The following is a 56,066-nucleotide window of genomic DNA, read 5'->3' as shown; positions in this document are numbered from 1 at the left end:
CGTATTCCGACACCAATCAGACAGGGCCGGCTTACAACGCTTTAGCCAAAAGTACCCTGTCTTCTCCCTTCCCATCGTAACCTTCAATGACCGGAACGCCGTCAATTTCCAGTACGCTGGGATGGATATGGAAGCCCATGCGTAGATGGAATGCAATAGATCCCTTGTTGATGGGTGATGTAACACATCGCACCGTGTGGACGCCAAATTCCCTCACCGAATCAAAGAACTGTTCATATAAGGCGCGTCCGAGTTCTCGCCCCCGGAACTCCGGACTAATTCCAATGAAATGAATGTAGGCTTCTTCTGGAATGGCTTGGGACACAAAACCCACTAAAAAACCCAGTAAATGACCAGACCGTTCCGCTATGAAACACGTAGTCTGAAAATGAACAAAAAAGAGCTTGGGAAGCATGTCAGCCATGCGACGCCCACCCCACCATGCATCCACGACGCTGATCACCTGCTGGTAGTCATCGGGGATGGCCTGGCGAATAGTGATATCTCTGGTCATGGATTTCCTGCGAGATTGAATTAAATCAGTGCGCATCCAGTTCAATCTTGAGTTTCCGACCACCACTAACCGCAAAGCCCTCTCGTTCATAGAACGCAAGCGTTTTGTCAAATTCCGGCAATGGTGGCGTGGTCACCTCAAGGCGTTTCCAGTTGCGTGAAAAACCGAAGGACTTGGCTGAAGAAACTAATTTCAAACCAATATTTCTATTTCTGAAATCTGGGCGAACATAAAGCTCTGCAATTGTTCCGAATGATCCACCTGCGTAAAGTGCATGGCTTTCATAGAGAGAAATGAAGCCAAGATAGTTCCCATCGCAAGCTGTAGCAACAAATACGAAATACTTGTCTTGGCAGAGAAAATCAATCAGCAGATTATTCGTTTCAGAATAGTTGTGATCAAACGCCTTGATGTTAATGGCATTCATGATTTCCTCCAATAACTCGCCAACCATCACGGCAATCTCGGGAACCTCTTCAATTCCTGCTCGTGAAATCAATATGCTATATGTTTCTTCAGATGTGGGCACTGGAGCTATATCCTTGGTGGCACTCAATCTGCCCAGTGCTGAACGTATTCCGGGGCTGCAATAGCATTGTTATCAGCAGAAATTGGTGATTTTCTTACTACAGCCAGTGGGAGTACGCCAGTCCAAACCTGGCGATCAATATCCTTCTCGCTGTCGCTAGGTACGGCATTACTTACCTTCACTGCAGCCTCTTCCAAAGAGAGCTTCAACAGTGATGTTGCACCAAGCTCTTTGGAATTGCCACGACGCACTTCATCCTTGCGGCCTTTTGATATTTTTTCCATGAAATAATCAAATGCAGCAAGTTTATCATCATCATTTTCAATGAGATCAAAGCATCCGTAGATGACTGCTGATCGATAATTCATGCCATGGTTGAATGCTGTCTTTGCCAGCACCAAACCATCCAGATGTGTGATGGCCACCGAGGCACTTGCACCGCTTAAAAGAGCCTTAACCATACGGCTGCCATTGGCACCATGAATATAAATACTGTCACCGACCCGCCAATGGGCCGTTGGAATGCAATGTACATCATCCCCAGCTCTGAATGCGACATGGCAGACGTATGCTTCATCAATGATCGTATGGAGCATCTCTTGATCATGGTTTGCGAGTTCAGGAAGGCGGCGAATTTTGGTGCGATCAGTAGGCGATTTATGGGTGGGATCGGTCATTTATTAGCAGTATTAATAAGTTAACAATTTACTGACGGCATAGCATCAATGTTGTATATATGAAATGCAGCCTTCCGAGCTGCTAGAAAAATCACGGCTAGGATAGGCAAAAAACCCTGAGGCGATGACCATCCGGGTCACGGGCCAAGAAGGTATAGCCGAAATCGAGATGGGCTGGAGTCTGTAACATTTCCACCTGCCACTGGATCCATTGCGCATAATGCTCGTCCACAAGCGCTTCGCTTTCCACAGAAATTGCCAATTCACATCCGCCGCCAGCCGCTGTCGGTAGCGGTTCCGCAGTGTGCTTTGACCACAAGCCCAACATCAATCCGGAATCAAGTGCGAACATGGCAAAAGTGGAAGAGGCTTCGACAGCTTCCTTCCCCAGCAGTGTTGAATAAAACGAAGCGCTATTTTGCGGGTTGTCGACAAATAGAATAATAAAGTTTGGTTGTGCCACTTTGGTTTTCCTTTATTTAAAATTGAAGATAGATTTACCGATATTGCGTCATGTATTCAAAATCATAACCTTAGGTGTGCCAGTCGGATGGATAAGGCCGACTTCAGCAATGAGCAATACCGGCCAATCGACGCCGCGAATAAAACGACACTCCACTGACAATTCCATCGCTTCTGGAATCCAGCCTTGTGGTCGGAAAGGGATAGCCCAGCGGCCCCGCCGGTAGACTGTAACGTCGGCGGTGTAATAGATATTTTCCGAGGTCTCTTCGATCGTAATATTTGCAATTCCACGGCATCGATCATTGCTGTCAATTCCTCGAACCGCCCGCCTGACATGAGGCATTCCCTGGTGAATAATCAGTGCAAAGAAAAGTAACCCAATTCCAATCGGAATTAGCCCGTATTCACGCAGTGTCAATGCCTTGTAAAAGACGATCAGGGCCGGTATTACAAAAACACCTTGAGCTGCCAGCCCCACCCAGGACTTACCCATGTTCCGCAGATTTTCCAGCTGCTCGTCCAGCGTTGCAGTTTTCATCGCTTATTCAATCAAACAGTCAATTTCAGTTTGTGGGAGATGTGGGAGATTGATTTTGGATTTTGAGGAGGTCGCCTGGTGGATAGCCTGCTTGACGAGATTCAGGGCTTGCCGGCTTTCCGGTATCAAATTGCCATAGGCGTGAAACTCATGGGTCATGTGCTCCCACACGTCCAAGCGTACGGCACCGCCCTGCCCTTTCACTTCCCGCGCGAAGTCACGAATCATGTCGACCAGAATTTCCTTTCCGCCTGCTTGCAGATAGATGGGAGGCAAGCCCTGCAATGCGTGATAGATCGGAGAAGTTTCCCGATCGCTCAAGGGATGTTGTCCCTTGAGCCATTTGGAAAACTGAAGGGTCATGTACCCCTGAACCATGTCATAGATGTCATTGCCGAATTGACTGGCGCCACGCATTCCGGTGTCCGTCCAGGGACTCAGTGCCACCACCAGTGCAGGGAGTGGCAACGCGGCATTCAGCGCATGAAGGGCTGTCATCAGTGCCAAATGCCCCCCAGCGGAATCACCGCAGACCACCAGCTGTTCCGGCTGTACGCCCTCTTCTAGGAGAAAGCGATATGCCGCCATGCCGTCGTCGAGTTGTGCCGGGTGGGGATGTTCAGGGCTGAGGCGATAGTTGGGCGCAAATATTCGAGTGCCCATCCACTCAGCCAGCAAGGCAATAAACAGTCGAGACACCTCGGCATAGAAACTGTAGCCGCCGCCATGGAAATACAGCAGGGTGACGTCGCTGGTGCAGTGTCGGGGGACATACCAGTCGCCGGCGGGTTCATGGGGTGAAGACGGCACCACGTCAACCGCTGGGATGTCATCCGGTTGCTGATAAACACTGTCGAAGTAGAGGCGCCCTTCGGCGATGCTCTTCAGCGAAAAGGCATGGTTGAACTGTTTGCGCCAGAACAGGGTGGCTATTTCGACAATGACGGGCCATTCCTTGACCAAGGGCCTACCGACGGCGCGCCGGCCCAAGACCTGGAATGTGGTCCCCAGCAAATTCGTCAGGCCACGTACGCGATAGGAAAAAGGGCCTTGGGTTACTGTGGTTGGCATGTTTCAACGCCTCTTACTGGCAGGTGAACAAAAAAATGGCAGCAGCCCGTGCTGTGGCGCCATGACGTATCCAAGGAAAAAGCCTGAATGAGTAGAATTGTGCCGATAACCTTGAAGCCGTATCTAGAACGGAAACGACATGACCGCACCACGATCCCACTTGCGACTCCCCTGCCCTGATCTGGGCGCCTGCATTTTTGTGGGAATAGAGCGCGATACCCGGGGAACGCTACTGTCGGAGAATGATCGCTTCAACTATTACCCCGCCACCCCAATGGCTTCCATTTCCTGGGTTTTTGAGGGGGCGCTGCATATGGTGAAAGCTTATGACAGGGGCTCTCCCCCTGTTTTGGGTCCGATACTGCCATCGCTGGTGTTTTCCGGCCCCCAAAGTCGCCCGTTTGCGAGCTGGTCCCCCGGTACGGTCCATGCCATGTCCGTCGCCTTCTTCCCGGAAGCTATCGGCGGGCTGTTGGGGAGCTCCGTCGAAGCGTACATCGACCGAACGCTCCCTCTGGAAGAAGTCGCCCCGGCGTCTTTATTGAACTGCTGTACATCGTTGTTCGACGATCGTGAAGTCGAGCCATTCCTCAAGCTACAAACGCTTTTGCAGCCGCTCTGGCAATGTTCTCAAGAAAACTATGGCGGCCCCCTGATGACAGGCTGGATTCGATCTCTGCTGGGTCGAGCCGCCTTTTCCCAAGCGGGAAGCAGCCTGCGGCAACTGCAACGCCGGGTGAAAAGCTGGACCGGCCAAAATCATCGGCAGCTACAACGCTATTCGCGTGTGGAGGAGGCCTTTGCACTCTCCGGAAAACACAGGAAGGACGGTGCTATCGACCTGTCGGGATTAGCGGTCGATGCCGGGTTTGCTGATCAGTCCCACATGGGGCGGGAGGTGCGACGAGTAACGGGGCTTTCGCCTGCGCACTTTGATAATCAGATCGCCTCCAGCGAGGCTTTCTGGTTCTACCGGCTCATCGAGGGATATGTCCGGGAGGGCCAATGAACGCCCAAACCCCCTTTTCCTTCAGGAGTGCGTGGGATGATGCACCAGGTCCGTTTCAAGGGGGAGAAATGGACTTTAAGAAGCGATAGGGTTGGGTTCCCGAAGCAGGTGAAAGGTGTTTCTGTACTGCGGGAGTTGCCCCCTCCCCGCCTGCCAGGCAGAAAAAAGGCCCTTGGGGGTTCCCAAGGGCCTTTTGGGCATTGAGTAATGCGGGATCAGCCAACCTGGGAGCTGAGGTTGCTCACCGTGATGCGGGGCTGGACGTTGCCGATGACCTTTTGCAGGCCCAGGCGGGTCTTGACGTTGATCAGCAGCGGGGCGCGGACATTGGCACCGATCTGGCGGCTGTTGGATTCCTGCTTGAACAGCAGCAGCATGACGGCTACGTCTTCGGACTTTTCCACCTTGAGGGTGGCCAGTTCGCTCTCGGAGAGTTCGAGTTCGTACTGGAAGCCGATGGCGGTGGGGTCGACAATCTGGAAGGCCACGGCGGGATCGTCGATGGACTGCAGGGTGAAACTCACCGGCTCACCCTCACCCGCTTCATGGACCAGCTTGTAGCGGAGGCTCTTTTCAAAGCCGGTCAGACCAGCGGGAAAGGTGATGACGGTATCGGGATCGATTTCGATGGTGCCGAACAGATGGGTCTGAACTTGCATGGGTTGCCTCCTGTTGGGGTGTTCTGGACGGATTGGGTTCTGGATATAGCGTTGGATTATGCCATTGACGCCGGCATTTGAGTGGCGGATTTAAGCAGGGCCGGGACTTCTGCGGCGGGGACCGGCGGGCTGAAGAGATAGCCCTGGAATTCGCTGCATTGGTGGAAAGCCAGGTAATCGAGCTGGGCTTTACTCTCCACCCCTTCCGCGATGACACCCATGCCGAGCTTGCCAGCAATGGCGATGATGGCCTGAATGATGGCGGCATCGCCAGAATCACGGATCATGTCGCGCACGAAGGACTGGTCGATCTTGATCTTGTCCAGGGGGAAACGCTTGAGATAGCTGAGGCTGGAATAGCCGGTACCGAAATCGTCCAGGGCCAGGCGTACGCCCAGGTCCTTCAGATCGTTGAGGATCTGCACCGCCCTTTCCGTATCCTCCATGAGCAGGCTTTCGGTAATTTCCAGTTCCAGCTGGTGGGCCGGCAGGCCGGTTTCCTTAAGGATGTTCTGGACCAGGGCAACGAAATTGGATTGCCGGAACTGCACGGCAGAAAGGTTCACCGCCACTGTCGTGGCCGGCAGGCCGGCTTTCTGCCAGGCCACCTGCTGGCGACAGGCCTCCCGCATCACCCATTCGCCGATGGGCAGGATCAGGCTGGTTTCCTCCGCAATGGGGATGAAGCGCACCGGAGGCACCAAACCCAGTTCAGGATGGCGCCAGCGCAGCAGCGCCTCAAAACCGAACAGTCGATGATCCTCCACCCGATACTGGGGCTGGTAATAGAGCAGCAGCTCCTGCCTTGCCAGGGCCTTGCGCAGGCTGTTTTCCAGGGAAAGGCGCTCGAAGACCCGGGCATTCATTTCCGGCGTGAAGAACTGGTAGGCGTTGCGGCCGGCGGCCTTGGCGGAGAACATGGCGGCATCGGCATTCTTCAGCAGGGTCCCCAGGTCATGCCCGTCGTGGGGATACATGCTGATGCCAATGGAGGCCGACAGTACCAGCTCATGCCCATCGACACTGAAAGGCTGGGCCATGGCTTCCAGCAGTCGCTCGGCAATGCGCCCCACCATGGGAGCACCGCTGCAATCGGCAAGGAGAATGGCGAATTCGTCCCCGCCGGAGCGGCTCAGGGTATCGGCTTCGTGCAGGAACTGGAGCAGGCGGCCGGATACCTGCTGCAACAGCAGGTCGCCAATTTCATGGCCCAGGGAATCATTGATGTTCTTGAAATGGTCGAGATCCAGGAACAGCAAGGCCAGCTGCATTTCGCTGTCTGCCGCCCTGGCGATCAATTCGGCCATGCGCACACTGAGCAGGCTGCGATTGGGCAGCCCGGTCAGTGCATCGTGCTCGGCCATGCGGCGGATTTTCTCCTCCACCTCCTTGCGTTCCGTGATGTCCCGGGCAATGCCGGCCATGCCCACCACACTCCCCTCCTCGTCCCGCACCGGTACGCGGATGTAATCCAGGGTGCGCAGGCTACCTTCGATATTGGGCACCTGGACTTCAAAGTGGTTGGCCTCGCCGCTTGCCAGCACCGATTCGTCGTGATTGTGGAAAGCCCGGGCCAGTTGTTCCGGCCAGATCTGGAAGACCGTTTTGCCGAGGATATCTTGCACCGGGCGTCCGCACATTCTGGCGTAGGCCTCATTCACGGCATGGAAGCGGAAGTCCCGGTCCTTGATCCAAGCTAGGTCGGGAATGCTGTCGAGCAGCGCCCGCATGCGCGAAGCGGATTCCCCATAGGCATTGCTCATGCTGTTGGCCATGGCGATGGCGCGGACGTAGCTGCGCTGCCAGACCAGTATCAGGCCCAGCAGGGCCAGGGCCAGCACCAGGGCCGTCAGGCCATAATAGGTGAGCTTGCGGTACCACTCCGCCAGTACTTCATCCCGCGAGAGGCCGACGAAGACGACAAAGGGCAGATTTTCCAGGCGACGAAAACCGAATATGCGGCGGATGCCATCCTGGTGGGAAAGTGCCTCGAAGGAGCCTTGGTCCCGGTCGTGGATGTTGTCACTGATAGCCTGGTTGAGAATGCTCTTGCCCTGGCGGTTGGGCAATGCCGGGCTTCTGGCAATGAGGCGCAGATTCTCGTCATAGATGGCGACGACCCCGCCCGGGCCGATATTCAGGGTGGCAAAGTTCTGCTGCAGGCTATCCGCATTGACCGCCGCCTGGACCAGGCCGGCAAAATTACCCTGACGGTCCACCAGGCGCCGGCTTAAGGTAATGACCCAGTTCTGGGTGATGCGGGCAAAGATCGGCTCGGAAATGACCAGCGCACCGTCCTTGGATTGCTTGTTGCGCTGAAAGTAGCTGCGGTCACCAATGGTCTGGCCGGAGGGCTTGCCGGTGGCATCGAAGCGGAACACCCCCTGGGCATCGGCCACGCGCAGGCTCTGGGATTCAGGGATACGGCCCAGCAGGCGCTTCAGTTCCTGGTTGATGGCCGCCGTATCGGCATTGCTGAGGCTACCGCCCAGGCGGGTTGCCAACAGGTGCTGGGCCTCCTGCAGCACGATATCGATTTTATCGACGCTGCCCCTGGCCTGCCCTTCCAGGGTCACGGCCAGATTTTCCACATTACGGCGGGCAAAGCTGATTTCGGTATCGTAGGAGTGCTTCAGCTCCAGGCCCAGCAAGGCGCAAAAGCCTGCCAACGCCAACAGGGCGATAACGACATAGACGAACTGTCGCGAGGAAATACCGTTTTGCTTGGTCAAGAAATCGATCTCAGCGGATTATTCTTGTAGCACGCAGGCCGGCAGGGGCCGCCAATACCCGGCCGGCGCGGGAAACTTCCCCTTCTTCCGGAGGGGGCTGACCCGGAAGTCTCGTGGAATCCCATATAAGATGGATGCCGCATATTACCTTAGTTTGAACAGGGCCATCCATGGCCTACCCCCTACGGTGGGGAACCTTGTCTTCAGCCGGGCCTTTGGTGCATAGTTCGCCCTCTTTTTTCCTTTGCCCCGAGTCCCATGCTGCCTTCCATCGAAAACCGCATTGCCGAGGAACTGGGCGCCCGCCCCCAACAGGTCATGGCTGCCGTGGCCCTGCTGGACGAAGGTGCCACCGTGCCCTTCATCGCCCGTTACCGCAAGGAAGTGACCGGCGGTCTGGACGATACCCAGCTGCGGACCCTGGAAGAACGCCTGACCTACCTGCGGGAGCTGGAAGACCGCCGGGTTGCCATCCTCGCCAGCATCGAGGAACAGGGCAAGCTGACGCCCGAACTGAAGGCCGCCGTGGACATGGCGGACACCAAGCAGCGCCTGGAAGACCTCTACCTGCCTTATAAGCAGAAGCGCCGCACCAAGGCCCAGATTGCCCGGGAAGCCGGCCTGCAGCCCCTGGCCGACGCCCTGCTGGGTGATGCCACCCTGGTGCCTGAAGCCGAGGCAGAAAAGTACTTCAACGCCGAAGCCGGCTTTGCCGACACCAAGGCCGTGCTGGACGGCGCCCGCCAGATCCTCATGGAGCAGTTCGCCGAAGACGCCGAGCTGCTGGGCAGCCTGCGTTCCTATCTGGAAGAGCACGGGGTGGTCAAAGCCACCCTGGTGGCCGGCCAGGAAGAAGCCGGGGCCAAGTTCCGCGACTATTTCGATTACTCCGAAGCCATCAGCGACATCCCCTCCCACCGGGCCCTGGCCCTCTTCCGCGGCCGTAACGAGGGCGCCATCTCCCTCGCTTTGGTGCTGGATTCGGAACTGGATGAAGAGAACAAGCCCCTGGGCCCCAACCCCTGCGAACTGCGCATCGCCAAGCGCTTCGGCATCAAGGACCAGGGCCGTCCTGCCGACAAGTGGCTGGGCGACACGGTGCGCTGGGCCTGGCGTATCAAGATGGCCCTGCACCTGGAAACCGAGCTGATGACCGTGCTGCGGGAAAAGGCCGAGGAAGAAGCCATCCGCGTCTTTGGCCGCAACCTGAAGGACCTGCTGCTGGCCGCCCCCGCCGGCCCCCGGGCCACCATGGGCCTGGATCCTGGCCTGCGCACCGGGGTCAAGGTGGCGGTGGTAGACAAAACCGGCAAGCTGCTGGATACCGCCACCATCTACCCCCACGAGCCGCGCCGGGACTGGGACGGCTCCTTGCACACCCTGGCGGTACTGGCCCAGAAACACAACGTAGACCTCATCGCCATCGGCAACGGCACCGCTTCCCGGGAGACCGACAAGCTGGCCGGCGACCTGATCCGCATCGCTTCGGCCCACCTCACCTTGTCCAAGGTGGTGGTCTCCGAAGCCGGCGCCTCGGTCTATTCCGCTTCCGAATTTGCTGCCCGGGAATTCCCCGAGTTGGACGTTTCCCTGCGCGGTGCTGTCTCCATCGCCCGCCGCCTGCAAGACCCCCTGGCCGAGCTGGTGAAGATCGAGCCCAAGTCCATCGGTGTCGGCCAGTACCAGCACGACGTCTCCCAGACCAAGCTGGCCCGGGCCCTGGATGGCGTAGTGGAAGACTGCGTGAACGCCGTGGGCGTGGATGTGAACACCGCCTCCATTCCCCTCCTCGCCCGCATTTCCGGCCTTAACCAGACCCTGGCCGCCAATATCGTGGCCTACCGGGATCAACACGGTGCCTTCCCCAACCGCCTGGCTCTGAAGAACGTGCCCCGCCTGGGCGACAAGACCTTCGAGCAAGCCGCCGGCTTCCTGCGGGTGCCCAATAGCGACAATCCCCTGGATGCGTCCGCGGTGCACCCGGAAGCCTATCCCCTGGTGGAGCGCATCCTCGCCGACATCAAGAAGGGCATCAAGGAAGTGATCGGCGATGCCCGCCTGGTAAAGAGCCTGCAGCCCGTCAAATACACCGACGAAAAATTCGGTCTGCCCACGGTCCAGGACATCCTCAAGGAACTGGAAAAGCCTGGCCGGGACCCCCGCCCCGAGTTCAAGACCGCCGTCTTCAAGGACGGTGTCGAGGAAATGCGCGACCTGCAGCCCGGCATGATCCTGGAAGGCGTGGTCACCAACGTGGCCGCCTTCGGTGCCTTCGTGGACATCGGCGTGCACCAGGACGGCCTGGTGCACGTTTCCGCCCTGTCCACCAAGTTCGTCAAGGACCCCCACGAGGTAGTCAAGGCCGGCGATATCGTCAAGGTCAAGGTGCTGGAAGTGGACATGGCGCGCAAGCGCATCGCCCTCACCATGCGTCTGGACGACGCCTTCGGCAAGGGCACCGGCGGTGGCAAGCCGGCGGGAACGCCGATGACTGCCAAGGCTAAACAGCGGGAGCAGGCCCAGCCGACCGGTCAGGGGGCCATGGCGGCCGCTTTCGCCAAGCTGCGGAACTGATCGGCCTGTGTCTGGCGCCGGCCGGGTAGCCTGGCCGGCGCTATGACGAAGTTGTTAATACCTAGGTGATAAAACTATAAAATCAACTAGTTGAAACATGAAGGACACCTTTCCTTCATATTTTCAAGCCACCATAATGGGGACTCCAACCCGAGGGAGAGTGCCCATGAGCCGCCACCCCAATACGCGCCACGTTGCCCGGGATATCGACCAGCAGTATCTGGAAAATATCCGCCATCTGCGCAACAAGATTGTCGAAGTGCAGGCCAATCAGCGGGAGATCAGCCATTCCCTGGAGCGTATCCGTGACCGGATTCGCATCGTGGTCAGCGAAATGCAGCGCATCAAGCTGCGTTCCGGGCTCCGCTCCGCTTCCTGCCGGGTCTGAGCCCGTTTTTCGTTCTCCTGCTATTCCCTACCCTACAGCACCTTGCCCGGGTTCATTAGGCCCCGGGGGTCCAGGGTCGCCTTGATGCTGGCCATCAGGGCCAGGGCCACCGGGTCCTTGTAGCGCCGTAACTCCGCCCGCTTCAACTGGCCGATACCGTGTTCCGCCGAAATGGAACCGCCCAGCTCCGCCACCAGGTCATGCACCAGGCGATTGACCTCCGGAGTGGCGGCAATGAATGCCGCGTTGTCCTGGGCATCGGATTTGGACAGGTTGTAATGCAGATTGCCATCCCCCATGTGACCAAAGGCAACGATACGAATGCCGGGGAAGGCCCGGGCCAGGGCCTGTTCCGCTTGGGCGAGAAACCGGGGCAGCGCGGAAACCGGCACCGCCACATCGTGCTTGATACTGATGCCTTCCCGCTTCTGGGCTTCCGAGATGTTCTCCCGCAGGGCCCAGAGTTGGCTGGCCTGGGTGTCGCTACGGGCGACCACGCCATCCCCTACCCGACCGTCGCCGATTTCACTGGCAAGAAAGGTTTCCAGGGCTTCCTGGAGTTCCTCGGAGCGAGTGCCATCGCTCAACTCCAGCAGGACCTGCCAGGGGGCGGTTGCGGCCAGGGGGGGCCGGGCTCCCGGGATATGCTGCAGCACCAGGCCCAGGGCTTGAGCCGACACCAGCTCGAAGGCCGTCAGGCGAGCATCGAAGCGTTCCTGGGTGTGGGCCAGCAGTGCCAGGGCTGCTTCCGGAGAGTGCAGGCTGACCCAGGCGGTGCTGCGGGCCGTCGGCAGGGGAAAAAGCTTGAGGACGGCAGCGGTGATGATGCCCAGGGTGCCTTCGGCTCCGATGAAGAGATTCTTCAGATCGTAGCCCGTGTTGTCCTTGCGCAGGCTGCTCAGGCCATGCCAGACCTGGCCGTCCGGCAGCACCACTTCCAGGCCCAGGGTCAGCTCCCGGGTATTGCCATAGCGCAGTACCTGGACACCGCCGGCATTGGTGGAAAGATTGCCGCCGATCTGGCAACTGCCCTGGGATGCCAGGGCCAGGGGAAAGAGGCGGTTGGCGGTTGCGGCGGCTTCCTGGACCTGGGCCAGCAGGCAACCGGCTTCCACGGTGACAGTGTTGTTGGCCGAATCCAGCTGACGCACCCGGTTGAGCCGCGACAGGCTGATGATGACGGCCTCGCCGCTGCCATCCGGTGTTGCACCGCCGCATAGGCCAGTGTTACCGCCCTGGGGCACCATGGGCACGCCGGCCTCACCACAGGCCTTTACCACCGCGGCCACTTCCTGGGTATCGGCCGGCCGCACCAGCGCCTGGGCCTGGCCAGTGTAGCGGCCCCGCCAGTCGGTGAGGGCCGGTGCCAGGTCGGCGCCGGTCAGGACGTGGGTTGGGCCGACGATGCTGGCCAGGCCTTGCAGGAAGGGACTCACGGCGCACTCTCCAGGACATTCTGCAACATGGGGAGCATCAGCTCGGTGGCTGCCCGCCCTTCGGCAATGGCTTCTTCCGCCCGGTGAAAATCCAGCAGGCCCAGGTGGGCGACCCGGGGCGCCACCACGGCGTCAGCGGGTTCGCCAGCCAGGCGGCTGCGAGCAATGCGCACCTGCATAATGTTGATGCTGCTGGCCATCACATCGAGCATGGAGGGCAATCCGCGGGCCGGTCCGCTTTCCTCGCCCACCTCTTGCCCCAGCCAGCGCCTGATCTTGCCGCGCCAGCCATTTTCCGGTGGGGCGCCATCAGCCCCACCCTGGTTGCGCAGGCGCCGGCCCAGCATGTCGGAGCCCAGGTCCACGGCAATGACGATATCGGCCCCCAGGGCTCGGCAGAGGGACACCGGCACCGGATTGACCAGGCCGCCATCAACGAGGAATCCGCCATCCCTGGGGAGGGGGGCAAAGAGGCCCGGCAAGGCAATGGAGGCGCGTACGGCGTGGGCCACGCTGCCTTCCTTCAGCCAGATTTCCCGGCCGGAGGCCAGGTCGGTGGCGACGCACGCAAAAGGCAGGGACAGATCGTGAAAATCCCGGTCGGTGAAGTGCCGGGTGAAGAAATCAAGGAGCTTCTCGCCTTTGATCAGACCACCATTGAGGCCCACATCGAAGAAGCCCAGCACTTCCTTCCAGGAGAGGCTGCGGACCCAGTGCTCCAGCTTGTCCAGGTCGCCGCAGGCGGTGGCGGCACCGACAAAGGCGCCGATGGAGGAACCGCAGATGATGTCGGGCTCGATGCCGGCGTCCCGCAGGGCGCGGATAACGCCGATGTGGGCCCAGCCCCGGGCGGAGCCGCTGCCAAGCGCGAGCCCGATCCGGGTTTTCACATCCGCACGGCGTAAAGGTCGTGGGCGTCGCTATCGACCACGCGGACCTGCACGAAGTCGCCGGGGGCCACGTCAAAGACGCCATCCAGATAGACCACCCCGTCGATTTCCGGCGCATCGGCGCTGGAACGGGCAATGGCGCCCTCCTCGTCCACCGCGTCCACCAGGACCGTGATTTCCTTGTCGATCTTGGCGGCCAGGAGGTCGGCGGAGATGTCTTCCTGCAGCTCCATGACGTAGCGGCGGCGCTCCTCCCGTACCTCGTCCGGCAGGGCACCGGGCAGGTCGTTGGCCGTGGCGCCCTCCACGGGGGAATAGGCGAAGCAGCCGACCCGGTCCAGGCGGGCTTCTTCGAGGAATTGCAGCAGTTCCTCGAATTCAGCCTCGGTTTCACCGGGGAAGCCGGCGATGAAGGTGGAGCGGATGGTGATGTCCGGGCAGATGGCGCGCCAAGCCTTGATGCGCTCCAGGTTGTTCTCGGCGCTGGCTGGCCGCTTCATGGCTTTGAGTACCCGCGGGCTGGCGTGCTGGAAGGGCACATCCAGGTAAGGCAGGATCTTGCCTTCGGCCATCAGGGGAATCAGGTCATCGACGCTGGGATAGGGGTAAACGTAATGCAGGCGCACCCAGATGCCGAACTCGGCCAGGGCCTCACAGAGTTCCTTGAGGCGGGTCTTCACCGGGCGGCCACCGACGAAGCCGGTGCGGTACTTCACATCAACGCCGTAGGCGCTGGTGTCCTGGGAAATGACCAGCAGTTCCTTCACCCCGGCTTCGGCCAGGGCCTTGGCTTCCTGCAGCACATCGCCGATGGGCCGGGAGACCAGGTCGCCCCGCAGGCTGGGAATGATGCAGAAGGTGCAGCTATGGTTGCAGCCTTCGGAAATCTTCAGGTAGGCGAAATGGGGCGGCGTCAGGCGGATGCCGGCCTCCGGTACCAGGTCCTTGAAAGGGTCGTGGGGCTTGGGCAGGTGCGCATGGACATGGCCCATGACCTCGGCCGCGGAATGGGGCCCGGTGACGGCCAGTACGGAAGGATGGGTGGTCTGGACAATGTCCCCCTTGGCGCCGAGGCAGCCGGTGACGATGACCTTGCCGTTTTCGCTGAGAGCCTCGCCGATGGCATCCAGGGATTCTTCCACGGCGGCATCGATGAAGCCGCAGGTGTTCACGATCACCAGATCGGAGCCTTCGTAGGAGGCGGAAATTTCATAGCCTTCGGCCCGCAGTTGGGTCAGGATGCGCTCGGCGTCGGAAGACGCCTTCGGGCAACCCAGGCTAACAAAACCAACGTTGGGGGCTTTCAAGGTGGTGTTCATGTGATTCAGTAACTCTTTGATCGGCTGCCGGGCAGCCTGGGGCACGGAATGGACAGGGCAGGATTGGCGCTGTCCCGGGGCAGAAAGCGGTATCCCGGAGTGGGGCCGCCAAAGGCGGAATTATCCGGGTCGGGGCCGGCCCTGTCCATGAAAATGCTGGATTCCTGGCCCCGGCCCCTTCCCGTTTCGCCCTAGCTGCCCTACCCTCTCGTTTTTTTTGGAAATTGCCCATGTCCGCGCCTGCCTCCGACACCACTCCTGAAGCCCGTGCTACAGCCCGCCTGGCCCGGAAAAAGGCCGTGGTGGACGGAAAAATTGCCGCCGCCAGTATCGAACGCGGTGTGCTGCTGGTGAATACCGGTACTGGCAAGGGCAAGTCCTCCGCGGCCTTCGGCGTCTTGGCCCGGGCCTTGGGCCATGGCCAGCACTGCGCTGTGGTGCAGTTCGTCAAGGCCCGCAGCGATACCGGGGAATCCGCCTTCTTCCAGCGCCAGCCGGAAATGGCCGGGCACTGGCACGTCATGGGGGAAGGCTTTACCTGGGAAACCCAGGACCCGGCCCGGGATGCCGCCGCCGCCCGTGCCGCCTGGCAACAGGCTTGCACCTACCTGACCGATGGCGGCACCGACCTGCTCATCCTCGATGAATTCACCTACGCCCTGAAGTACGGCTGGCTGACCCTCGACGAGGTGCTGCCGGCACTCCAGGCCCGCCCCGCAACCCAGCACGTCATCATCACCGGCCGTGCGGCCCCCGAGGCCCTGCTGGCCGTTGCGGATACGGCTACCGACATGCACCTGCTCAAACACGCCTTCCAGGCCGGCATCAAGGCCATGCCGGGCCTCGAGTACTGACCCATGACTGCCCTGCCCCGCCATACCTGCCCCGCCCTCTTCGTTGCCGCCCCCGCCTCCGGCCAGGGCAAGACCACGGTCACGGCGGCCCTGGCCAGGCTCCATGCCCGCCAGGGCCGCCGGGTCCGGGTGTTTAAATGTGGCCCAGACTTTCTCGACCCCCAGATCCATGCCTTCGCCAGCGGCCAGCCCTGCTACAACCTGGATCTGGGCATGTGCGGCGAGGCAGATGGTGCCCGGCGGCTCTGGCAGGCGGCCGGCGAGGCGGATCTGATCCTGGTCGAAGGGGTCATGGGGCTCTACGACGGGCAGCCGTCGGGGGCAGACATCGCCTGCCGTTTCGGCTTGCCGGTGCTGGCGGTCATCAACGCCAAGGCCATGGCCCAGACTTTCGGCGCCGTCGCCCATGGCCTGGCCACCTTCCGACCGGGGCTGCCCTTCTCCGGGGTGCTGGCCAACCATGTGGGCAGCCCGCGCCATGCCCAATTGCTACAGGAAAGCCTGCCTCCCGGCATGGTGTTCTACGGTGCCCTGGCCAAGGATGCCGATGGGGCCATGCCGGAACGGCATCTGGGCCTGCTGCAGGCGGATGAAATCACTGATCTGGGCCAGCGCCTGGATCGCCTGGCGGATCATCTCCAGGCCACCGGCGCTGCGGAACTGCCGCCAGCCGTCGCATTCGAGGCCCCGGCCCCGGCCGCCATTACTCCCCTGCTGGCGGGCAAGCGTATCGCCATTGCCCGGGATGCGGCCTACGGTTTCATCTACCCTGCCAATCTAGACACCTTGCGGGCCCTGGGCGCCAGCTTGCAGTTCTTCTCGCCCCTGGCGGGTGAAACCCTGCCGGATTGCGATGGAGCCTGGCTGCCGGGGGGCTATCCAGAGTTGCATGGGCCGCTCTTGTCCCGGGCGGCGCCCCTCTGGGATTCATTGAAGCGGCATGTGGCCCAGGGCAAGCCCCTGGTGGCCGAATGCGGTGGCATGATGAGCCTGTTCGAGACGCTGGTGGATAAGGCGGGGACCAGCCACACCATGGGCGGCTTGCTGGAGGGGAAAACGGTGATGCAGGGCCGCTTGTCGGCCCTCGGGACCCAAGGCGTGACGCTGCCGGAGGGGGCCATTCAAGGCCATACCTTCCACTACTCGAAAGCGGAAACGGGGCTGCAACCCCTGTGTCGGGCGAAAAAGCTGGATGGCAGCAGCGGCGAGGCCATCTATCGCCTGGGGCGACTGACGGCCTCCTACGTGCACTTCTACTTTCCGTCGAATCCGGAAGCCAGCGCCCGGCTCTTCCTGCCTTAGGCGGCAGGTACCGGGGCTAGTGCTGGGCCAAACCGGCGGGGTTAGCCGGTCTTTTCGGTGTTCTTGTCTTCCGGCTGGGCGCCGGGAAACTGGAAGCCGGTGAACATGTTGCGGGTCTGGTTCTGCAGCTGGTCCTGCATCTGCTGGAACATCTTTTTGCTCTGGTCCACATAGGCAGACATCATGCTCTGCATGGCCGGCCCCTGGAAGTTGAGGAACTGAGCCCACAGGTCGGCCTGGGCCTGGACCTGATTGGCTTCACCGTAGATGGAACGGGATTGCTCCTGCAGCTTCTGCTGCACGTCGGCAAAGGCCTTGATGTTGTTTTCCAGGTACTTGCCCAACATGGCCTGCATGGCGTTGCCGTAGTAGCGGATGATCTGGGACAGCAGTTCGGAAGAGAACAGAGGGACGCCGCCGGACTCCTCTTCCAGGATGATTTGCAACAGGATGCTGCGGGTGAGGTCCTCGCCGCTCTTGGCATCCACCACCTTGAAGTCCTCGAACCGCAGTACCAGTTCCTTGATGTCAGCCAGGGTGATGTAGGCGCTGGTCTTGGTGTCGTACAGCCGGCGGTTGGGGTACTTCTTTACGAGGCGGGATTGTTCCGTCATGGAGGAAGCTCCGGTGCGTTGAGGGCCAGAAGACAGCCGGGAAGTGGCCGAAAAACAGCCTGAAGCAAACCGATCTTGTTGATTTTATTGGTCCGGCAGTGCCGGATGGGCTGCGCGGGATTATACAGAAAAAATCAGGCCCCGCCGGGGCGGGGCCTGGGGTGCGGCAGTAGACCGCAGCTTACTGGTAGTACAGGCCGCCGTTGATGTTCAGGGTGGCGCCGGTGACGAAACCAGCCAGTTCGGAGGACAGATACACCACGGCGGCACCGATTTCTTCGGGCTTGGCCAGGCGCTTCATGGGCACGGAATCAATGATGCCCTTGAGGATGTCTTCACGGATGGCGGTAACCATCTTGGTGGCCACATAGCCGGGGGCGATGGCATTGACGGTCACGCCCTTGGCGGCGAATTCCTGGGCCAGGGCCTTGGTGAAGCCGATCACGCCAGCCTTGGCGGCGGAGTAGTTGGTCTGGCCAGCCTGACCCTTGACGCCGTTCACCGAGGAAATGTTCACGATACGGCCCCAGCCGCGCTCGCCCATCTTGGCGGCGACGTGGTGGGTAACGTTGAACAGGCTGTTCAGGTTGGTGTTGATGACGGCATCCCACTGGCCCTTGTCCATCTTGACGAAGAACTTGTCGCGGGTGATGCCAGCGTTGTTCACCAGCACGTCGATGGGGCCGGCCTTGGCTTCGGCTTCGGCGATCATGGCCTTGGCGGATTCGTAGTCGGAAACGTCACCGGGAACCAGGACGAAATCCTTGAAGCCGGCGGCTTCCTGCTCGGCCAGCCAGGCATCCTTGTTGTCGAACTCGGGGTGATAGGCGGCCACCACCTTGTAGCCTTCCTTGGCCAGGGCCTGGCTGATGGCGGTACCCAGGCCGCCCAGGGCGCCGGTGACGAGTGCAACTTTGCTCATAGCTCATCCTTCCTTATGTCGTGGGGCAAAAAGTTATCGACACGGGAGCCCCTTCCCCCGTCCCGCAAGTATTTCAGAAGCCTTAAACGGCCTTTTCCTTGACGTAGCGGCCGGGAGCCGGCTCGATGGCCTTGTAGCGGGTGTTGCCCAGCTTGCTGCGGGCCGCCACTTCGCCGCCGGCGTATTGCTTCAGCCAGGCGCTCCAGTCGGACCACCAGCTGCCCTTGACCTCGTCGGCGCCGGCCAGCCAGGCATCGGCATCCAGCTTCTGGTCACCACCGGTCCAGAAATTGCGCTTGTTCTTGGCGGCCGGATTGACCACCCCGGCAATGTGGCCGGAGGCACCCAGCACGAAGCGGGACTGGCCGCCCAGCAGGCGGGTGGATTGGTAGGCGGTCTGCCAGGGGACGATGTGATCTTCCCGGGTAGCCAGGATGTAGCTGGGCATGGCGACACGCCCCAGATCGACGCGGACGCCGCACATTTCCAGCTTGCCCGGGATGCGCAGGCTGTTGTTCTGGTACAGGTTGCGCATGTACCAGCAGGCGAAGGGGCCGGGCAGATTGGTGCTGTCGCAGTTCCAGTACAGCAGGTCGAAGGCTTCCGGCTTTTTGCCTTTCAGGTAGTTGTTGGCGACGTAGTTCCACACCAGGTCATTGGCGCGCAGGGCCGAGAAGGTCGAAGACAGCTCCTTGGCCGTAAGCAGGCCGCCCTGGCCGATCTGGCTTTCCTTGAGGGCGAGGAAGTGGTCGTCAATAAGCAGGCCGATTTCACCGGTGTCGGAGAAATCCAGCAGGGTGGTCAGCAGGGTCAGGCTGGCCACCGGGTCTTCACCGCGTCCGGCCAGCACCGCCAGGGCGCTGGAAAGAATAGTACCGCCGACGCAGAAGCCCAGGGCGTTGATCTGGTCCACCTTGCAGATGGCCCGCACCGCCTCGATAGCAGTGACGGCGGCCTTCTCCAGATAGTCTTCCCAGGTGTATTTGGCCAGGTCGGCCTTGGGATTGCGCCAGGAGACCAGGAACACGGTATTGCCCTGCTCCACCGCATAGCGCACCAGGGAGTTCTCCGGCTGCAGATCGAGGATGTAGAACTTGTTGATGCAGGGCGGAACGATCAGCAAGGGCCGCTTGGCCACCTTGGGCGTCAGGGGATCGTACTGGATCAGCTGGATCAGTTCATTTTCAAAGACCACCTGACCAGCGGTGGTGGCGATGTTTTGGCCGACTTCGAAGACGCTCTCGTCGGTCATGGAGATACGGCCCTTCTCCATGTCGGCGATCAGGTTCTGGATACCGGTGGTGATGCTCTGGCCCTTGCTTTCCACCGCCAGCTTGATGAATTCCGGGTTGGTGGCGGCAAAGTTGGCGGGAGACAGGGCATCGATGTACTGCCGGGCCAGGAAACGCAAGCGGTTCTTGGCTTTTTCGTCATCCGCCGGGACGCTTTCCACCAATTGGTTAAGGAAGCGGGAATTGAGCAGGTAGGCCTGCCGAACGTAATCGAAAAACGGGCTTTCGGACCACTCGGGTGCATTGAAGCGGCGGTCACCCGGTTCCGGCGCCACACTGAAGGCCCCTTCCAGGGGCTTGCCCTGTTGCTTGCCGAGCATGGAAGTCCATAGCTCGGTTTGCTGCTGCAGATAGCTCTGCTGCAGGGATTGCAGCGTTTCCGGGCTGGGTAGCTTGAAGGGCGGAATGGCGCCGGGAGTGCCACTAGGGGGCGTCATGCCGGGCTGGGAAGACAGGAATGCAAAAAAGTTCTGGGCCAGAGCCTGCCCGGCCGAAACGAAATTCTGCATGGCGGGGAGGAGGTTTTCCTGCGGACTTACCATTCTTGTTGAAACTCCAGAGGGCGCACAAAACGGCTTCGGGCGCGGGATATGTGCGGGATGCGCGCAGACAACACGCGGGAACTGACGTAGGAACCGATAGGGCTTTCGATTCTGCATTGGCCCCTTCAACCCTGTCAATGACCGGGGGATACGGGATGTTCCAGGCGCCGCACCAGTAGTGAGGAAAGTAGCCTATTGTCCTGACAGGCTACTTACGCCCAGATGACGGAATGATTGCAGGGAAAGGTGGGACGGCGGCAAGGCTAACGGGATGGGCCGCAGGCGGGCGATATAATCGGGAGCATGTCTATCCTCCTGATCATCATCATCGGCTGGCTCTATGTGACCGTCCTCATGGCCGTCAACGAGCCGACCGTCGTGGCCGGCATCATGACCTTCCTCTTCAACGGTCTGATGCCCTGCATATTTCCCGCCTGGCTGATCGTCCGCAAGATTCGCCGCCAGCGAGCCCGCTATCTCGCCGGGCGAAGCGCCTCCCAGGAGGAGTGAGCCATCCGGCGGCCAGGAGCCGCCGGCAGGTTGGGGTGCCTGGGTTCAGCCGTGGCCGGCGATCATTTCCCTGGCTAGCCAGATGGAGAAAATACCCAGCCCGATGAGGGTGACCTGCTGCAAGGTAGCCTTGAGTTCCGGCCGCTTGTGCAGGCCGGGAATCAGGTCCGCCACCGCCACGTAGAGCATGCTGGCCGCTGCCAGGCCCAGCAGGGAAGGCACCCACTCCTGCAGGGAAGAGAGGGCAAAATAGGCCAGCAGCGCCCCCACCAGGGTGGCCAGGCTGGAGAGCAGGTTGAAAGCCAGAGCCTTGGCGCGGGAATAGCCGGAATGGAGCAGCACCAGGAAATCGCCCAGCTCCTGGGGAATTTCGTGGGCAATGATGGCCAGGGCAGTGACGATGCCCAGCTGGGTGTCTTCCATGAAGGCGGCGGCGATGAGGATGCCGTCCACAAAATTGTGGAAGGTGTCGCCGATCAGGATCAGCAGGCCGGAACGGCCATGGTCGTGGGCCGGCGGATGGGCATCGTGGGCTTCGCAGTGGTGGTCATGGCAGTGGCGCCACAACACCAGCTTCTCCAGTACGAAAAAGACCAGAATGCCTCCGAGGATGGTGGCGGCCATGGTGTGGGGATCGCCATGCTCCAGGGCGTGGGGCAGGATCTCCAGGAAGACGGCCCCGAGCAGTGCGCCGATGGCGTAGGAAATCAGATGGGAAACACTGCCCGCCCCCAAGGTAAAGGTCACCAGGCCGGCGGCGACGACGCTGAGGGCGCCGCCCAGGGCGCTGGCGGTAATGATCCAGCCGAGGGTAGTCATGGTCTTCCGGGGGAAAAGAATGGAGAGGAGGGAAAAGGCAGGGAGGGCGGGATTATACGCCCCTCCGCCGCCTCATGTTTTAAGGGCATGTCCCAGACAGTGCCGGGCAAGCGTCGGTTCCCTGAGCATTTTCCATGTTGGTTGATGTTCCCTGCTCTCTCACCCGGCATTTCCACCCGAGCATACCTGCCGTTCCCGGCCCATGCTGCAACCGGCTTCACTTGGCAGCCGCAATGGCGGCTTCGGCCCGCTTCACCAGATCCCGGCCCACGGTATCCGCCCACTTTTCAAAGACCGGCCGGGTCAGTTCCTTGAAAACCCTACGCTGCCCGGGGTCCAGGCGGGTAATGGTGACGCCCTGCCGTTCCAGTTCCTTGAGCAGGCCCTCATCTCCGGGGCCGGTTCCCTTGCGGGAGGCGATGATGTTCTCAGCCGCCGTCTGTTCCGCCGCTTCCCGCACGGCCCGCCGGTCAGCCTCGCTCCAGCTTTCCCATACCTGGCGATTGACGGCGAAGATCAGGGGATCAGCCATGTAACCCCACAACGTCAGGTGGCGCTGGCCCAGGCCGCCCAGCTTGGCCGCGTTGAACACCGCCAGGGGATTTTCCTGGCCATCCACCACACCGTTGACCAGGGCAGCCTGCAAGTCGGCCCAACTCATGTGCACCGGCTGAGCCCCCAGAGCGGTGAAGGCATCAGAAAAAATGGGGGAACCCACCACCCGTATCTTCAGCCCCTTGAGGTCGGCAGGCGTGCGGACTGCACGCTGGGCGTTGGAAAGTTCGCGAAAGCCGTTTTCACCATAGGCCAGGGGCACTACCCCCTGCTGCTCGACCTGCGCCAGCAATTCCTTGCCCACCGGGCCCTTGATCAGGGCATCCAACGCCTTGGTATCCGGGGTGAGGAATGGCAGGGAAAACAGGTTGAGTTGCCGGACCTGAGGCGACCAGTTGATGGAGGAGCCGATGGCCAGGTCGATCACGCCCTGGCGGATGGCCGAAAACTCCCGGGTCTGGTCGCCGCCCACCAGTCGGGCGCCAGGATAGAGGCGGATGTTGATGCGCCCTTCCGTCTTCTGCCGGCTCAGCTCGGCCCAGCGCTCCCCCGCCTTGCCCCAGGGAAATGCCGGCCCGAGGACGGTGGATAGCCGGTATTCCGGCTTGTAGTCCGCCGCCTGCAAGCCAGGGGCGACGCTCCCCAGCGCTAGGGCCAGGATGGCAGCGGTGAAAACAGGTGACATGCCCCCTCCGAATATTGTTTTCTCAGCCTGGCCGCCAGGGAGCGGTGGGGCTAGTCTTGTGCCAGCCAGATGAGGGTAGCCATGCGGCCGCAGACCCGATCTCGCCGATAGGAAAAATAACGGGCCTCATCCCTCACCGTGCACTCCCCTCCCCCGTGGATATCCGTAATACCCAAGGCTTGCAGGCGCCGCCGGGCCAGGAGGTAGATATCGGCCAGATACTTGCCGGGTGCCCTGGGCACGAAGGCAGCGGCCGCCCCCGCGTCTTCTGCGACGAAAGTTTCACGGACTTCGGGGCCGACCTCGAAGGCCGCCGGGCCAATGGCCGGGCCCAGCCAGGCCATCAGGTCGCCGGGCGCCTTCCCCATGGTCGCCACCGTTTGCTCGAGCACCCCGGCGGCCAGTCCCCGCCAGCCTGCATGGGCAGCGCCCACCACCGTGCCGGGCCGGTCACAGAGCAGCACGGGCAGGCAGTCTGCTGTCATGATGGCGCACACCCGACCAGGCCGGTGCGCGACCGCCGCATCGGCTTCGCGCAGGTAGTCGTCGCCGTCGATGGTGGCGACCTGGGTACCGTGAACCTGTTGTAGCCAGCAGGGCGCCTGGGGTAGCTGGGCAGCCAGCAAGGCTCGGTTGCCCGCCACCAGGACGGGATCATCCCCCACGTGGTCCCCCAGGTTGAGGGCGGCATAGGCGCCCTGGCTCAGCCCTCCCGGGCGGGTCGTCTGCCAGGCACGGACCGTGGGGGGCGCCGGCCAGTCTGGCAGGTAGCCGCCGGGTGGGGTGTCAGGCATCTTCGCTATCGTCGGGTACGTCAGATTCGTCGTCAAAATCTGGGTCCATCTCGGCATCGTCGTAGGCTTCGTCTTCGGCGCCTTCCACTTCCTCCGCCTCGTCTTCATCCCACTCGTCATCGCCCCACTCGGCCGCCCATGCCTCTTCCTGACGCTGGCGGCGCAGGGCCTTGCGCTCTTCCCATTCGCTGCGCAGCTGGCGAAGCAGCACGGCCATGTCCTCCGGCAGGGGCGCGTCCCATTGCATGGGTTCCCGGCTGATCGGGTGAATCAGGCCCAGGCGATAGGCGTGGAGCGCCTGGCGGTGGAACTTCACGCCGCCAGTCTTGCCTCGGTTGTAGACCCCGTCACCCACCAGGGGAAAGCCCAGGGCCGCCATGTGTACGCGAATCTGGTGGGTGCGCCCGGTTTCCAGGCGGCATTGCACCAGGGTACTGCGTTCAAAGTGCTCCAGCACGGTGTAGTGGGTGCGTGCCTCCCGGCCGTTATGCTGCAGTACCGCCATTTTGGTGCGCTGGGTCGGATGGCGGCCGATGGGCGCATCCACGGTCCCGTTGCGATTCAGGTAACCCACCAGCAAGGCCCGGTATTCCCGCTTTACGGTGCGGGCCTGCAACTGGCGGATGAGATCGGTCTGGGCTTCCAGGGTCTTGGCCACCACCATGAGGCCGGAGGTGTCCTTGTCCAGCCGGTGCACGATGCCAGCCCGGGGTACCTGGGCCAGTTGGGGGGCATGGTGCAACAGGGCATTGAGCAGGGTGCCGCTCCAGTTGCCGCTACCGGGATGGACGACGAGGCCGGCCGGCTTGTCGATGACGATGATGGCCTCGTCCTCGTAGATCACGGGGAACGGGATGTCTTCCGGCGTTTCCGCTGCCAGCTTCTCGTCATGCACTACCTGGACGGCGAGGAATTCGCCGCCGAGCAGCTTGCGCTTGGGTTCGGTGACCTCTTTGCCGTCCAGTTGTACCCGACCTTCCCTGATCCAGGTCTGCAGGCGGTTGCGGGAATGCTGGGGCAGCAGCTCGGCCAGCACCTGATCCAGGCGGCGCCCGCCCGCATCGAGGGGCACGCGCAGGGGCGCCTCGGCATGGGATGAAGGCGAAGATGACAGGGGCTTTGCGCTATAATCGGCCCCATTCATTTCGGCGGGTGCGCCCGGTTGGTGCGCCTTGGCTTTCGTTTTTGGACTGTTCATCATGCGTAGTTTACCGGCTTTGGCCCTGATTTTCGCTGCTCTGCTCTCCCTTTCCGGTTGCGGCCTGTTGCCGGAGGTGAAGGACGAGACCGCCGGCTGGTCTGCCAACAAGCTCTACACCGAGGCCAAGGAGGCCGCTTCCGAGGGCTCCTGGGAAAAGGCCATCAAGTATTTCGAAAAGCTGGAATCCCGTTACCCCTACGGCCGCTACGCCCAGCAGGCCCAGATCGAAGTGGCTTACGCCTACTTCAAGGCCGGTGAACAGGCTTCCGCCATCGCCGCCTGCGAGCGCTTCGTCAAGCTGCACCCGGATCACCCCAATGTGGACTACGTCTACTACCTGAAGGGCCTGGTCACCTTCAACGAAGACCAGGGCATGATGGGCCACCTGAGCATGCAGGATCAGACCGAGCGCGATCCCAAGGGTATGCGGGAATCCTTCGAGGCCTTCAAGACCCTCTCCGCCCGCTTTCCTGACAGCAAATACACGCCCGATGCCATCCAGCGCATGAAGTATCTGGTCAATGCCATGGCCTCCAATGAAGTCCATGTGGCCCGCTATTACATGAAACGCGGCGCCTACGTGGCAGCCGCCAACCGCTCCCAGACCGCCATCAAGAACTATCCCGATGCCCCGGCCGTGGAAGAAGCGCTCTTCATCATGGTCAAGGCCTACGACAACCTGGGCATGGCCGACCTGCGGGACGATGCGGAGCGCGTCATGCGCAAGAACTTCCCCAACAGCGCCTACTATGCCCGGGGCCTGGATCGTCCCGAACCCTGGTGGAAGCTTTGGTAAGCAAAAACACTGCTGCCCCCATGTAAAAAAGGCCGGGAAATCCCGGCCTTTTGCTTTTCCATTCCGGCACAGCGCCAGAGGCTTCAGATCGATTGCTTGATGGCCAGGAGTGCCTGGTTGCGCAGGGTTCGCAGCAGGGACAACTCCTTTTCCGGAATGACGATCTCCCCCGCCCGGTCCTTGTCCGCATAAATCAGGGCGACCGGGTTATTTTTGATGGTCAGGGGGAAAAGAACGAAGGTTTCCGAGGCCAGGGCCTTGCGGAACCAGTCGGGAATCCGTGGCTTGATCTTCGGCTCGTTGGTGTCGCTGATGAGGATGTCCACGCCCTTGGAAATGGCCGCGTGAAAAATATCCGGCGAGAAATTCAGGGAGAAGCGGAACTGCTTGGAGATTTCCGCTGTCTCCGGGCCGAAGCCGAAGCGGCCCTGCATGGTGTTGTTGCGGGTGTCCTTGATACACAGGATAACCCGCTTGAAACCCATGGCCCGGTACATGGTTTCCAGGATGATGCGCAGGATGTCGTTGAGCTTGTAGTCTTCCACCAGGGTGTTGGAAATATCCTGGATGCCGGCGGTGAGAATGGCCTGGGCCGCGGCGGAATCCGGCGCTTCCCCTTCCTGTACGGCGGATGCCGGCGGCAGCTCGCCTCCCGGATGCTCGCTCAGCACGGTACCGGGAATGCTGGATTCGGTGGTAGCGGTAGCATCCGCTGGCGAAAACTTGTCGCCGGACCAGACCCGCAACTGGCGGCCGAAATTGGTCTGCTGCAGGTTGAGCCGGATGATGCTGGCGAATTCCTTCACCTGGGTGATGGAGCGCTCGATGGTGCTGCGGATTTCCCGCTCGTCCAGTTTGACGCTGTCGCCAAAGCGGGCCGTCAGCTTCTTCAGTTCCCGGGCCCGATCTTCCGGCGTGGCCTGGGCAATCACCAGGCACAGCTCGTTGGAGAAGGCCGAGAGCACCCGCAGTTTGTCTTCCGGCGTATTGGGGGCGCGCACGTTACCGGCCGGCAGCTTGCGCATGCTGTTGACGATGAGGGGCGGGAAACCCCAGGTGCGGGCGACACCGATGCCCAATTCCTCATAGGACATACCCAGGACCTGCAGGGAGGCAGATTCCTCCCCGACGCTCTTCTGGGCCATGATCTTCTTCACTTCCTCACTCTCTTCGGGGAAGTAGTACTGGCACAGCAGGCGGCCCAGATTGTGGAACATGGAACAGATGAAGGCCTGCTCCACATCCCGGGTATTGGTCTTGGCGCCCACGTCCTTGGCCAGGATGCCGGCCAGGTTGGCCTGCAGGAACTCATCCTTGAGCTGGGCCGCATTGGCCTTGTTCTGCAGATGCTCAAAGAGCAGCACGGTGATGGCGATGTTGCGTACCGCGTCAAAGCCGAGCACGATCACCGCCCGGGAAACGGTGCTGATATTGCCGCCACCGGCCTGGCGGTAATAGGCCGAATTGACCAGGCGCAGGATCTTGTTGGTGAGGGCGAAGTCCTTGAGGATGGTGGAGGACAGCCGGGCGATGCTTTCCGTCTCGGAGGTGGCAATCTTGTTGATGGCACTGACGGATTCGGAAAGGGCCGGGAAATCGCTCTTGTGGCGCATGCGCCGCAGCAGGAATTCCAGGGTGCTCTGCTTGCCGCCGGATTCGCTGCTCTCCTCTTCCGGGTCCAGGTAATGCTCCAGGGCCTGGCGGAATTGGGAAATAGATTCGTAGCGCTGCTGCGGATTGCGGGCCGTGGCCTTATAAAGGATGTCCACAATGCGCTCGTCCAGGGTGATTTCCGCTGGCAGGCGAACATCCACATTGGCGATGTGATGCATCACCTGGAAGGGATCATTGCCCTGGATGGCACGATGGCCGGTGAGCAGTTCATAGAGGATGAGGCCGGCGGCGAAGACGTCGCCCCGCACGCTGACGGTGCGATCGTGGATGTATTCCGGCGCCATGTAGGCCGGGGTACCGGTGAAATCGCCCTGATCCCGGTCCGTGGATTCCACCCGGGCCGCGATGCCGAAGTCCATCACCTGGGGAATGCCCTCCTCGTCCAGCAGGATGTTGGAAGGCTTCAGGTCCCGGTGGATGATGCCATGCTCGTGGGCGCTGGCCACTGCGTCCAGGACCGAACGCATGAGGGTGATGGCCTTGACGGGGGAGAGGGGCCCCGCTTCCTTCAAATGTTGGGCCAGATTCCGGCCCGGGATGTACTGGAAAACCAGGTAAATATCCCCGGCTTCTTCACCAGCTTCGAAAATCGGTACTACATTGGCATGTCGCAGCTGACTGACCGTCCGGGCCTCCGCCAATAGCGAGGCATTCTGGGAAGGATCCGGTTGGGAAAAGTGCAGGGTTTTGATGGCAATTTCCCGCTCCAGCTGCGGGTCATACGCCAGGTAAACCACACTTTGCGCCCCTCGCCCCAATTCATGCCGGATCTCGAAGCGTCCGATCTTTTGCTGCGTCATGTCTGCCCCTCGGGTATAGGCTTTCATTCTAGCCTGTCAGTGGGGCCACGGACGCGTATAAAGTCACAGCCCGGCAGTTGGCCCCAAGGCAGTCAGTTTTGAGTTTCTGTCGATTTTCCCTTAGAAGGCCAAAAAGCAGAAGTAATTCCCTCAATTTCGCCCCTTTTACCGGCAATGTCGGCCATGTCCGACCCTGCCAGTCATCATGTGGCGGGACGTTCCGGGGAATGTCCAAGCCCCGCTTAGCTCGCCTCCAGGCACCACAGCAGTTCGACAAGACTTCCCGCCTCCCCGAAGAGCACGGCGTTCTGGCCCATCTGGCGCCCCAGGGCGAGGGCCAGGGACCTGTCGAGGGGGCGGCCGGTAACGAAGAAGCCCCTTTCCGTCGGCCAGTCTCCGGCCGGGGCTAGGTTTTCTGCCGCCAGGCAATGCAGGTCCAGTGCGGCCAGGTGCTGGCCAAGATACTCCCGGCGCGCTTCGTTCTCTGTCGGGCTCAAGAGTCGTGAGCCTGGATTGTCAGCCGTGATGACCATCCAGCACGCCCTTTCAGCCTCCTCAACCGTTTCCTCCCCATGCTTTCCCGCTCCCCCAAGCCAGGCCGCCAGGCCGGCATGGCGGGCGCCAACCCGCAAATCCAGAGCCTCCCCAGGGATATGGACCCGGTACACGGTGGCCTCATAGGCCTGGAGCAGCGCCGGGGGCGGCACAAAGGGCGTCATGGAGCAGGCCTTTTGCAACTCAACACCTAGGCGGAACTGTCGTCCGCCACTTCCAGGTTTTCCAGGCCGGCCAGTACGCCGGAGGCTTCACCCGCGGGCAGGGCTTCGACGCTCTTCAGCTTGCGCTCGATCTGCCGGGTGCGCACTTCCGCTGCGCCGATACTGCTGGTGGCCTGTTCCAGTTTCTTCTTGGTGGCCGCCAGGGCTTCGCCGAACTTGCCGAATTCCGTTTTGACCGCCCCCAGCACGGCCCACACCTCGGAGGAACGTTTTTCAATGGCCAGGGTGCGGAAGCCCATCTGCAGGCTGTTGAGCATGGCCGTCAAGGTGGTGGGACCGGAGAGGGACACCCGATATTCCCGCTGCAGCAGCTCGGCCAGGCCAGGCCGGCGCAGGGCCTCGGCGTAGAGGCCCTCGATGGGCAGGTAGAGGAGCGCGAAATCCGTGGTATGGGGCGGTTCCACGTACTTTTCCCGAATGCTCTTGGCTTCCAGCTTGAGCCGGTTTTCCAGGGCCTTGCCAGCCTCCTCCACGCCGGCGACATCAGCCCGCTCCTGGGCATCCTGCAGCTTCTGGTAATCCTCGATGGGAAACTTGGCGTCGATAGGCAGCCAGACCGGCGTATCGGCCAGTCCGTCGCCCTTGCCGGGCAGGCGGATGGCAAATTCGACCCGGTCGTTGCTGCGGGGGCGAGTCACCACATTGGTGGCGTATTGGTCTGGCGTGAGGATTTGTTCCAGCAGGTTGGAAAGCTGTACTTCGCCCCAGGAGCCCCGGGTCTTGACGTTGGTGAGCACCTTCTTCAGGTCGCCGACACCGGCCGCCAGGGTCTGCATTTCCCCCAGGCCCCGGTGCACCTGCTCCAGCCGGTCGGAAACCAGCTTGAAGGATTCTCCCAGGCGCTGTTCCAGGGTGGCATGGAGTTTTTCGTCCACCGTCTTGCGCATTTCCTCCAGCTTGCCGCTGTTGTCGGCCTGGAGCGCCAATAGTCGGGCTTCAACGCCCTGGCGCAATTGCTCGAAACGCTGCTCCAGGGCCTGGGAAACCTGGGCCAGTTGCTGGGCGAAGGCTTCCAGATGCTGTCCTTGGGTCTGGCCGAACTGGCCCACTTGGGTGTTCAGGGCTTCAGCCAGGCGGGCCAGGCCGGCGGCCTGGGCCTCCCGGGCTTGGTGGGCCTCGGCGGCCGCTTCCTGGCGGCTGCGGGCCAGCTGTTGAGCGAAACCTTCCAGCTGCTGGGCCTGCAACTGCCCCAACTGGGCGACCTGCTCCCGCAGGGCCTGGGTCAGGCGGGCGAGGGCCTCGCCCTGCTCTTCCCGGTCCCGCCGGGCTTCATGGGCCGCTTCCTGGCGGATGGCCGCCAGCTCTTCCCGCAGGGTCCGCTCCTGGCGGGTCAGGGCGGCATCCAGGGCAGAGAGTTGGGGCTGCAACTGGGCCGCCACCTGGGCGGAAACATCGTCGCCGGCCCGGTTGCGACGCAGGGCGAGCAGCTGGAAACCCAGCGAGAGCAAGGCCAGAACGGCCAGAATTGGCAACAGGATATCGGTCATGGAGGCAGGTTCGGTACAGGCAAAAGCGGCATTCTACCCGCCGGCAGAAAATGGCCGATGGAACGTGACGGATTGCTGCCCCCGATTCAGCCCAAACGGATAAAATGCCGAGAGCCAAACAATCCTTTACGGGACGCGACAACAACAATGAAAACCCTGGTCGTTGAGGACGCCAAAACCTCCCTCGCCGTGGTCTGCCACCATCTGGAGCGCCTCGGCAACATTCCTGTTCCCGCCACCTGCGGTGCTCAGGCCATCGAACTGTTCCAGTCGGAGCGCCCCGACCTGATCCTGCTCGACGTGGTGTTGCCGGATATGGACGGCTACACCGTGGCCCGCCGCATCCGGGAACTGGAAAAGTCCGGTGAATGGACGCCCATCATCTTCCTCACTGCCATGAGCGGCGATGCGGATCTGGAGAAAGGTATCGCCGCCGGCGGCGACGACTACCTGCAGAAGCCTGTCAGCGACGTGGTGCTGCGGGCCAAGATCCGCGCCATGCAGCGCATCGTGCAGATGCGCCATTCCCTGCTGGTGTTGACCCGCAAGCTGGATGTGGCCAACCAGGAATTGAAGCGTCTGTCGGCGGTGGATGGCCTGACCGGCGTGGCCAACCGTCGCATGTTCGACGAGGCCCTGGACCGGGAATGGCGCCGTTCCATGCGTCAGGGCAGCGAGTTGGCCATCGTCATGTGCGACGTGGACTTCTTCAAGAAATTCAACGACACCTACGGCCACCAGGCCGGCGACGAGTGCCTCAAGCGGGTGGCCTCTTCCATGGCCAAGGCCATGGAGCGGGGCGGCGACCTCCTGGCCCGCTACGGTGGCGAGGAATTCTCCATCATCCTGCCGGATACCAAGCTCGGCGGTGCCGCCTTCGTGGCCGAACGCATGCGCCATAGCGTGGCCCAGCTGAAAATGCCCCACGCCGGCTCCCACCATGGCCAGGTCACCATCAGCTGCGGCGTTTCCGCCATCATCGCCACGCCGGAAAGCAAGCCGGAAGAACTGCTGCTGGCTGCCGACCAGGCCCTTTACCAGGCCAAGCAGGCCGGCCGCAACCAGGTCTGTCGCATGGCCCAGGCCCTGACGCCCACGACCTGAACTCCAGAACTGAATTTGCATCATGGCCTACCACCCGAAAATCCTCATCGTGGACGACAACGACGTCATGCGCGCCCTGCTGCGAGGCATCCTGCGCAACGAGGACTATCAGGTCGTCGGCGAGGCCCGCAACGGTATGCAGGCCCTGGAAATGGCCGAGCGCTTGACGCCGGACGTGGTGTGCCTGGATGTCATCATGCCGGAGCTGGACGGTCTGGAAGCTCTGAAGACCCTGAAGCGGGACTATCCCGCCATGGGCGTGGTGATGATCACCGGCAATGCCAGCATGGAGAACGTCCAGGAAGCCCTGGAACTGGGCGCCGATGGTTTCGTGGTCAAGCCCTTCAATGCCGCCCGGGTGCTCGAAGCCCTGGCCCGGGTCAGCAGTAGCAAGCGGGGGACTTCCCCCGCAGCCCCTTCTGCCGCTGAGCCGGCCGCCACCTCCCCTTCCCCGTCGGTTCAATAACCGTTCCGCCACTCCCGTAGCGCTGCAAACACCGCCACCTCATCGGCCAGGGCATGGCCTGCCTGGGCCTCGGCCCGGGCGCGCACCGCCGGTACGCCACAGCGCAGGAAGGGATTGCTGCGCAATTCTTCCGCCAGGGTACTGGGCAAGGTCGGCAATCCCTGGGTCCGCAGGCTGTCGACCTGCCGGATGCGGCGGGCAATGTCCGGGTTATCCGGTTCCACCGCCGCGGCAAACCCCAGGTTGGTCGCGGTGTATTCGTGGGCACAAAAGACGGCGGTTTCTGCCGGCAGTGCCGCCAGGCGCCCCAGGGAGGCTGCCATCTGGGCCGGCGTGCCTTCGAACAGCCGGCCACAGCCGGCACCGAACAGGGTATCGCCGCAGAACAGCACCGGCTGGTCTTCCCAGTTGCCCTGATAGGCCAGGTGGCCCCGGGTGTGGCCAGGCACCGGCAGCACCTGAAGCGCCAGGCCAATGCCGGGGAACTGCAGGTTTTCTCCCCCCGACAGCGGTACGCTGATGCCTGTGATAGACTCCGCCGCCGGCCCGAAGACCGGCACCTGGCCGGCCTCCGCCAGCAATTCCGGGATGCCGCCGCAGTGGTCCGCGTGGTGGTGGGTGATGAGGATGGCCTCGAGGCGCAGCCCCATCGTCGCCAGGGCGTTTTTCACCGGCCCGGCCTCGCCCGGGTCCACCACCACGGCCTGGCCTTGGCGGTGCAGCAGCCAGATGTAGTTGTCCTTGAAGGCCAGAATGGCCGCGATGCCCCGCACGGGGCTGCAAGCAGGTACACTTGTTTCCATGTCAGCACTATTGGCAGATCCCGCCCCCATGTCAATTCCCGGACTCGACGACTGGCTGGACTCCCCCCAGGGGCGTTATGTCCTCGCCTGGGAGCAAAAGCGGGTGGATGCCCTGGTGGCCGACATCTTCGGTTTCCACGCCATCCAGCTTGGCCTGCCCCAGGTGGACTACCTGCGGGAAAACCGCATTCCCCTGCGCCAGAAGGCCGGCAACATCGGCATCGTCGATGTGCGCTGCGATCTCCGCCAACTGCCCTTTGCCAGCGATTCCCTGGACCTGGTGGTCCTGCCGCACATCCTGGAATTCCTCGACGATCCCCACCAGATCCTGCGGGAGGTGGAGCGGGTGCTCATTCCCGAAGGCCAGGTGGTCATCGTCGGCTTCAACCCCCTCTCCCTGTGGGGTCTGCGGCGTTACTTCCCCGGCCCGCGGGAAGGCCTGTTCCCCTGGAACGGCGCCTATCTCTCGGTACTGCGCCTTAAGGACTGGCTGGCCCTGCTCGGTTTCGAGGTGGATCGGGGCAATTTCGGCTGTTATGCCCCGCCCTTCGAGCAGGAAAAGTGGCTGCAGCGGGCCCATTTCATGGAGCCGGCCGGCGACCGCTGGTGGGGCTTCGCCGGCGGCACCTACGTGCTTCGCGGTATCAAGCGGGTCGCCGGCATGCGCCTGGTGCTGCCCGCCTGGAAAGAACGTCGGGCCCGGGCCAAGGCCCTGGCTCCTGTCACACAAAAGGAAATGAATCCCCATGGCCAATGAGCCTGCGAAGACGCCGGGCGCCGCCCCGGAGAATACCGTTGAAATTTATGCCGATGGCGCCTGCAAGGGCAACCCGGGTCCCGGCGGCTGGGGCGCCCTGCTGCGCTCGGGCGCCCATGTCAAGGAAATGTGGGGCGGTGAGCGGGATACCACCAACAACCGCATGGAACTGATGGCCGTCATCAGTGCCCTGGCCGCCCTCAAGCGGCCGGTGCCGATCAAGCTCTACACCGATTCCAAGTACGTGCAGCAGGGCATCAGCACCTGGATTCATAACTGGAAGCGCAACGGCTGGAAAACCTCCGACAAGAAGCCGGTGAAGAATGCCGACCTCTGGCAGCAGCTCGACACCCTGGCCCGGCAACACCAGGTGGAGTGGATCTGGGTCAAGGGCCATGCCGGTAACCCGGGCAACGAGAAGGCTGACGAGCTGGCCAACCGGGGCATCGAGGATTTGCGCCGGAGCGCCTGAGATGCTGGAGGCCGCCGGATCCTGATCCGTCCGCCTCACCCAACCAGCCCGGTCGTGCCCGATTTTCACCGGATTTGATATAGGCGGGGGATCAACCGCCCGTCATTGCTTACCATCGGAACCGTTATGCGCCAGATCTTTCTCGATACTGAAACCACCGGCCTGGAACACAAGCAGGGGCACCGCATCATCGAAGTGGCCGGGGTGGAAATGGTCAATCGGCGGCTCACCAACCGCCACTTCCACAAATACGTCAATCCCGAACGGGCCATCGATGAAGGCGCCCAGGCGGTGCACGGCATTAGCCTGGAATTCCTGGCAGACAAGCCGAAATTCGCGGCCATCGCTGCCGAATTCCTCGATTTCATCCGGGGTGCCGAGCTGGTCATCCACAACGCCCCCTTTGACGTAGGCTTCCTCAACGCCGAGCTGGCGCGCCTCAAGCTGCCACCCATTGGTGAAGTCTGTTCCGGGGTGGTGGATACCCTGAAAATGGCGAAGGACCTGCATCCGGGCAAGAAAAACAACCTGGATGCCCTGTGCGACCGCTACGAGGTGGACAACTCCCACCGTACCCTGCACGGCGCCTTGCTGGATGCGGAGATTCTTGGCGAAGTCTATGTCGCCATGACCCGGGGCCAGGAAAGCCTGATGATCGACCTGGGCCAATCCCCCAGCCACTCCGCCGATCTGGCGGTGGCCAACCGGGAGCGCCGGCCCACCCGGGTGCTGCGGGCCAGCGACGAAGAACTGGCGGCCCACCAGCAGGTGCTGGCCGGCATCAACAAGGAAAGCAAGGGCAAATGCCTGTGGCTGCCGCCGGAACCGCTCCCCGCCGCACCGTGACCCGGAGCCGCCCGCACACCTTCCTGGGCCGTTGCCTGCGCCTGTCGGCCGTGTTTGGCAGCGCCGTGCTGGCGCTTCTGTGCTCCGCCCTGTTTTCAGTCCTCTTCCCGGCCATCGGCCTGGCCACATCGGCGACCACCCCACCTCCCCCGCCGCCGCTGCAACCCTGGATCGACGCCACGCCGGCGGGCGGCACCCTGGTGCCCCCACCCGGCACCTACCGGGGGCCAGTGCGCATCGACAAGGCCATGACCCTGGATGGCCAGGGCCAGGTCACCGTCGATAACGGCGGCCACGGCACCATCCTCGTACTCGAAGCCAGCGGCGCCCAGATCCGCGGCCTGCGCCTGACCGGCAGTGGCGATTCCCACGACCAGCTGGATTCGGCCATGGCCGTGGTGGGAAACGACAACATCATCGAAGGCAACAGCATCGACGACAGCCTCTTCGGCATTTCCCTCAAGCAATCGAACCACAACATCCTGCGCCGCAACCGCATCCGCTCCCGCCCGGTGGATTCGGCGGACCGGGGCGATGCCCTGCGCCTGTGGTACAGCAGCGGCAACCTGATCGAAGACAACGACATCGCCCAGACCCGGGACCTGACCATCAGCAACGCCCCGCGCAACGTCTTCCGCCGCAACACCATCCGCGATAGCCGTCGCGGCATGAACTTCCTCTTTTCCAACCGCAGCCTGATCGAAGACAACGTGCTGGAGCGCAACTCCACCGGCATCATCATCATGAATTCCGAAGGCGCCATCGTGCGGCGTAACCGGGTGCTGCACGCCATGGATGCCTCCGGCGCCGGCATTGCCCTGAAGGAAACGGCGGCCATCCTCATCGAGGATAACGACATCATCCACTGCGCCGTCGGCATCATGGCCGACTCCCCATCCCACCCCCTCAACCGCATCGTGCTGCACCGCAACCGCCTGGCCCACAACGTCACCGGCATCAATTTTTATGGCGAACGGGGCGGCCATATCAGCCTGGCCAACCGCTTCGAGAACAATCTCTGGCAGGTCAGCGCCAGCGACTCGGGCAACCCGGAAAACGACTACTGGATTGGCAATTCCTGGGACGACTACCAAGGCTTTGACCGCAACCACGACGGTCAGGGGGATACCCCCCACGAAATCTACGCCTACGCCGACCGTATCTGGATGGATACCCCGGCGGCCCGCTTCTTCCGCAACTCACCGGTGCTGGAGCTGCTGGATTTCCTCGAACGGCTGGCGCCGTTCTCCCACCCGACCCTGATCCTGCGGGACCCTTCGCCCCGCATGTTCCGCTAGCCCCGGCAGTGGCCGCCAGGCTGGCGGCCCCAGTGCGACGGTTCGATGGGGGGCAGCCTGCTTGCCTCGGGCATTTCTCTCGCTTCCCACGCGGCCGGTCTACGTACCGGCTCAGGCTACCTGCCTAAAATCCATGAAAACTACCTGAAAACCTAATAGGGGCGCGGACATGCCTGAAACGCCGCGCCCTGCTTGCCTCTCCGGGGTAACAAGGGGAAGCATGGCGTCCCTATTGCCTTGTGGAGGCACCTTGAGGGGGAAGAGGAAATTTCAGCGGATTGAAGCCATGGCCGGACGGCCATGGCGGATGCAACTCCGAGACACAAACCCCCGGGGCCTGGCTTAGAACAGCGAAGCTACCACGTCCCGATCGCGCACCGCCAGGCGTTCCAGGCCGGCCAGGGCCTCCTTGGAGGCGCCGTGGTCCCGGGCGTGGCGCAAAAAGCTCTCCACCGTCGCCGCCAGGGCGCAATCGCAGGGCTGCCATTCCTGGCTGAATTGGGCCGCCAGCAGGCGCAGCACGGCCAGCTTGCCCGTCTTCATGGGCACCAGACTGACCTGACGGCCGTCATGGCGGATCACCACGGCCAGAACGCGGTCTTGGTTATGGACGATCAATTGAGGTTCCCCTTCTTCGGCACCGGCAGGCGGAAGACGCCGATGCCCTCCTCTTCCAGCTCGGCGAACTCGTCGTCCGTCGCCTGGCCGCGGATGGAGCGCTGGGGCGCTTCCTCGTAGTGCATCTTGCGGGCTTCCTCGGCGAAGGCGTTACCCACGTCGTCGCTGATGTTCATGAGGAAATCCACTACCTGGCGGTAAGCGGCCATGGGGTTGGCAGCAGGATCGGCCATCGCCCCGGTGCCCTGACCTTCCGCTGCTCCGGCAGGCGCGGCGGGTTCTGTGGCCCGCTGGCCGATGTGCAGGCCCGAGGGCAGCTTGCGCACCTGGGGCGAATTACAGTGGGGGCAGCTCACCAGGCCCTGTTCCTGCTGGCGGGAAAAGTCCTCGGCGGAGCGGAACCAGCCCTCGAAACGGTGTTCCTGGTCGCAGGAAAGTTCAAAGACGATCACTTGGCGTGTCTGGCGTGTGGCGGAACAAAGCAGTGGTGCCCGGGACGGGACTTGAACCCGTAAGCCTTGCGGCGGCGGATTTTAAGTCCGCTGTGTATACCAATTTCACCACCCGGGCGGACGGAAAGGCCGGATTATAGCGGCTTCCGGCCGGTCCGCGGGACTCTTGGCTGCGGCTTGCCGCCTCAGTTCAGGTCTTCGGGGAACAACTCGTCGGTAAAGCCGAAACGGCTGAAATCCCGGATGCGGGCCGGGTAAAGCAGCCCGTCCAGATGGTCGCACTCGTGCTGCACCACCCGGGCGTGAAAACCTTCCACCTCCCGCAGCAGGGGCTGGCCGTCAGGGGTGAAGCCCCGGTAGCGCAGGCGTTGCCAGCGGGGCACCCAGCCACGCATGCCGGGCAGGGAAAGGCAGCCTTCCCAGCCCTCCTCCATCTCCGGCCCCAGGGGTTCCAGCACCGGGTTGAGGAGAATGGTGAAGGGCACTGCCGGCGCCTCGGGGTAACGCTCGCTATGCTCGAAGCCGAAAATCACCAGGCGCAGGTCCACGCCGATCTGGGGGGCCGCCAGGCCGACGCCACCGGCGGCTTCCATGGTGGCCTGCATGTCGGCAATCAGGGCGGCCAGCTCCGGCGTGCCGAAGCGGGTGATTTCCCGGGCCGGCCGGGTCAGCACCGGATGGCCCATGCGCAGGATGGGGCGGGCGGTACCGGCCATGGCGGTCAGTCCCGGGCCCCGTGGTTGGCCACCAGTTGCTCGATGATGCCGCGCACTCGGCCCATGGCGTTCTGCAGCACATCCTCGATGGATTCGAAGTGGATGCCGTCGGCGCTCTCGCCGCGGCCAGCGGCGAAATTGGCCACCACATTGATGGCGGCATAGGGCAGATCCAGCTCCCGGGCCAGCACGGCTTCCGGCATGCCGGTCATGCCCACCAGATCGGCACCGTCCCGCTCCATGCGGTTGATCTCGGCGGCGGTTTCCAGGCGCGGGCCCTGGGTGGCGGCATAGACGCCGCCCATGCGCACCTCCTCACCGATCATGGAGGCGGCGGTGAGAATGTGGCAGCGCAGGACTTCGTCGTAGGGATGGGTGAAATCCACATGGGTGACGGTACAGCCATCGCCTTCGTGGAAAGTGGATTTGCGGCCCCAGGTGTAGTCGATGATCTGGTGGGGGATGACGATGTCGCCGGGGGCCAGGTCGGCCCGGATGCCGCCGACGGAAGCCACGGAGACCACGGCGGTGGCCTTCTTGGACCACAGGGCCCAGAGGTTGGCGCGGTAGTTCACCTCATGGGGCGGGATGGTGTGGCCATAGCCGTGACGGGCCAGGAACATGGCGGGCTCGCCGCAGATGTTGCCGAAAGTGACGGGGCCGGAGGGTTCGCCGTAGGGGGTGCGGATGATTTCCCGGTGGGAAATGTCCAGGTTGGCCAGTTGGGTCAGGCCGCTTCCGCCAATGATTGCGAGCATTGCAGGATTACTCCGAGGTGGGTTCTGCGGCGCTTTTCAACGCCGGGTGCCGTGGTGGCTGATTATTTGCCGGGTCGGCCAGGTTGGCCTTGCCGGGAGTGCCGGGCTTATTGCCCTTTGAGGGCGTAAATGGCCGGAAGGTTGCGCCAGGCACCGTAGGCATCCATGCCGTAGCCGAAAACGAAGCGGTCCGGCACCGTCAGGGCGGTGAAGTCGGCCGCTACCGGCTTGTCCTTGCCGTTTTCCTTGTCCGCCACCACCGCCAGGTAGACAGCCTTGGCGCCCTGGTGCAGCAGGCGATCCTTTACCGCGGCCAGGGTGACGCCTTCGTCCAGAATGTCGTCCACCACCAGCACGGTGCGGTCCTTCACGCTGGTCCACGGCGCAGCGCGCCAGGACAGGGCGCCACCGGCCGTATCCTGGCCGTAGCGGGTGGCGTGCAGGTAATCGAAATCCGCCGGGAAAGGCAGACGGGCCATGAGCTGGCCGGCAAACATGATGCCGCCGGTCATCACACACAGCACCAGGGGATTACTCTCCCCCAGGCGTGCAGTGATTTCTCCGGCCACCCGGTCCACCGCGGCGGCGAGGGTTTCGGCGGAATGGATCAGCTCCGCCTGGGCCAGCATGTCGAGGGCTTCTTCGCGGCTTGCCATGGCGGGTTCCTTACTTGAGGGATTGCAGATAGGCGGCAAAAGCCGGCCCGACTTCGGGGTGGCGGCAGCCCAGGTCCACCGTCGCCTGCAGGTAGCCGAGCTTGGAGCCGCAATCGTAGCGGGTGCCGGCGTAACGGTAGGCCAGCACCTGCTCTTCCGCCAGCAGCGCGGCAATGCCGTCGGTGAGCTGAATCTCGCCGCCGGAGCCTTTGCCGATGCGTTCCAGGTGATGGAAGATGCGCGGCGTCAGGATATAGCGCCCGACCACCGCCAGGGTGGAAGGTGCCTCTTCGGGCTTGGGCTTTTCGACGATGGCGGCGATCTTCTCCAGGCGATCGGTGACCGGGCTGGCATCGACGATGCCGTAGCTCTTGGTGTCGGCCCGGGGCACGTTCTGCACCCCGAGGACGGAACAGTGGTGGTCGTCGAAGGTATCCACCATCTGCTTCATCACCGGCACGTCGCCGTCCAGCAGGTCATCGGCCAGGATCACGGCAAAGGGCTCGTCCTGCACCACCGGCTTGGCGCACAGCACGGCATGGCCCAGGCCCAGGGCCTCGGGCTGGCGGATGTAGATGCAGTTCATGGACTTGGGCAGCATGTCCTGCACGAACTTGAGCATTTCCGTCTTGCCCCGCTCCGCCAGTTCCTTCTCCAGCTCGTAGGCCTTGTCGAAGTGGTCTTCGATGGCCCGCTTGCTGCGGCCGGTGACGAAAATCATGTCAGTGATACCGGCGGCGCAGGCCTCTTCCACAGCGTACTGGATGAGGGGCTTGTCCACGATCGGCAGCATTTCCTTGGGGCTGGCCTTGGTGGCCGGCAGGAAGCGGGTTCCCAGGCCGGCCACGGGGAAGACGGCCTTACGCACTTTTTTCATCGGATCCTTCCTCATTCAGCAGATTCAGGAGGGCCGTCTCGTCGAGGACAGGCACCCCCAGCTTCAGGGCATTTTCCAGCTTGGAGCCGGCTTCCTCGCCGGCCACCACATAATCGGTCTTCTTCGACACCGAACCGCTGACCTTGCCGCCCTGGGCCTCGATGCGGGCCTTGGCCTCATCCCGCTTGAGGGTCGGCAGGGTGCCGGTGAGCACAAAAGTCATGCCGGCCAGGGGGCGAGGCCGGGCGGCTTCGGCTGGCAGGGCCGCCAGCAGTTCGCGGCGCAGGCTGGCCAGGGCGGTGAGCAGGGCCCGGTTGCCCTCCTCCGCCAGCCATTCGAGCACGGCGGCGGCCACTTCTGCCGGCAGGGCCGAAAGCTCCAGGCCGCCGGGGGCCAGGGCAGCCAGGCCTTCGCCTTCCGGTACCAGATCGGCCAGCTGGCGGGCCCGTACCGGCGTCAGGCGGGGAATGCCCAGGGCGCCGTAGAGTTCGGCCCAGCCGAGGCGGCCAGCCAGCTCGGGACTGGGTGCGTGCTCGTCGGCCGGGGCCACGCCGGCGGCCAGCAGCGCATCCACTGCGGCGCCGTTATGGGGCTCGGCGAAGAAATCGGCAATGGCAGTGGCGACGGTGGCACCAATATCCGGCAGGGCGGCCAGCAAGGGCGCCGGGGCCCGGCGCACCACGGCCAGGGAACCGAGCCAGTCGGCCAAAGTCTTGGCGGTGGATTCGCCGACGTGGCGAATACCCAGGGCAAAGAGCAGGCGGGCCAGGGGCGGCGTCTTGCTGGCGGCAATGCCGGCCAGCAAGTTTTCTGCCCAGCGGGTGGGGATCTGGCCCTGCTTCACCGTCTCCGGCGTGATGCCGTCCCGCTCGTCGGCGAGGCGCTTCATTTCCAGCAGATCCGGCAGGGTCAGGCGATAGAGATCGGCGACGCCATGGATCAGGTCGAATTCCACCAGCCGTTCCACGTAGCGGTCCCCCAGGCCCTCGATATCCATCATGCGGCGGCCGGCAAAGTGCAGGATGGCCTGGGTACGCTGGGCCCGGCAGGCAAAGCCGCCGGAACAGCGGGCCACGGCTTCGCCTGCTTCCTTCACCACATGGGAGCCGCATACCGGGCAGCTGCGGGGCATCTCGAAGGGCCGGGCATCGGCCGGCCGTCGCTCGGCCACCACGCTCACCACCTCGGGAATGACATCGCCGGCACGCCGCACGATGACGGTATCGCCAATGCAGATGCCGCCCTTGCGGACGATTTCATCCTCGTTATGCAGGGTGGCGTTGGTGACCGTGACGCCGCCGACGAAGACCGGCTCGAGACGGGCCACCGGCGTCAGGGCACCGGTGCGCCCCACCTGGATATCGATGGCCTGCACCCGGGTCAGGGCTTCCTGGGCGGGATACTTGTGGGCCACGGCCCAGCGCGGCTCCCGGGAGCGAAAACCCAGCCGCGCCTGCAAGTCGAGGGCATTGACCTTGTACACCACGCCGTCGATGTCAAAGGGCAGGCTGTCCCGCAGGGCGCCCATGCGGGCATGAAAATCGGCCAGGCCGTCGGCGCCCCGCACCACGGCCCGGTGCTCGCACACCGGCAGGCCGAAAGCGGCCAGGGCGTCGAGCAGGCCGGCATGGGTGGCGGGCACGGCCCAGCCTTCCACGGCACCAATGCCGTAGGCAAAGAAATTGAGGGGCCGGCTGGCGGCCACGTAGGGGTCCAGCTGGCGGATGCTGCCGGCAGCGCCGTTGCGTGGATTAACCAGGGTTTTCTCGCCCCGGGCCAGGGCCTTTTCGTTGTAGCGGGCCAGGTCGTCCCGGCGCATGTAGACCTCGCCCCGCACTTCCAGCAGGGGCGGTATGGGCCCAGCGTCACCCCGCAGGCGCAGGGGAATGCTGTGGACGGTGCGCAGGTTCTGGGTAACGTCTTCGCCAGTGGCGCCGTCGCCCCGGGTGGCGCCCTGCACCAGCAGGCCGTGTTCGTAGCGCAGGTTCACCGCCAGGCCGTCGAATTTAAGCTCGGCGGCGTATTCCACGGCGGTGGCGCCCTCCTCCAGTTCCAGCTCCTTGCGCACCCGGGCGTCAAAGTTGGCAGCGCCGCTGGGCGTGGTGTCCGTCTCCGTCTGAATGGAGAGCATGGGCACGGCGTGGGTGACGCTGGCAAAGGAGTCCAGGGCCTTGCCGCCAACCCGCTGGGTAGGGGAATCGGGGGAGCGCAGCTCGGGAAATTCGGCCTCAAGGCCCTGCAGTTCCCGGAACAGGCGGTCGTATTCCGCATCCGGCACCGTCGGGGCGTCGAGGACGTAGTAGGCGTGGTTGTGACGTTCCAGTTCGGCCCGCAACGCCTGCGCGCGGGCCTGGCTTGCTTCCGGCACGGCCATCAGGCGAACAGGCGCAGGGAAAGGGGGGCGCCGGCCACCAGGCCACGCTGGGCCATGACGCCCTGGTATTGCGCCACCTGCTTGCGGATCGGCTCCAGCAGGGCCTCCGTGAGGGGCTGGCGATTGTCGTCTACCACCACGCCGTGGAGGGAATCAGCAAAGCGCCGGGCCAGATCGCTCATCTGGTTGAAGACCCGGTCGCCGTTGGGCACCCGGGGCACATCCAGGAGGAAGGTCAAACCATGGCAGGATAGGCTTTTCATGGCCTCCACGGTAAAGGGCTGCTGGCCCTGGTGGCTGAGGGTGTACAGCACCCGGCCATCGTCATCGCGCCGTACGAAAGCGCCATCACCATCCAGCGCCATGCCAGCGGCTTCAGCCAGGGCACGAATCTTGGTTCCCGGGAAGAGCTGGCCCACGGCCACTACGTTGATGCCGATCTGGATGTCCACGTCGGCGCAGAAGCGATCCAGCTCGTAAGCGTCTTCCAGGGCGGCCTTGCGGGTTGGCAGGTCAGCCACGGCCATGAACTCCTCGGCCAGCTGGCGCATGGCGGTGTGGAAAATGGACAACTCGGCGTCGGAAATGGCGCCGCGGCGATCCGCCAGTTGCACGCCAATACGCAAGCGGCGGTACTCCTGGGGATTGCTGGAACTCATGACTTCCCACTCGCCGCTGCCTTCATTGAGGCCAACCCAGGTGATGCGCTTGGTGATGCGCAGCAGGGCGTCGCGCTGGGATTCGATGAACTGGCCGGCGGGAATGAAATCCACCGTTTCCAGGGCAACGATGTAATCGGCAGTAGCGGACAGCAGGAAGCTCGGCAGGGCCGGCGTCATCAGGCTGCGGGGTGCTTCCGCTTCGGTTGCAGCGACCGGAACTGCACTCGCCGCCAGTGGTGCAGCCACCGGCACGGGGTCATCCCAGGGGGCCAGTTCGGGCTGCACTGCCGGAGTACGGTTTTCTCCCAGCGGCGCGGGCTGATAGGCCGGTACGGCAACTTCCGGCGCGGTGGGCGCCGGCGCCGGAGGCGCGACTACTGCGGCCGGGGGTGCGGCGAACAGCGGTGCAGCCGGCTGGGGTTCCGGGTCGGCCAGGAAGGGGCGCAACGGTTCCAGGGGCGGTTCGTCATCCAGTGCCAGAACGGGCTCCAGACGTTCCTGAGCCTGGGGTTCCGGGTCCAGCATGGGTTCGCGACGCTGGCCGGGGCGAATGATTTGTCCGTTGGCATCACGCTGAATGAGTACGGCGTACTCCTCCTCGCCCCCCTCCGCTGCCCCAGACTCGACTTCTGGCGCGCTTGCGGCATCAAGCAGCACATCGTCGTCGGTGGGACGCAGCATCTGCTCGGCTACCTGCCGGTGCTTGCGTTCCTGCCACTTGTTGTAGGCCAGCACGCCGACCACGGCGACGCCGCCGAAAGCCAGCAGGCCCATGTGCAATTCGGTCATGGCTTTTCCTTGGTAATCATGCGGCCACCTGTTCGCGCATACGCAGGGCCTCGGCGATGTCCACTTCGACGACGCGGGAGACCCCGGATTCCTGCATGGTCACGCCCACCAGTTGCTGGGCCATTTCCATGGCGATCTTGTTGTGGCTGATGAACAAAAACTGGGTATTGGAGGACATGCGCTTGACCATGTCGGCAAAGCGCTCGGTATTCGAATCGTCAAGAGGCGCATCCACTTCGTCCAGCAGGCAGAAAGGCGCCGGGTTGAGCTGGAACATGGCGAAGACCAGGGCGATGGCCGTGAGGGCCTTTTCGCCACCGGAGAGCAGGTGGATGGTGGCGTTCTTCTTGCCCGGGGGCTGGGCGATGATCTGCACCCCGGAATCGAGGATTTCGTCGCCGGTCATGACCAGTCGGGCCTCGCCGCCGCCGAACAGGGTCGGGAAAAGCTCGCCGAAGTGGCGGTTCACCGTGTCGTAAGTGGCCTGGAGCAGGTCCCGGGTTTCCTTGTCGATGCGGCGGATGGCGTTTTCCAGGGTTTCCATGGCGGTGTTCAGGTCGTCCGCCTGAGCATCGAGGAATTCCTTGCGCTGCTTGGCCGCTTCCAGCTCTTCCAGGGCGGCCAGGTTGACCGCGCCGAGTTCGAGGATGGCCTTCTGCAGGCTGCCGATGGAGCCTTGTAGGGTACTGGCCTTGGTGCCGGCAAAGGCCTGGGCCTGTTCGGCCAGGATTTCCTCGTTGGCGCCGGCTTCCAGTAGCTGGGCGGTGAGCTGCTCCACATTGAGGGCGGCGGCCTGTTCCTTGAGGCGTAGTTCGCCCACCCGGTCACGCATGGGGTTCAGGCCCTGTTCGACCTTGAGGCGCTGTTCTTCCAGATGGCGCAGGGCCTGGGTGGCGTTTTCCAGGGCTTCCCGCTGATGGGCCAGGGCCTGCTCCCGCAGCACCCGCATTTCCAGGGCCTCCTGGAGCCGGGGTTCGAGGATTTCCACCTGCAGGTTGTCGTAGTTCTCCCGGCACTGGGCCAGGTCTTCCTGAATGCGGTTCTGCTGGCGCTGGGACATGGTCCGGTTGTTGGCCATCTCCGCCAGCTTGCTCTGGCATTCCCGCAGGGCGAACTGGGCCTCCCGCTGTTCCCGCTCGACGCCGGCCAGGGCTTCCCGCTCTTCGCGCAGGGCACGGTCGGCCTCTTCCAGGCGGGCGCGGACGCCGGCGAAGCGGGCATGGAGTTCGTCGAGGATTTCGCGCTGCACGGCAATGGCCTCGTCGGCCATGAACAGGCGTTCCTGCTCCACTTCCTCTTCCGCCGCCAGTTCGGTGGCGGCCTGTTCGATCTGGGCGTGGCGCTCCCGGATACGGTCGAGAATCTGGTTCTGCCGCAGCACTTCCATCTGCAGGGTGTGGATGCGGTCCTGCTGTTCCTGGGTGCGACGACGCAGGTTCTGGCTGTCGGCCTGGAGGTCGGTGATGCGGGCCTCCACTTCGGCCAGCTGGGCCTGCACGGTTTCCACTGCCAGTTGCTTGTCTTCGAGCACCGAAGCCAGGGATTCGATTTCCCGTTGCCGTTCCAGCAGGCCGTGTTCGGTGGAGTCGGGGGCGAACAGGGTGAGGCTGTGGCGGGTGACCAGATGGCCTTCCCGGGTCACCAGGGACTGGCCGGGGGCCAGGCTTTCGCGCCGCGGCAGCGCGGCTTCCAGGTTATCGACACCATCCACGCCGTGGAGCCAGTCGGCAATGACGCCGGCCAGGGTCGGCTCGTCGCAACGGATGCGGGCCAGGAGACCGCCGCTGGCCACCGGCGCGGCGCCGGAGAGCAGCAGGGTAAGCTTGCCGGCGGGTTTGTCGGCCACCAGGGCCGCCAAGGCTGTGGGGTCTTCTGCCGCCACGGCGTTGAGGCGTTCCCGCAGCACGGCTTCCACTGCGTCTTCCCAGCCAGCCTCCACGTGCAAGCGCTTCCACAGGGGCGTGCGGCCTTCGAGGCCGTGGCGACGCAGCCACTCGCCCACCTTGCCGCCGGACTGGACCCGGGCCTGCAATTGCTCCAGGGCGGCCCGACGGGCGCGCACGTCGGCCACGTCCTTCATGGCCTGCTGCACCTCGTTGAGCAGGTCGCGGCGGCGGGATTCGAGCTGGGGCAATTCGCCCTGGGCGGCGCCCAGCTTGTCCTGGAGGGCGATCAGGCGTTCCTTCTGCTCTTCCAGTTCCTCGGTTTTCAGGTCCAGTTCGCTGGTATCGGGCTCGGCCAGACTGTCCCGCTCCTGCTCCATGCGGTCCCGGCGCTGGGCGATGGTCTGCAGGGTGCGCTGGGCATGGCTGCGGTGGGTCTGTTCGACCTGCAGAACCTGCTCCACCTTGGCCATTTCATTGCGCTGCTGGTTGAGGGCTTCCTGGGCCGCCGCCTGGGCTTCTTCGGCCATGGGCAGGCGTTCCTGACGCGCTTCCAGCTTCATCTGGGCCTGCTCGAGGCGGGCTTCGGCCACCAGTTGCAGCTCGCGCCAGCGCTCCTCTTCCATGTCCAGGTTTTCGCCCTGCTCCTGCCAGTGCTGCTGCTCGCCTTCCAGCTGGGCAATGCGGGATTCCAGCTGCAGGCGGGATTCGCGCTGGTGGCGGATTTCGGTTTCCAGACGGGCGACGTCGGCATTGACCGTGAAGAGGTCGCTCTGGGCCTGGTGCACCCCGTCGCTGGCAGCGAAGTGGGCTTCCCGGGAGGCTTCCAGCTGAGCTTCGGTCTCCCGCAGGATGGCGGTCTGGCCTTCCAGGTCGGTGCCGGCCCGCTCGATTTCCAGGGCGAAACGCTGCTGCTCGGCCTTGGCCTCGTTACGCCGCAGCACCCACAGCACCTGCTGTTTCAGGGTCAGTTCGTCGTTCAGCTGGTGGTACTGGCGGGCCACGGCGGCCTGGGCTTCCAGGCGCTCCATCTGGCCGCCCAGTTCGAGGCGGATGTCTTCCACCCGCAGCAGGTTTTCCCGGGTGTCGGCCAGGCGGCCTTCGGTTTCCTTGCGCCGCTCCTTGTAGCGGGTGACGCCGGCGGCCTCTTCGAGGAACACCCGCAGCTCGTCGGGCTTGGCCTCGATGATGCGGGAGATCATGCCCTGGCCGATGATGGCGTAGGCTCGGGGGCCCAGGCCGGTGCCGAGGAAGAGATCGGTGATGTCCTTGCGCCGGACCTTGATGTTGTTGATCAGGTAGTCGGACTGGCCAGCCCGGGTCAGCACCCGCTTCACCGACAGTTCGGCGTACTGGCTCCACTGGCCCATGGCCCGGCCGAGGGAGTTGTCGAAGATCAGTTCGACGGAGGCGCGGGACACCGGCTTGCGGTTGGAGGAGCCGTTGAAGATGACGTCCTGCATGGACTCGCCGCGCAGTTCCGAGGCCTTGGATTCCCCCAGCACCCAGCGCACCGCGTCCATGATGTTGGACTTGCCGCAGCCGTTGGGGCCGACGACGCCCACCAGCTGCCCGGGCAGGGCCACCATGGTGGGATCGACGAAGGACTTGAAGCCGGCAAGTTTGAGCTTGGTCAGGCGCATCAGGGGGTCAGGCGGGGCGGAAAATCATCCAGGAGAAAAACACCGCAAAAAGCCAACCCTTCACGGCCGCATTCCCCCCGATTTTCCGGCATCCCGTTTTTCTTTCTGTCATTAAACGTCGCCTGGCGGAAAGGGCGCTGCAGGCACCCCCCGGAAATCCGCCGGCCAGGGCGCGTATAATAGCATTTTGCACCCTTCGGACGAACTACCCTGTCATGACCACCCAGCCTTCCAAGTCCCTGGAAACGTTCCCTAACCCGGCTCCGGAACGGGATTTCCACATTCACATGCAGATTCCCGAGTTTACCTGCCTGTGCCCGAAGACCGGCCAACCCGATTTCGCCACCCTGTACCTGGACTACATCCCCGACCAGACCTGCGTCGAACTGAAGAGCCTGAAGCTCTACATGTGGTCCTTCCGGGATGAAGGCTGCTTCCACGAAGCCGTCACCAACCGCATCCTGGACGACCTGGTACAGGCCACGGCCCCCCGCTACATGCGCCTCACCGCCAAGTTCTACGTGCGCGGCGGCATTTTCACCAACGTCGTCGCCGACTACCGCAAGGAAGGCTGGAACCCGGCGCCCCGCGTTGACCTCTCCGTTTTCGACACCAACTCCAACACCCGGGGCTGATCCATGACCGCAACTACACCCGCCACTCCCCTCAACGACGCCGACCTGGACCGCCTGGAAGCCCTGCTCGACGAGCCGGCCCTGGAAGATGCCCTGCGTCTGGACGAAATTCAGGGCTACCTCTGCGCCGCCCTGACCGGCCCGGTACCCATCCCCGAAGCCGACTGGCTGGCCGAAGTGCTGGGTAGCGACGAAGCCGCCGCCAGCCCCGCCGGCCAGGAACTGACCGGCCTGCTGCGCCGTTTTGCCGACGCCCAGGCCCAGCTGCTGGCCACCGGCGAGCCCCCCGTGCTGCTGCTCTACGGCCAGGAAGAAGGCGACGACGCCCCCAGCGATTTCTCACCCTGGTGTGCCGCCTACCTGCTGGGTGTGGATGCCGCACCGGAAGACTGGTTTGACGCCATCGCCGACGAAGAGGAACTGGAATGGCTGGACGAGCGCCTCTTCCCGTTCATGGTGCTGACTGGCGAAGCCGAAGCCGCTGCCCAGGAACACGGCGAAGAATGGCCCACCGGCCAGGAAAAGGCCGATCTGGAAAAGCAATGCCAGGACGATCTGCCCCTCGCCGTGGCCGAAATCCACCGCTTCTGGCAAGCCAAGCGGAATCCCGCCACCCTGCGCCGTGAAGGCGACAAGGTGGGTCGCAACGATCCCTGCCCCTGCGGCAGCGGCAAGAAGTACAAGGCCTGCTGCGGCAAGGACTAAGCAAACCCTCCGGGGGCCCTGCGCCCCTGGCCCATGAAAAATGGCAGGTCCCCAAGCGGGGCCTGCCATTTTTTTCGCCCCTTCCGTTGCAGTAAGGCTGGCGCTTATTGAGGAGGCCGTAGACCGGCCACGGTGGTCTGCCACAGCAGCCCGCCGCCGCGGTCAGTTGCGGGCATGGGAAAGCTTGAAGCTCTCCACCCCCTCGAAGGCGGCCAGCTCTTCCGCCAGCACGGCGATGGGGGCGCCACTGCCCTTGGCCAGGGCCACCGCCACGAAACGCCATTCGGCCATGCCCTGGTCGTAGCTGATGGCCAGGGAGCCGCCGGCCATTTCGTAGCCCCGGTCCCGGGCTGCCTGGGCCAATACTGTTTCCCGGGGAGTGAAACCCTCCCGAAAGCGCATGGTGATGGCCACCGCCGGGCGGGACGGCAACCAGGCCTCCAAGCGGGAAACGAACATCATGCAGCTGGCGGAAAGCAGGGCCAGCAGGATGGCCGCCGCATAGAAACCCACCCCTACCAGGATGCCGATGGCCGAGGAGGCCCAGATCGATGCCGCGGTGGTCAGGCCGCTGATGGAAAAGCCTTCCCGCATGATCACCCCGGCACCGAGAAAGCCGATGCCGGTGACCACACCCTGGATCACCCGGGTCGGATCACCCGTGCCTGGCAGGCTGGCCTGGCCGCCATACCAGGAGTTGGGATAACCGACGATCACCACCAACGCTGCCGAGGCCATGCAAACCAGGCCGTAGGTGCGCATCCCGGCGGCCCGGCCGTGGTAGGAACGCTCGTAGCCGACGATGAAACCAAGCAGCAGGGCGCCGAGCAGATTGACGAAAACCAGCAGGTTGGTAGCCACCTCGTTGGCGGACCAATACACCTTCAGGGCATCCGGGCTCAGGGGGGACATGGGAAACTCCTTACAGGGCGCGGCTTTCCAGCGAGCCGGTTACAATGACCGGATTCTACGCCGAAGCCGGATGCCCATGCCCGAAACCACCAGCCTGCCGCCTGATCTTTCCCAAGGAACCGCTCAAGGCGCCCTCGCGCCCTACGCCGACCTGACCCCCGATGCGGTGCTGGATGCCTTGGAAACCCTGGCGCTGGTGCCTGATGGCCGCCAACTGGCTCTCAACAGCTACGAGAACCGCGTGTACCAGGTCTGGCTGGATGAACCCGCCGACGGCCGCAACATCCTCGTAGCCAAGTTCTACCGCCCGGAGCGCTGGAGCGACGACGCCATCCTGGAGGAACACGCCTTCACCCGGGAGCTGGCCGGGCGCGAAATCCCCGTGGTACCGCCCCTGGAATTCGACGGCCGCACCCTGCACCGGGCCGGCAATCACCGCTTTGCCCTCTTTCCCCGCCACGGCGGCCGGGCGCCGGAACTGTCGGACCCGGACACCCTGGAATGGCTGGGCCGCTTCATCGCCCGCATCCACGCCGTCGGCGCCCTGGAAACCTACCGGGAACGGCCCACCCTGGACATCCACAGCTTCGGCGAGGCGCCCCGGGATTTTCTCCTGCAATCCCCCTTTCTTCCGCCGGAACTGCGCAACGCCTGGGAAGGCACGGTGAACGTGGCCCTGGAAGGCGTCCGCCGCTGCTTCGAACGGGCCGGGCCGGTGGCCCAGCTGCGCCTGCACGGCGACTGCCACATGGGCAACGTGCTGTGGACCGATGCCGGCCCCCATTTCGTGGACTTCGACGACAGCCGCCTCGGGCCGGCCATTCAGGACCTGTGGATGCTGCTTTCCGGTGACCGCCAGGAGCAGCAGCGGCAATTGGACGAGGTGCTGGCGGGCTACCGGGATTTCATGGATTTTGATCCGCGGGAACTGCATCTGGTGGAAGCCCTGCGCACCCTGCGCCTGATCCACTACAGCGGCTGGCTGGCCCGCCGTTGGGACGACCCGGCCTTTCCCGCCGCCTTCCCCTGGTTCGGCAGCCCGCGCTACTGGGAAGAACGCATCCTGGAATTGAAGGAACAGATCGCCCTGATGGATGAAGGCCCCCTGGAGCTGTTCGGCTGACCCTGCCGAGCGGGCGGCCCAGCAGCCCCCCGCCCTGGGGGCAGCGCCATGCCAACATCCTGCCGGTGTTAAGCTGCCGCCATTCCAAATCACGCCTGCCACACCGCTACATTGTCATGACCCGAACCAAACACTGGCTCTCCGCCCTTCTCATTCTGGCCCTTGCCCTGGCTGCACTCGCCGTGGGGGGTCTCCATTTCGGCGCGCGCTTGCTCAAAGACCAGGTGCAGCAGGCCCTGGGCAACACTAGCGAAATCGGGGAAATCCGCCTGGCCTGGGATCAGGTGGAAATCCGGGGGCTGCGGCTCAAGGCGCCCCAGGGCTGGCCGGTGGAAGACACCCTGCGGGCCGAGCGCATCATCATTCGCCCAGACCTGCGCAGCCTGCTTGGCCCGAGCATCCGGGTGGCCTCGATCCGCATCGAAGGCGCCTATCTGTCCGCCCTGCGCACGCCGGAAGGCAAGCTGCGGGTGGTGCCCAGCCTGCTGGAACGCCCGACCGCGGCAGAAGACAAGAAGAGCGCTCCGCCTCGGGTGGAAATCGGCCGCATCGAGCTGACCGGCGCGGCGCTGGAGTTTTTCGACACCACCGTGCGCAAGCCGGCCCTCAAGCTGCGCCTGGAACAACTCGATGCCACGGTGCAAGACCTGGTGGTGCCGGATCTCAACGGCCGTACCAAGCTGCAGCTGGCCGGCCTGCTCAAGGGCGTGCGCCAGGATGGCCGCATCGCCGTGCAAGGCTGGATGGACCTTGCCACCCAGGATTCGGACCTCAGCACCACCCTGCGTCAGGTGGATCTGGTCGCCCTGCAACCCTATCTGATCAAGGCCGCCGAAACCGGCGTCAAGAAGGGCAGCCTGGATCTGGACCTGCACGCCGTGGTCAAGGACCACCGGCTGAAGGCCCCGGGCACCCTGGTGCTCAACGGCCTGGAACTGGACACCTCGGGCAGCACCTTCATGGGCATGCCGCGCCAGGCGGTGCTGGGGCTGCTGAAGGACAAGAACGGGCGCATCGACATCAAGTTCGTCCTCGAGGGCAACCTGAAAGACCCCCAGTTCCACCTCAACGAAAGCTTTGCCACCAAGATCGGCGCCTCCATCGCCGACACTTTCGGCATCAGCATCGAGGGCCTGGCCAAGGGCGTCGGCACTGTCGGCCGCAAAACCATGGAAGCCGCAGGCAGCGCCGCCCAGGGCGTCGGCAAGGCCCTCAAGGGCTTGTTCAGCCAGTAATTCGACGGGAATCAGGCAAGTATCCGGCAAAAATCCGCAACGGGGAGAGCGAGTCAGGGCTTGGGCCCCGCGCCCATTTTCCGCGGCCCCGAGTGGCAGTATCGCGGCGACTTCTGCCCACCACTCCCATCCAATACCAAGCCACGCCTTGCCAGAACGGGAAACGGCGGAGAAAATGCTGAACGCATATTTCCCCAATAAAGGCCGCCATGTCCCGCTCCGCCGCTTTCCGCCGTCGTGCCCTCCCCTGGCTTTTCTGCCTGCTGCCCCTCGGTGCCTCAGCCGCCGACGAACTGCTGCGGGAAGACAGCGGCCGCCTGTCCCTCGATTTTGCCGAGCAAATGCTCAATGACCGCAGCCGCTACGGCTACCGCAAGCTGCAGGAGCTGGCCATGGCCCTGGACAAGGCCAGCCGCGAAAGCAGCGCCGATGAGCGCCTGCTACTGCTGACCGCCCGGGCGCAACTGGCCATCTTTGGTTCCCGGGGGCAGCACCGGGCCACCCAGTTGCTCGACCAGGTGCTGCAGAAAAATCCCCGCCACCCCTATGCCCTGGTCCTGCGCGGCACCAGCGAAGCCCTGGACAACTGCCCTCCCTGTGCCCGCCGCAGCCTGGACGAAGCCCAGCGCCTGGCGCCGGAGGAGCCGGAAGTGCTGGAGGCCCTGGGCCACTTCAACGTGCGTGAAGGCTGGCGCATCCGTTCCGCCGCCAATGCCGCCCGGCGCGAAGACAAGGGCCAGGACTACTACGGCAAGGCCCTGGAATTCTTCGAACGGGCGGTCAAGGTGCAGCCTTCCCCGGTGCGCCGGGCCGGCATCCTGGCCAACGTTTTCGAAATCCAGAGCTACCGCAAGCACTACGGTCAGGCCGACCTGACCATGCGCAAGGCCATTCAGGCCATGCCCGACAGCCCGGACCTGCGGGAACGCTACGCCAACTTCCTCATCTACCGCCGCGGCGACTGGGTCAATGGCGCCCTGCAAGCCCGGGAAGCCCTGCTGCAGCGGGGCTCCGACCAGGCCAAGATCACCGAGGCCCTGGCCCTCTACATGCTCTGGAGCAAGAGTTACGAGAGCGCCCGCAACCAGCCCGGCAAGGCGGAAGACACGGCCCGACAACTCGATGCTGCCCGCAAGGCCTGGCCGGATACCGACGAAATCTTCCTCTACGCCACCTCTGCCGAAAGCACTGCCCCCATTGCCCGGGCCATGCTCCAGGCCGGCCTCTACACCTCGGCCAAGGGCGATTACCGGGACAAGGATGGCGACACGCCCCTGGGCAATGCCATCCTCAACTACGGCCGCGGCCTGGCCGGCGACGAGGCCCGGGAGGAAGACGACAAAAAGGACTTCACCGCCCTGCTGGCCCTCATCGACCAGCTTCTGGCCGATGGCGCCAACCCCAACGCCCACACCAGCCAGGGCGACACCCTGCTGGGAGCGGCAGTCCGTACCGGGGACAGCGCCCTCTTCCAGCGCCTGCTCAAGGCCGGCGCCAACCCCCATCAGCCGGGCCGCCTCGGCGTCACACCCCTGATGGCGGCAGCCAGCCTGCCCGATGCCGAGAAGGGCCGGCTGATGGCCGCCCAGTTGCTGGAACGGGGCGTGGACATCCACTTCTACGACCGTCCCAAGCGCAACGCCCTCATGTACGCCGCCGGCAGCGGCAATACCGGCCTGATGGCCGAGCTGCTGAAGCGGGGTGCCCGCCCGGCGGAGAAGGACGAAGACGGCAACACGGCCCTGGACTGGGCAGCCAGCGCCGGCCATACCAAGGCGGCGGAACTGCTGCTGGCCGCGGGCGCCGAGGTCACCGCCCATGAAACCGCCTGCGGCAATTCCGATTCCGCCGACTACGCCCGTTCCGGCGGCCACGAGGATCTGGCCCGCCTGCTGCGCAGCAAGCGCAAGTCCTCCTTGTAAGCCAGCCGCCGGAAATGGGGCCCGGCAACCCCACTCCGGCAACCGGCAATGCCCCGGCCGCTCATGTCGGCCCTGATGGTCGGTTCGTCAGCAACGCCAGCAGCCCTTCCCACTTGACCCCAGATGTTTCGGGGCAGTCCGGAGGGGCTGTTTGCTCATGGGGTATCCCGTCTTCCCGCGCCACTGCACCATTAACACCTCCGGCCCTGGCATCACCATGCCAATCTCCGCTTTTCCGCCCCCTGATGCGCCTCCACCAGAGCCGATCGTCATAAAATGCGGAATTCCGGTGCGCTTGCCGCGCCGTGCATCCCCATCCTGAAGGTACGCCATGAAAAAACTGGCCCAGATCATTGGCAGCCTGGCCCTGGCCAGCGCAGCATCCGCCACCACCGTGCAGCAGTTCCAACCCCAGGGCAAGGTGGGGGACCAGACCCGCATCACAGCCCGCTTCAGCGCCGACATGGTGAAGCTGGGAGAGGCCACGGCGGCCGCGCCCTTCGAGGTGGATTGCGCCCGCATCTCCGGCGAAGGCCGCTGGGTAGATGCCCGCACCTGGGCCTGGCAGCTGGCGCGCGCCCTGCAACCCGGCGAACGCTGCGTCTTCACGGTCAAATCCCAACAGCTTGCCCTGAGCGGGGAGAGCATCGGCGGCAAAACCCGTTTCGAGCTGTTCGGCGCCCCTCCCCGGCCCTGGCGCATCGTTCCGTCCCCCGGCAGCGCCATCGACGAGGAACAGGCTTTCGTCATCAACGGCGGCAGCGAGCTGGATGCCCGTTCCCTGGAAAACAATCTTTGGTGCGAAGCTGACGGCGTCGGCCAGCGCCTACCGGCCCAGCCGGTGACGGCCAAGGTGCGCCAGGAGGTGCTGCAACGGGTGGGCAATGGGGGCGCCGCGCCCCTGGTGGTGACCTGCAGCGAACGCCTGCCCGCCGGCAGCCGGGCCCGCCTGGTCTGGGGCGCCGGCATCCGCGCCGCCAACGGTACGCCGACGGAAAAGGAAGAAAGCTTCGTCTACAAGGTGCGGGACCCCTTCAAGGCCACCTTCTCCTGCGAGCGGGAAAAGGCCGGTGCGCCCTGCTCCCCCCTCTCGGGCCTCAGCATCCAGTTCAACGCTCCTTTCGATGCCAAACAGATCGGCCAGTTCGTCCTGGTCACCCCGGAGGGCAAGCGCAAGCCCCAGGACCCCAACCAGAACAGCAGCAGCAAGAGCGACTCCCTGCAATCCCTCAGCTTCCCTGGCCCTCTGCCCCAGAATGCGGAGCTGACCCTGGAAATCCCCGCCGGGCTGAAAGATGACGCGGGCCGCCCCCTGGCCAACGCCGCCAGCTTCCCCCTCAAACTGCGTACCGGCGGGCTGCCGCCCCTGGCCAAGTTTCCCGGCGCCTTCGGCATTGTGGAGCTGAAGGAAGGCGGGCTACTCCCGGTCACCCTGCGCAACGTGGAAGCCAGCCTGAAGACCGCCGGCCTGACCCTGCCGGGCCAGCACCGCTTCAGCCAGCAGCGTCTGACGGAAGATGCGGATGTGATTGCCGCCATGCTGGCCCTGGAAAAGTTCGAGCAACAGAGCCGCAAGGTCCGCCTGAAGGTGGAGGGCGAATGGCGGGAACTGATCGACCCCTACTACGCCCGGGAGCTCTCCTTCCTCCAGGGGCGGGCCGGCGTCGCCCGCCAGGAGTTGCCCAAGCCCGGCGGCAGCAGCGAGTTCGAGGTGATCGGCGTGCCCCTGCAAAAACCCGGTTACCACATCGTCGAAATCGAAAGCCAGCTGCTGGGCCAGGCCCTGCTGGCAACGCCCAAGCCCATGTACGTGCGGGCCGCAGCCCTGGTCACCAATCTGGCGGTGCATCTGAAGACGGGGCGGGACAACGGCCTGGTCTGGGTCACCGCCCTGGACAGCGGCAAGCCGGTGGCCGGCGCCGAGGTGCGCATC

General features: G+C 63.5%; 51 protein-coding genes and 1 tRNA gene (1 of these 52 only partly in view). 19 read left to right on the top strand and 33 right to left on the bottom strand.

All coding sequences use genetic code 11. The features are described from left to right. Positions 1-31 precede the first annotated feature (31 nt). From AZSI13_RS06200 to AZSI13_RS06175, 6 genes are all read right to left on the bottom strand, one after another. Positions 32-514 carry a GNAT family N-acetyltransferase gene (locus AZSI13_RS06200; RefSeq protein ID WP_109040306.1) on the bottom strand — a complete coding sequence of 161 codons (483 nt, stop codon included), beginning with the start codon at positions 512-514 and terminating at the stop codon, positions 32-34. A gap of 25 nt (positions 515-539) precedes the next feature. Then, positions 540-1,070 carry a GNAT family N-acetyltransferase gene (locus tag AZSI13_RS06195; RefSeq protein ID WP_201262321.1) on the bottom strand — a complete coding sequence of 177 codons (531 nt, stop codon included), beginning with the start codon at positions 1,068-1,070 and terminating at the stop codon, positions 540-542. Then, on the bottom strand, positions 1,067-1,720 hold the full coding sequence (locus AZSI13_RS06190) for a pyridoxamine 5'-phosphate oxidase family protein (protein WP_109040304.1): 654 nt from the start codon (positions 1,718-1,720) through the stop codon (positions 1,067-1,069). Before AZSI13_RS06190 ends, AZSI13_RS06195 begins: the two co-directional genes overlap by 4 nt. Before the next feature lie 97 nt (positions 1,721-1,817). Then, positions 1,818-2,183, bottom strand: coding sequence for a VOC family protein (locus AZSI13_RS06185; RefSeq protein WP_109040303.1), 366 nt, complete (start codon positions 2,181-2,183; stop codon positions 1,818-1,820). Between the two features lie 48 nt (positions 2,184-2,231). Further along, positions 2,232-2,723, bottom strand: a complete 492-nt coding sequence (locus AZSI13_RS06180) for a hypothetical protein (protein ID WP_109040302.1) — start codon at positions 2,721-2,723, stop codon at positions 2,232-2,234. Between the two features lie 3 nt (positions 2,724-2,726). Beyond that, a complete protein-coding gene (locus AZSI13_RS06175; RefSeq protein WP_109040301.1) occupies positions 2,727-3,794 on the bottom strand; it encodes an alpha/beta hydrolase in 1,068 nt (355 codons plus the stop codon). A 139-nt stretch (positions 3,795-3,933) separates the two neighbouring features. Between AZSI13_RS06175 and AZSI13_RS06170 the strand changes: the two genes are divergently transcribed. Next, the gene (locus AZSI13_RS06170) at positions 3,934-4,803 is read left to right on the top strand and encodes a helix-turn-helix domain-containing protein (RefSeq protein ID WP_109040300.1); all 870 of its coding nucleotides are present in this window, start codon (positions 3,934-3,936) and stop codon (positions 4,801-4,803) included. Positions 4,804-5,018: 215 nt separating this feature from the next. On the opposite strand, the gene fliW is transcribed toward AZSI13_RS06170, so the two are convergent. Next, complete coding sequence (gene fliW / locus AZSI13_RS06165; protein ID WP_109040299.1) at positions 5,019-5,462, bottom strand: flagellar assembly protein FliW; 444 nt, start codon at positions 5,460-5,462, stop codon at positions 5,019-5,021. Positions 5,463-5,518: 56 nt separating this feature from the next. Beyond that, positions 5,519-8,194 (bottom strand): EAL domain-containing protein, encoded by a 2,676-nt coding sequence (locus tag AZSI13_RS06160; protein ID WP_109040298.1) that lies wholly within the window; start codon positions 8,192-8,194, stop codon positions 5,519-5,521. Positions 8,195-8,452: 258 nt separating this feature from the next. Between AZSI13_RS06160 and AZSI13_RS06155 the strand changes: the two genes are divergently transcribed. Both AZSI13_RS06155 and AZSI13_RS06150 read left to right on the top strand, forming a co-directional pair. Continuing rightward, complete coding sequence (locus AZSI13_RS06155) at positions 8,453-10,768, top strand: Tex family protein (protein WP_109040297.1); 2,316 nt, start codon at positions 8,453-8,455, stop codon at positions 10,766-10,768. A gap of 166 nt (positions 10,769-10,934) precedes the next feature. Beyond that, complete coding sequence (locus AZSI13_RS06150; RefSeq protein WP_109040296.1) at positions 10,935-11,156, top strand: hypothetical protein; 222 nt, start codon at positions 10,935-10,937, stop codon at positions 11,154-11,156. Positions 11,157-11,188: 32 nt separating this feature from the next. On the opposite strand, the gene AZSI13_RS06145 is transcribed toward AZSI13_RS06150, so the two are convergent. The 3 genes from AZSI13_RS06145 to rimO are packed head-to-tail and all read right to left on the bottom strand — an operon-like array spanning position 11,189 to position 14,801. Next, positions 11,189-12,592, bottom strand: a complete 1,404-nt coding sequence (locus AZSI13_RS06145; protein WP_109040295.1) for an FAD-binding oxidoreductase — start codon at positions 12,590-12,592, stop codon at positions 11,189-11,191. Continuing rightward, positions 12,589-13,482, bottom strand: a complete 894-nt coding sequence (gene rssA / locus AZSI13_RS06140) for a patatin-like phospholipase RssA (RefSeq protein WP_109040294.1) — start codon at positions 13,480-13,482, stop codon at positions 12,589-12,591. Before rssA ends, AZSI13_RS06145 begins: the two co-directional genes overlap by 4 nt. Next, positions 13,479-14,801: a 30S ribosomal protein S12 methylthiotransferase RimO gene (rimO, locus tag AZSI13_RS06135; protein WP_109040293.1), complete on the bottom strand. Its 1,323-nt coding sequence runs from the start codon at positions 14,799-14,801 to the stop codon at positions 13,479-13,481. The genes rssA and rimO overlap by 4 nt, the downstream gene beginning before the upstream one ends. Positions 14,802-15,031: 230 nt before the next feature. Here rimO and cobO point away from each other — a divergent pair, with 230 nt between their 5' ends. Together cobO and AZSI13_RS06125 are read left to right on the top strand one after the other, a co-directional pair. Beyond that, positions 15,032-15,655: a cob(I)yrinic acid a,c-diamide adenosyltransferase gene (gene cobO, locus AZSI13_RS06130; RefSeq protein ID WP_109040292.1), complete on the top strand. Its 624-nt coding sequence runs from the start codon at positions 15,032-15,034 to the stop codon at positions 15,653-15,655. 3 nt (positions 15,656-15,658) lie between these two features. Continuing rightward, on the top strand, positions 15,659-16,957 hold the full coding sequence (locus tag AZSI13_RS06125; protein ID WP_109040291.1) for a cobyrinate a,c-diamide synthase: 1,299 nt from the start codon (positions 15,659-15,661) through the stop codon (positions 16,955-16,957). Positions 16,958-16,998: 41 nt separating this feature from the next. Here the strand turns inward: AZSI13_RS06125 and phaR are convergent, their stop codons facing one another. From phaR to phaC, 3 genes are all read right to left on the bottom strand, one after another. Next, positions 16,999-17,571: a polyhydroxyalkanoate synthesis repressor PhaR gene (phaR, locus tag AZSI13_RS06120; protein ID WP_109040290.1), complete on the bottom strand. Its 573-nt coding sequence runs from the start codon at positions 17,569-17,571 to the stop codon at positions 16,999-17,001. Positions 17,572-17,752: 181 nt separating this feature from the next. Then, complete coding sequence (locus AZSI13_RS06115; RefSeq protein WP_109040289.1) at positions 17,753-18,493, bottom strand: beta-ketoacyl-ACP reductase; 741 nt, start codon at positions 18,491-18,493, stop codon at positions 17,753-17,755. A gap of 82 nt (positions 18,494-18,575) precedes the next feature. Next, entirely contained in the window at positions 18,576-20,294 is a 1,719-nt protein-coding gene (gene phaC, locus AZSI13_RS06110; protein WP_235609686.1) for a class I poly(R)-hydroxyalkanoic acid synthase, read from the bottom strand. A gap of 336 nt (positions 20,295-20,630) precedes the next feature. Here phaC and AZSI13_RS06105 point away from each other — a divergent pair, with 336 nt between their 5' ends. Continuing rightward, positions 20,631-20,837 (top strand): hypothetical protein, encoded by a 207-nt coding sequence (locus AZSI13_RS06105; RefSeq protein ID WP_109040287.1) that lies wholly within the window; start codon positions 20,631-20,633, stop codon positions 20,835-20,837. A gap of 45 nt (positions 20,838-20,882) precedes the next feature. Here AZSI13_RS06105 and AZSI13_RS06100 read toward each other — a convergent pair whose 3' ends face one another. The 4 genes from AZSI13_RS06100 to rluD all read right to left on the bottom strand — a co-directional run bounded on the left by AZSI13_RS06100 (position 20,883) and on the right by rluD (position 24,834). Then, positions 20,883-21,656, bottom strand: coding sequence for a ZIP family metal transporter (locus AZSI13_RS06100; RefSeq protein WP_109040286.1), 774 nt, complete (start codon positions 21,654-21,656; stop codon positions 20,883-20,885). Between the two features lie 217 nt (positions 21,657-21,873). After that, positions 21,874-22,896 carry a DctP family TRAP transporter solute-binding subunit gene (locus AZSI13_RS06095; RefSeq protein ID WP_109040285.1) on the bottom strand — a complete coding sequence of 341 codons (1,023 nt, stop codon included), beginning with the start codon at positions 22,894-22,896 and terminating at the stop codon, positions 21,874-21,876. A 50-nt stretch (positions 22,897-22,946) separates the two neighbouring features. Further along, entirely contained in the window at positions 22,947-23,690 is a 744-nt protein-coding gene (gene pgeF / locus AZSI13_RS06090) for a peptidoglycan editing factor PgeF (protein ID WP_109040284.1), read from the bottom strand. Beyond that, positions 23,683-24,834 (bottom strand): 23S rRNA pseudouridine(1911/1915/1917) synthase RluD, encoded by a 1,152-nt coding sequence (gene rluD, locus AZSI13_RS06085; RefSeq protein ID WP_109040283.1) that lies wholly within the window; start codon positions 24,832-24,834, stop codon positions 23,683-23,685. The genes pgeF and rluD overlap by 8 nt, the downstream gene beginning before the upstream one ends. Positions 24,835-24,889: 55 nt before the next feature. Between rluD and AZSI13_RS06080 the strand changes: the two genes are divergently transcribed. Continuing rightward, positions 24,890-25,687, top strand: coding sequence for an outer membrane protein assembly factor BamD (locus AZSI13_RS06080; RefSeq protein WP_109040333.1), 798 nt, complete (start codon positions 24,890-24,892; stop codon positions 25,685-25,687). An 83-nt stretch (positions 25,688-25,770) separates the two neighbouring features. Here the strand turns inward: AZSI13_RS06080 and AZSI13_RS06075 are convergent, their stop codons facing one another. The 3 genes from AZSI13_RS06075 to rmuC all read right to left on the bottom strand — a co-directional run bounded on the left by AZSI13_RS06075 (position 25,771) and on the right by rmuC (position 30,427). Further along, a complete protein-coding gene (locus tag AZSI13_RS06075; protein WP_109040282.1) occupies positions 25,771-28,161 on the bottom strand; it encodes a serine/threonine protein kinase in 2,391 nt (796 codons plus the stop codon). A 242-nt stretch (positions 28,162-28,403) separates the two neighbouring features. Further along, positions 28,404-28,694, bottom strand: a complete 291-nt coding sequence (locus tag AZSI13_RS17490) for a DUF3293 domain-containing protein (RefSeq protein ID WP_268807508.1) — start codon at positions 28,692-28,694, stop codon at positions 28,404-28,406. 212 nt (positions 28,695-28,906) lie between these two features. Continuing rightward, positions 28,907-30,427: a DNA recombination protein RmuC gene (gene rmuC / locus AZSI13_RS06065; protein WP_109040280.1), complete on the bottom strand. Its 1,521-nt coding sequence runs from the start codon at positions 30,425-30,427 to the stop codon at positions 28,907-28,909. Positions 30,428-30,574: 147 nt separating this feature from the next. On the opposite strand from rmuC, the gene AZSI13_RS06060 reads away from it, so the two are divergent. Together AZSI13_RS06060 and AZSI13_RS06055 are read left to right on the top strand one after the other, a co-directional pair. Further along, positions 30,575-31,531 (top strand): diguanylate cyclase, encoded by a 957-nt coding sequence (locus tag AZSI13_RS06060; protein ID WP_109040279.1) that lies wholly within the window; start codon positions 30,575-30,577, stop codon positions 31,529-31,531. A gap of 22 nt (positions 31,532-31,553) precedes the next feature. Then, on the top strand, positions 31,554-31,997 hold the full coding sequence (locus AZSI13_RS06055) for a response regulator transcription factor (protein ID WP_235609685.1): 444 nt from the start codon (positions 31,554-31,556) through the stop codon (positions 31,995-31,997). Here the strand turns inward: AZSI13_RS06055 and gloB are convergent. Next, entirely contained in the window at positions 31,991-32,800 is an 810-nt protein-coding gene (gene gloB, locus AZSI13_RS06050) for a hydroxyacylglutathione hydrolase (protein ID WP_109040277.1), read from the bottom strand. The two genes, AZSI13_RS06055 and gloB, sit on opposite strands and share 7 nt — an antisense overlap. Before the next feature lie 28 nt (positions 32,801-32,828). On the opposite strand from gloB, the gene AZSI13_RS06045 reads away from it, so the two are divergent. The 4 genes from AZSI13_RS06045 to nosD all read left to right on the top strand — a co-directional run bounded on the left by AZSI13_RS06045 (position 32,829) and on the right by nosD (position 36,173). Beyond that, a complete protein-coding gene (locus AZSI13_RS06045) occupies positions 32,829-33,557 on the top strand; it encodes a class I SAM-dependent methyltransferase (RefSeq protein ID WP_109040276.1) in 729 nt (242 codons plus the stop codon). Then, a complete protein-coding gene (rnhA, locus tag AZSI13_RS06040) occupies positions 33,547-34,029 on the top strand; it encodes a ribonuclease HI (protein ID WP_109040275.1) in 483 nt (160 codons plus the stop codon). Before AZSI13_RS06045 ends, rnhA begins: the two co-directional genes overlap by 11 nt. A gap of 126 nt (positions 34,030-34,155) precedes the next feature. Further along, positions 34,156-34,875: a DNA polymerase III subunit epsilon gene (gene dnaQ / locus AZSI13_RS06035; protein WP_109040274.1), complete on the top strand. Its 720-nt coding sequence runs from the start codon at positions 34,156-34,158 to the stop codon at positions 34,873-34,875. After that, a complete protein-coding gene (gene nosD, locus AZSI13_RS06030; RefSeq protein ID WP_235609684.1) occupies positions 34,833-36,173 on the top strand; it encodes a nitrous oxide reductase family maturation protein NosD in 1,341 nt (446 codons plus the stop codon). Before dnaQ ends, nosD begins: the two co-directional genes overlap by 43 nt. Positions 36,174-36,515: 342 nt before the next feature. On the opposite strand, the gene AZSI13_RS17485 is transcribed toward nosD, so the two are convergent. The 10 genes from AZSI13_RS17485 to smc form a co-directional block, all read right to left on the bottom strand. Next, positions 36,516-36,791: a hypothetical protein gene (locus tag AZSI13_RS17485; protein WP_165833365.1), complete on the bottom strand. Its 276-nt coding sequence runs from the start codon at positions 36,789-36,791 to the stop codon at positions 36,516-36,518. Next, a complete protein-coding gene (locus AZSI13_RS06020; RefSeq protein ID WP_109040272.1) occupies positions 36,788-37,243 on the bottom strand; it encodes a DUF1178 family protein in 456 nt (151 codons plus the stop codon). The genes AZSI13_RS17485 and AZSI13_RS06020 overlap by 4 nt, the downstream gene beginning before the upstream one ends. A gap of 33 nt (positions 37,244-37,276) precedes the next feature. Beyond that, positions 37,277-37,361, bottom strand: a tRNA-Leu gene (locus tag AZSI13_RS06015). Between the two features lie 67 nt (positions 37,362-37,428). Then, complete coding sequence (locus tag AZSI13_RS06010; protein ID WP_109040271.1) at positions 37,429-37,959, bottom strand: peptide deformylase; 531 nt, start codon at positions 37,957-37,959, stop codon at positions 37,429-37,431. A 5-nt stretch (positions 37,960-37,964) separates the two neighbouring features. Beyond that, positions 37,965-38,717: an S-methyl-5'-thioinosine phosphorylase gene (locus AZSI13_RS06005; RefSeq protein WP_109040270.1), complete on the bottom strand. Its 753-nt coding sequence runs from the start codon at positions 38,715-38,717 to the stop codon at positions 37,965-37,967. Positions 38,718-38,824: 107 nt separating this feature from the next. Then, a complete protein-coding gene (locus tag AZSI13_RS06000) occupies positions 38,825-39,373 on the bottom strand; it encodes a hypoxanthine-guanine phosphoribosyltransferase (RefSeq protein WP_109040269.1) in 549 nt (182 codons plus the stop codon). Between the two features lie 10 nt (positions 39,374-39,383). Beyond that, positions 39,384-40,250 carry a UTP--glucose-1-phosphate uridylyltransferase GalU gene (galU, locus tag AZSI13_RS05995; protein ID WP_109040268.1) on the bottom strand — a complete coding sequence of 289 codons (867 nt, stop codon included), beginning with the start codon at positions 40,248-40,250 and terminating at the stop codon, positions 39,384-39,386. Further along, entirely contained in the window at positions 40,234-42,624 is a 2,391-nt protein-coding gene (ligA, locus tag AZSI13_RS05990; protein WP_109040267.1) for an NAD-dependent DNA ligase LigA, read from the bottom strand. The genes galU and ligA overlap by 17 nt, the downstream gene beginning before the upstream one ends. Beyond that, on the bottom strand, positions 42,624-44,075 hold the full coding sequence (locus tag AZSI13_RS05985) for a cell division protein ZipA C-terminal FtsZ-binding domain-containing protein (RefSeq protein ID WP_109040266.1): 1,452 nt from the start codon (positions 44,073-44,075) through the stop codon (positions 42,624-42,626). The genes ligA and AZSI13_RS05985 overlap by 1 nt, the downstream gene beginning before the upstream one ends. 16 nt (positions 44,076-44,091) lie before the next feature. Continuing rightward, positions 44,092-47,601, bottom strand: coding sequence for a chromosome segregation protein SMC (gene smc, locus AZSI13_RS05980; RefSeq protein WP_109040265.1), 3,510 nt, complete (start codon positions 47,599-47,601; stop codon positions 44,092-44,094). Between the two features lie 215 nt (positions 47,602-47,816). Between smc and queF the strand changes: the two genes are divergently transcribed. Then, positions 47,817-48,236, top strand: coding sequence for a preQ(1) synthase (gene queF, locus AZSI13_RS05975; protein ID WP_109040264.1), 420 nt, complete (start codon positions 47,817-47,819; stop codon positions 48,234-48,236). 3 nt (positions 48,237-48,239) lie between these two features. After that, positions 48,240-48,941, top strand: a complete 702-nt coding sequence (locus tag AZSI13_RS05970) for a YecA family protein (protein WP_109040263.1) — start codon at positions 48,240-48,242, stop codon at positions 48,939-48,941. A gap of 162 nt (positions 48,942-49,103) precedes the next feature. Here AZSI13_RS05970 and AZSI13_RS05965 read toward each other — a convergent pair whose 3' ends face one another. Further along, the gene (locus tag AZSI13_RS05965; RefSeq protein WP_109040262.1) at positions 49,104-49,853 is read right to left on the bottom strand and encodes an MgtC/SapB family protein; all 750 of its coding nucleotides are present in this window, start codon (positions 49,851-49,853) and stop codon (positions 49,104-49,106) included. Positions 49,854-49,929: 76 nt separating this feature from the next. Here AZSI13_RS05965 and AZSI13_RS05960 point away from each other — a divergent pair, with 76 nt between their 5' ends. The 4 genes from AZSI13_RS05960 to AZSI13_RS05945 form a co-directional block, all read left to right on the top strand. After that, positions 49,930-50,976 carry a serine/threonine protein kinase gene (locus AZSI13_RS05960; RefSeq protein ID WP_109040331.1) on the top strand — a complete coding sequence of 349 codons (1,047 nt, stop codon included), beginning with the start codon at positions 49,930-49,932 and terminating at the stop codon, positions 50,974-50,976. Positions 50,977-51,092: 116 nt separating this feature from the next. Then, entirely contained in the window at positions 51,093-52,211 is a 1,119-nt protein-coding gene (locus AZSI13_RS05955; RefSeq protein ID WP_109040261.1) for a DUF748 domain-containing protein, read from the top strand. Positions 52,212-52,420: 209 nt separating this feature from the next. Then, on the top strand, positions 52,421-54,133 hold the full coding sequence (locus AZSI13_RS05950) for an ankyrin repeat domain-containing protein (protein ID WP_109040260.1): 1,713 nt from the start codon (positions 52,421-52,423) through the stop codon (positions 54,131-54,133). A 331-nt stretch (positions 54,134-54,464) separates the two neighbouring features. Further along, positions 54,465-56,066 carry the start of an alpha-2-macroglobulin gene (locus tag AZSI13_RS05945; protein ID WP_109040259.1) on the top strand. The gene runs 4,080 nt beyond the window's last position, so 1,602 of the gene's 5,682 nt are visible here — the first part of the coding sequence; it begins with the start codon at positions 54,465-54,467; the stop codon falls past the right edge of the window.

The sequence above is a fragment of the Azospira sp. I13 genome, from assembly GCF_003112695.1.
Lineage (GTDB): Bacteria > Pseudomonadota > Gammaproteobacteria > Burkholderiales > Rhodocyclaceae > Azospira.
This window is presented reverse-complemented; position numbering and strand designations above follow the sequence as displayed.

Bases quoted from the DNA above. Each gene is read 5' to 3' on its own strand.
- rluD (WP_109040283.1), bottom strand. From the start codon at position 24,834: ATGAATGGGGCCGATTATAGCGCAAAGCCCCTGTCATCTTCGCCTTCA.
- AZSI13_RS06175 (WP_109040301.1), bottom strand. From the start codon at position 3,794: ATGCCAACCACAGTAACCCAAGGCCCTTTTTCCTATCGCGTACGTGGC.
- AZSI13_RS06125 (WP_109040291.1), top strand. From the start codon at position 15,659: ATGACTGCCCTGCCCCGCCATACCTGCCCCGCCCTCTTCGTTGCCGCC.
- gloB (WP_109040277.1), bottom strand. From the start codon at position 32,800: ATGGAAACAAGTGTACCTGCTTGCAGCCCCGTGCGGGGCATCGCGGCC.
- AZSI13_RS06075 (WP_109040282.1), bottom strand. From the start codon at position 28,161: ATGACGCAGCAAAAGATCGGACGCTTCGAGATCCGGCATGAATTGGGG.
- AZSI13_RS06005 (WP_109040270.1), bottom strand. From the start codon at position 38,717: ATGCTCGCAATCATTGGCGGAAGCGGCCTGACCCAACTGGCCAACCTG.
- ligA (WP_109040267.1), bottom strand. From the start codon at position 42,624: ATGGCCGTGCCGGAAGCAAGCCAGGCCCGCGCGCAGGCGTTGCGGGCC.
- fliW (WP_109040299.1), bottom strand. From the start codon at position 5,462: ATGCAAGTTCAGACCCATCTGTTCGGCACCATCGAAATCGATCCCGAT.
- AZSI13_RS06170 (WP_109040300.1), top strand. From the start codon at position 3,934: ATGACCGCACCACGATCCCACTTGCGACTCCCCTGCCCTGATCTGGGC.
- AZSI13_RS06060 (WP_109040279.1), top strand. From the start codon at position 30,575: ATGAAAACCCTGGTCGTTGAGGACGCCAAAACCTCCCTCGCCGTGGTC.
- phaR (WP_109040290.1), bottom strand. From the start codon at position 17,571: ATGACGGAACAATCCCGCCTCGTAAAGAAGTACCCCAACCGCCGGCTG.
- AZSI13_RS05950 (WP_109040260.1), top strand. From the start codon at position 52,421: ATGTCCCGCTCCGCCGCTTTCCGCCGTCGTGCCCTCCCCTGGCTTTTC.
- AZSI13_RS06190 (WP_109040304.1), bottom strand. From the start codon at position 1,720: ATGACCGATCCCACCCATAAATCGCCTACTGATCGCACCAAAATTCGC.
- phaC (WP_235609686.1), bottom strand. From the start codon at position 20,294: ATGCAGAATTTCGTTTCGGCCGGGCAGGCTCTGGCCCAGAACTTTTTT.
- AZSI13_RS06080 (WP_109040333.1), top strand. From the start codon at position 24,890: ATGCGTAGTTTACCGGCTTTGGCCCTGATTTTCGCTGCTCTGCTCTCC.
- AZSI13_RS06200 (WP_109040306.1), bottom strand. From the start codon at position 514: ATGACCAGAGATATCACTATTCGCCAGGCCATCCCCGATGACTACCAG.
- AZSI13_RS06150 (WP_109040296.1), top strand. From the start codon at position 10,935: ATGAGCCGCCACCCCAATACGCGCCACGTTGCCCGGGATATCGACCAG.
- AZSI13_RS06105 (WP_109040287.1), top strand. From the start codon at position 20,631: ATGTCTATCCTCCTGATCATCATCATCGGCTGGCTCTATGTGACCGTC.
- rnhA (WP_109040275.1), top strand. From the start codon at position 33,547: ATGGCCAATGAGCCTGCGAAGACGCCGGGCGCCGCCCCGGAGAATACC.
- AZSI13_RS06095 (WP_109040285.1), bottom strand. From the start codon at position 22,896: ATGTCACCTGTTTTCACCGCTGCCATCCTGGCCCTAGCGCTGGGGAGC.
- rimO (WP_109040293.1), bottom strand. From the start codon at position 14,801: ATGAACACCACCTTGAAAGCCCCCAACGTTGGTTTTGTTAGCCTGGGT.
- AZSI13_RS05970 (WP_109040263.1), top strand. From the start codon at position 48,240: ATGACCGCAACTACACCCGCCACTCCCCTCAACGACGCCGACCTGGAC.
- AZSI13_RS06000 (WP_109040269.1), bottom strand. From the start codon at position 39,373: ATGGCAAGCCGCGAAGAAGCCCTCGACATGCTGGCCCAGGCGGAGCTG.
- nosD (WP_235609684.1), top strand. From the start codon at position 34,833: ATGCCTGTGGCTGCCGCCGGAACCGCTCCCCGCCGCACCGTGACCCGG.
- AZSI13_RS05960 (WP_109040331.1), top strand. From the start codon at position 49,930: ATGCCCGAAACCACCAGCCTGCCGCCTGATCTTTCCCAAGGAACCGCT.
- AZSI13_RS06045 (WP_109040276.1), top strand. From the start codon at position 32,829: ATGTCAATTCCCGGACTCGACGACTGGCTGGACTCCCCCCAGGGGCGT.
- galU (WP_109040268.1), bottom strand. From the start codon at position 40,250: ATGAAAAAAGTGCGTAAGGCCGTCTTCCCCGTGGCCGGCCTGGGAACC.
- dnaQ (WP_109040274.1), top strand. From the start codon at position 34,156: ATGCGCCAGATCTTTCTCGATACTGAAACCACCGGCCTGGAACACAAG.
- AZSI13_RS05985 (WP_109040266.1), bottom strand. From the start codon at position 44,075: ATGACCGAATTGCACATGGGCCTGCTGGCTTTCGGCGGCGTCGCCGTG.
- queF (WP_109040264.1), top strand. From the start codon at position 47,817: ATGACCACCCAGCCTTCCAAGTCCCTGGAAACGTTCCCTAACCCGGCT.
- AZSI13_RS06010 (WP_109040271.1), bottom strand. From the start codon at position 37,959: ATGGCCGGTACCGCCCGCCCCATCCTGCGCATGGGCCATCCGGTGCTG.
- AZSI13_RS05965 (WP_109040262.1), bottom strand. From the start codon at position 49,853: ATGTCCCCCCTGAGCCCGGATGCCCTGAAGGTGTATTGGTCCGCCAAC.
- AZSI13_RS05955 (WP_109040261.1), top strand. From the start codon at position 51,093: ATGACCCGAACCAAACACTGGCTCTCCGCCCTTCTCATTCTGGCCCTT.
- AZSI13_RS17490 (WP_268807508.1), bottom strand. From the start codon at position 28,694: ATGGTCATCACGGCTGACAATCCAGGCTCACGACTCTTGAGCCCGACA.
- cobO (WP_109040292.1), top strand. From the start codon at position 15,032: ATGTCCGCGCCTGCCTCCGACACCACTCCTGAAGCCCGTGCTACAGCC.
- AZSI13_RS06115 (WP_109040289.1), bottom strand. From the start codon at position 18,493: ATGAGCAAAGTTGCACTCGTCACCGGCGCCCTGGGCGGCCTGGGTACC.
- AZSI13_RS06055 (WP_235609685.1), top strand. From the start codon at position 31,554: ATGGCCTACCACCCGAAAATCCTCATCGTGGACGACAACGACGTCATG.
- AZSI13_RS06180 (WP_109040302.1), bottom strand. From the start codon at position 2,723: ATGAAAACTGCAACGCTGGACGAGCAGCTGGAAAATCTGCGGAACATG.
- AZSI13_RS06155 (WP_109040297.1), top strand. From the start codon at position 8,453: ATGCTGCCTTCCATCGAAAACCGCATTGCCGAGGAACTGGGCGCCCGC.
- smc (WP_109040265.1), bottom strand. From the start codon at position 47,601: ATGCGCCTGACCAAGCTCAAACTTGCCGGCTTCAAGTCCTTCGTCGAT.
- rmuC (WP_109040280.1), bottom strand. From the start codon at position 30,427: ATGACCGATATCCTGTTGCCAATTCTGGCCGTTCTGGCCTTGCTCTCG.
- pgeF (WP_109040284.1), bottom strand. From the start codon at position 23,690: ATGCCTGACACCCCACCCGGCGGCTACCTGCCAGACTGGCCGGCGCCC.
- AZSI13_RS06100 (WP_109040286.1), bottom strand. From the start codon at position 21,656: ATGACTACCCTCGGCTGGATCATTACCGCCAGCGCCCTGGGCGGCGCC.